Source organism: Pseudomonas sp. V88_4, assembly GCF_029967985.1.
Classification (GTDB): Bacteria; Pseudomonadota; Gammaproteobacteria; order Pseudomonadales; family Pseudomonadaceae; genus Aquipseudomonas; species Aquipseudomonas glycinae.
The window spans coordinates 1-52094 of sequence record NZ_JASCAF010000033.1 but is presented as its reverse complement, the minus strand read 5'-3'; the positions used below and the strand labels follow the sequence as shown (position 1 = coordinate 52094).

The following is a 52094-nucleotide window of genomic DNA, read 5'->3' as shown; positions in this document are numbered from 1 at the left end:
CTGGCCGGAACCCGCTCTGTGGCGAAGGCGAGAATGCGCTATCCTTCGCGCCCTCAAAATTCCCTTCGCCACAGGATCCTCCCCCATGAAAGCCGCACTCGCCGAACTCATCAGCAAAATCAGCTCCGGCTGCATGGGCGAAGACGAGATCCTGAAAGTCGCGGATGAAGCGGCGCAGGCTTACGCCGATGCCGACGCATTTCTGACCGCCAACCCGGACATCAACTACGACGATACTTTCCCGATTCCGCTGGGCGAATGGGTGGTGGTCGGCAGCCTGCCGGAGACCGTACTGTTTCAGGCGGACACCTACACTGAGCTGTTCGCACAGATCGTCGCTTCGTTCGGCCCGGGCGTGGAGTTCAACCTCAAGCCCAAGCAACTGGCCAAGACCGAGGCGCTGACCGCGCTCAACCGCATCCAGGTGCAGATGAGCAGCCTGAACAAGGAAAACGGTGGTTACACGCTGATGAACTTCAGCCAGTTGCTCGACGACGAGCTGCAAGTGGTGCTGGTCTACGGCAACGACGTGCCGCGCGTACTGGAACTGTGCGCCGACGTCGGCATCGCTGCCGCGCCGTCGCTGGAAGCCCTGAAGGTCGCCGTTCACGTCTGAACGCAATAAAAGGGAACCCTGAGCGCGACCGTCTATCCTAAAAGTGCATGCCACTATTCTGGAGTGACACCATGGGTTCCACGTTCAACGGCCTGGTCGGCCTGATCATTCTTGCGCTCGACATCTGGGCGATCATCAATGTGCTGAAAAGCGGCGCCGAGACCGGGATGAAAATTCTCTGGGTGCTGCTGATCATCCTGCTGCCGGTGCTGGGCCTGATCATCTGGGCGATTGCCGGGCCGCGGGGCAATGTGCGGATCTGACCGTTCGCACGCTGATAGGGTCGGGCCGATGAACTGAGGTTCGACCTGTCATCTTCGGCAACGTAGAATGCGCGCCTTTCCCGGGCAATCGAACCTGACGATTGGCGCCCGCGCATTCATCGGAGCACTTCACCATGACCGTCACCAAGACCAGCGAATACCTGGAAACCCTCTACGAAGGCTACGGCCAGCGTTTTCGCATGGAAAAACTGCTGCACGAAGTGCGCACCGAACACCAGCATCTGGTGATTTTCCAGAACCCGCGCATGGGCCGGGTGATGGCGCTGGACGGCGTGATCCAGACCACCGAAGCCGATGAATTCATCTACCACGAAATGCTCACTCACGTGCCGATCCTCGCCCACGGCACCGCCAAGCGCGTGCTGATCATTGGCGGCGGCGACGGCGGCATGCTGCGCGAAGTGACCAAACACGCCAGCGTCGAGCACATCACCATGGTCGAGATCGACGGCACCGTGGTCGACATGTGCAAAGAGTTTCTGCCGAACCACTCCAGCGGTGCGTACGACGATCCACGCCTGAACCTGGTGATCGACGACGGCATGCGTTTCGTCGCCACCACCACTGAAAAATTCGACGTGATCATTTCCGACTCCACCGACCCGATCGGCCCGGGCGAAGTGCTGTTCTCGGAAAACTTCTACCAGGCCTGCCACCGCTGCCTGAACGAGGGCGGCATCCTCGTGACCCAGAACGGCACGCCGTTCATGCAGATCGAAGAAGTGAAAACCACTGCCGGTCGCCTGCGCAGCCTGTTCCCGGACTGGCACTTCTATCAGGCGGCCGTGCCGACCTACATCGGCGGTTCGATGACCTTTGCCTGGGGCTCGACCAACCCGGCCTATCGCAAGCTGAGCCGCGAAGTGCTGCAACAGCGCTTTATCGGCAGCGGCATCGTCACCCGCTACTACAACCCGGAAATCCATATCGGCGCCTTCGCCTTGCCGCAATACGTGCTGCAAGCAGTGAACAAGCCAAGCAACGACTAAAAGCACCGTAAAAACCCTGTGTGAGCGGGCTTGCTCGCGAAGGCGTCTTATCATTCAACGTAGAGTTGACTGGTCGTTCGCTTTCGCGAGCAAGCCCGCTTCCACATGGATAGCTTTTTTTTCATGTTCGGCGGATGTAAACCTTTTGAACGATCAATCCTGACAAAAGTCGAGATAGAGGTAAGCCCATTTGCGGGTTTGATCGAGGAGGCTCCGATGCAAAAGTGGAAAGTCACTTTCGTGGATGATCACGGTGAAATTGTCGATGAAATCTTCGAGCGTGCGGAATGCCCCAGCGACGATGAGGCCGCTCGATTGATCAAGGAAAGACTGCTTCCTGTCGCCGCCGCACTGGATCTCAATGATCTGGAAGGGCGAACCTCCGATGCAGGCGCCAAAAGCCTGAAAACCCAGAACAGCATCGAAATCCGCAGCATCACCCCAATCTGAATCTTCATTTTCTTCATGTACCAGGCCTTGGCAGCGGCTCTATCTTGGGGCTACTCTGCAAGCGAGATCAGCGAACGGATCGCTAAGGTCTGGTCTTGTCAGCTACATGCTTGTTTCCCGCCGGCAACGCGGTTGCCGTAAGCACCCGGGCCCTGTGGGCCAGTGCAGGGAATACGGAAAGTCTATCCATCTATGTGAGGGGGACGATTCATGAGCACAGCCTATCAAGAAGACATCAGCAGCAGCGTGCTGCGCCGCATGAAAGAAGGCGGTTTCGATTTTTCCCGATTCCATCCCATCGAGTTCTACGCCATTTTCCCGGACGAGGAGCGGGCACGCAGGGCGGCAGGCAAATTTCGCGGTGAATCCATCAATGCCCAGGTCAGTGCGCGCGACGACGGCGCCTGGTCTCTGGAATTGAGCAAGGTGATGTACGCAACTTACGACGACATTGGCGATTTCGAGCAGGGTTTTTCGGCGGTGGTCGAGCCCTTGGGCGGCATCATCGAAGGCTGGGGCGTGAAACAGGAGATCCGCAACCGGCACCGTTTGAACTGATAACTGACGCAAGACGTCGAGCAACGGCTGACCTTCGGGGCGGCCGTTGTCGTTTCTGCCCCTGAACGCCTCATGGCAAAACCCTGAAACAAGAATCCGGCGCAAAAAAAAGCCACCTGAGGGGGTGGCTGAAAGGGAAGACCGGAAGGAGAGGAAACCGGTCAGGGTTACGGCCGGGAGGGCTGCCGAGGCAAGCCGGATCAGTGAGGCTGCGTATTTCGTCAGCGACGTTTTTGCAGCGGATGCGCGGATTATCCGCAGCCGCCGGCGGGCAGTGAAATCAACTCTGACTATGCTGGTGATAGGCGACGGGACTGCGTCGCAATGAAGCGGGGGCGATCAGGTTGGGGCATTTGCCGCACAGGAATGGTGCGGTGCGTCTGCTGTGATTATCCAACCGATTGAAATCAAAGCGTTTATGCCGATGGCACGGGCCTTGCGAAGGCCTGTATGTCCGGAGTGACAAGGAGTACGGCATGATCCGCACCTATTTTGATGAAATGTACGATGCCGGCGGCCAGATCCGCCCGCATTACCGGGAGTTTGCCCGCTGGCTGGCCGAGACGCCTGACGAACTGCTGGCCCAGCGGCGACGCGAGGCCGATCTGCTGTTCCATCGTGCCGGGATCACCTTCACGCTCTACGGGGACGAGCAAGGGACAGAGCGTCTGATTCCCTTCGACACCATTCCGCGCAGCATTCCCGCCAGTGAATGGCGGATCGTCGAGCGCGGCTGCATCCAGCGGGTCAAGGCGCTGAACATGTTCCTCGCCGACCTTTACCACGAGCAACGCATCATCAAGGCCGGGATCATTCCCGCCGAGCAGGTGCTGGCCAACGAGCAATACCAGTTGGCGATGCAGGGGCTGGACCTGCACCGCGATATCTATTCGCACATCTCCGGCGTCGATCTGGTGCGCGACGGCGACGGCACTTATTACGTGCTCGAGGACAACCTGCGCACGCCAAGCGGCGTGAGCTACATGCTCGAAGACCGCAAGATGATGATGCGCCTGTTCCCCGAACTGTTCGCGGCCCAGCGCATCGCTCCCATCGACCATTACCCGAACCTGCTGCTCGACACCCTGAAAAGCTCAAGCCCGATCGACGACCCGAGTGTGGTGGTGCTGACGCCGGGTCGGTTCAACAGCGCGTTTTTCGAGCATGCGTTCCTGGCCCGGGAAATGGGCGTGGAGCTGGTGGAGGGCGCGGATCTGTTCGTGCGCGACGACAAGGTCTTCATGCGCACCACCGACGGACCGAAAGCGGTGGACGTGATCTACCGCCGGCTCGACGACGCGTTCCTCGATCCGCTGGCGTTCCGCCCGGATTCGATGCTCGGCGTGCCGGGGCTGCTGTCGTCGTATCGCTCCGGCAACGTGGTGCTGGCCAATGCCATCGGCACTGGCGTGGCGGACGACAAATCGGTGTATCCGTTCGTTACCGAAATGATCCGTTTCTACCTCGACGAAGAACCGATCCTGAAGAACGTGCCGACCTGGCAATGCCGCAACCCGTCTGAACTTTCCCACGTGCTGGCCAATCTTCCGGATCTGGTGGTCAAGGAAACCCAGGGCTCCGGCGGTTACGGAATGCTCGTGGGGCCGGCGGCGACGACTGCGGAAATCGATGCGTTCCGCGAGCGGATCAAGGCCAAGCCCCACGCGTACATCGCGCAACCGACGCTGTCGCTGTCGACCTGTCCGACCTTTGTCGAAAACGGCATTGCGCCGCGCCACATCGACCTGCGCCCGTTCGTATTGTCCGGCCGCGAAACCCGGGTCGTGCCCGGCGGTTTGACCCGTGTTGCCCTGCGAGAAGGCTCTCTGGTGGTGAATTCATCCCAGGGCGGCGGAACCAAGGACACCTGGGTGGTCGAGGATTGAAGGAAGCCTGCCATGTTAAGTAGAACTGCCTCGGATCTGTACTGGATGTCGCGCTACCTGGAGCGGGCGGAAAACCTCGCGCGGATGCTCGACGTCAGTTATTCGCTGTCGCTGATGCCGCAGGACGGCCGTGGCGACGGTCTGCACGAACTGGCGATGCCGCTGCTGATCACCGGCACGCTGGACGATTACCTTGAACGCCACGGCGAGCTGCATGCCGAGCGCTTGCTGCACTTCTTCGCCCTCGACGCGGCCAATCCGGCGAGCATCTACAGCTGCCTCGGCGCGGCGCGCGCCAGCGCCCATGCGGTGCGTGGCCGGATCACTGCCGACATGTGGGAGAACATCAACGCCACCTGGCTGGAGATTCGCGGGATCGCCAATCAGGGCCTCAGCCGCTATGGCATGAGCCGCTTCTGCGAGTGGATCAAGGAGCGTTCGCACCTGTTCCGTGGGGCATCCTACGGCACCATCATGCGCAACGACGCGTTTCGTTTCATTCGCCTGGGCACCTTCATCGAGCGGGCGGACAACACGTTGCGCCTGCTCGACGCCCGTTACGAAATGGCCGGCGATCAGGCCGAAGCAGTCAGCGACGGCACCGCTCACGCTTATTACCAGTGGAGCGCCTTGTTGCGGGCGCTGTCATCGTTCGAGGCCTACACCGAGATCTATCGCGATGCGCCCGGCGCCCGGCATGTGGCCGAGCTGTTGCTGTTGCGCGCCGACGTGCCGCGTTCGCTGCGGGCCTGCACCGAAGAGATCGACCAGATCCTCGCGCAATTGCCGGGGGCCAACGGTCGCCCTGCGCAAAGGCTGGCGGCGGAAATGGACGCGCGTCTGCGCTACACCGGCATTCAAGAAATTCTCGAGGAAGGGCTACACGCCTGGCTCACCGAATTCATCCCGCTGGTGCGCCAGCTGGGCAACGCCATTCACAGTTCCTACCTGGAGGCCGCATGAGACTTTCCATCAGCCACGAGACCACCTATCACTACGAAGATCAGGTGCGCGCGAGCATCCAGTACCTGCGCCTGACACCCCACGACAGCGAGCGTCAGCACGTGCTGAGCTGGCAGCTCGACCTGCCACGCCCGGTACGAGCCCAGCTCGATCCGTTCGGCAACATCCTGCACGTCCTGACCATGGACGAGCCTCACGAAGCGATCATCATCGGCGCCCGGGGGCAGGTCGATATCGACGAGTTGCGCGAAGCCGAGCACGAGAGTCAGTCGGCGCTGCCGTTCCTGCGTTTCACCCGGCTGACCGAAGCTGACGAGGCGTTGCGGGCGTTTGCCGAGAAATCCTGCAAGCAGCGACGGGACCGCAATGCACTGATCGACCTGATGCATGGTCTGAACCAGCACATGACCTACAAGCCGGGCGCCACCGAAGTCGATACCAGCGCCACCGAGGCATTTGCCGGGCGGGCGGGTGTTTGCCAGGACCACGCCCACGCTTTCCTGGCTTGCGCACGCAGCCTCGGGGTGCCATCACGTTATGTGTCGGGTTATCTGTACAGCGAGGATTGCGAGCATCTGGCCAGTCACGCCTGGGCCGAAGCCTGGATCGATGACGCCTGGTACAGCTTTGACGTGACCAATGAACTGGCGCGGCCGGAGCGGCACCTGAAACTGGCGGTGGGGCTGGATTACCTCGACGCCTGCCCGGTGCGCGGCATGCGCCGGGGCGGCGGGTCAGAGCAGATGCACGCGAAAGTGCTGGTGTCGCCGACACCAGCGCCAATCATCTCGGTGCAGCAGCAGTAAGCGATGTGGTCGGTTTACTTGGCGGGCGCAACCTTGCGCCCGGCCATGTGCTGCAAATACCCGATAAGGTTCTGCAGATCCGCATCCGGCAACACCTCGGCGGTAAACCCCGGCATCTTCGCCTGCGGCCACTGACGCAGACTCTGCGGATCGCGGATGTAGCGCTTGAGGAAGTCCGCGCCGAAGTACTCGGTCGGGTTGTAGGGAATATTCAGGTCCGGCCCGAACTGCGCATCGCCCGCGCCATTCAGGCGATGGCAGGCCAGACAGTTCTTCTGGAACAGCGCAAATCCCTGATTCACCGGGTCGTCGGCTTTCAATGCCGGATCCGGCAGCAGGGCAGGGAAGCGCTCGGCCACCGGTGCCATGCGCTTGATGCTCGCCACTTCGAACGGCCATTGTTCCGGGCTGATGTTGCCGGCCTGCGGATCGGTCCACACCAGATAGAACGGCCCGGCGCTGTGCTTGCCTTCCGACAGCGGCGGCCAGGGCTGTGCCGGATCTTCGATGGCCAGCCAGGCGCGGGAACCTTTGCTCTCAAGTAGCGGCGCGGCGGACAGTTCGGCGGCGAAACCGTCCAGCGCTACGGCTTGCAGGTGATCCTCCGGTTTGATGCCGGTCAGCAGCGCGGCCATCGGCACGGCGCGATAAGTCATGTCCTTCTTGTAGGACACATCATTCTTGATCGTGAGGGTTTGTACCTGAGGATGCTTGAGCAACTCCTCGGTCTGCCAGGTGCGAGTGTTCGCGCCCAGCTCCAGGTTCAACTGCGCGGCAGACAGGGGCATGCTCAGCAGCATGGCCCCGAACAGAATGAGCGTTTTCAAGTGATCGCCGTCCATGTCGTGGAAGTGCGCAAAGATTGGCACAGCCACGCTGGCCCGGGTAGCGGGCCAGTCACATTTTCAGTGGCGATAAACAATACCTGACACTTGAATCAGCCGATGACCTTGGTCAGGTTCGGCAGAATCAACAACAGCGTCGTGGCGAAAAGAATGAGCCCTGCTTGCCGTACTTTCGGTTGTTTGAACATGGCTTGACCGCCTTTATTGTTATTTCCTGATGCCTGCCTGCATATCCATGACGGCAAGCGCTGCACTTCCTGTAGCGAACGCCTGTCTCGGCAAAACCCGACGACAACGACGTACATCTTCACCTTAGGGCCCGCGTCACGCTTCGCTTAGATCCATTTCGTATGTATTTGCTACCTGCCGCGATTAAAAAGGCATGAGGCCCATTGCCAGCTTCTTTGCCGCCCTTTTGCTAGACAGCTCGCGCACCTGAACCGGTTAATCAAGCCACGGATGACCGTCCGTCTGAGCGTGCGCGTCAACGTCATTGAGCGCTGTGGTCATTGAATCCATGACGGGTGAAGACAACAGTGGCAGCACGAATTTCACTCACCGCACAGGTTCGAGGACGTCATGACCCAAGCTTTGATTTTCGACGCGTTACGCACGCCCCGTGGCAAGGGCAAGGCCGACGGTTCGCTGCACAGCGTCAAACCGGTGAATCTGGTGGCCGGACTGTTGACCGCTTTGCAGGCGCGCACGGCGCTGGACACCAGCCAGGTCGATGACGTAGTGCTGGGTTGTGTCACGCCGATCGGCGATCAGGGCTCGGACATCGCCAAGACCGCGGTTCAGGTGGCCGATTGGGACGTCAGCGTTGCGGGCGTGCAGATCAACCGCTTCTGCGCCTCGGGACTGGAAGCGGTGAACCTGGGGGCGATGAAAGTGCGCTCCGGGTTTGAAGACCTGGTGGTGGTCGGCGGCGTCGAATCCATGTCTCGCGTACCGATGGGCAGCGACGGCGGCGCCTGGGCGCTGGATCCGCAAACCAACCTGCACAGCCACTTCACGCCACAAGGCGTCGGCGCCGACCTGATCGCCACCCTTGAAGGCTTCAGTCGTCAGGACGTCGATGCCTACGCGCTGCACTCGCAACAGAAAGCGGCGCGCGCCCGGGCCGACGGATCGTTCAACAAGTCGTTGGTGCCGGTGCAGGACCAGAACGGCATCATCCTGCTTGATCACGATGAGTTCATTCGCGCCGAGTCGACCCTCGAAGGTCTGGGCAAACTCAAGCCGAGCTTCGAGATGATCGGCCAGATGGGCTTCGACGCTACAGCGTTGCGGGTCTACAGCCATGTCGAGCGGATCAATCATGTGCACACGCCGGGCAACAGCTCGGGGATCGTCGATGGTGCGGCGCTGATGTTGATCGGCTCCGAAGCCAAGGGGCGTGCGTTGGGCCTGCAACCCCGCGCGCGGATTGTTGCCACGGCAGTCACCAGCACCGACCCGACCATCATGCTCACCGGTCCGGCGCCGGCCACTCGCAAGGCGCTGGCCAAGGCCGGGCTGCGGGTGGAGGACATCGACCTGTTCGAGGTCAACGAGGCTTTCGCCTCGGTGGTGCTGAAGTTCATCAAGGACATGGCCGTCGACCCGGACAAGGTCAACGTCAATGGCGGCTCGATCGCCATGGGCCACCCGCTGGGCGCCACCGGCTGCGCGATCCTCGGCACCTTGCTCGATGAACTGGAAGCCCGGCGCCTGCGCTACGGCCTCGCGACGCTGTGCGTCGGCGGCGGCATGGGCATCGCCACCATCATCGAACGCCTCTGACCCCAAGGAAATCTGTCATGACCCAAGCCATTCGTTATGAAAAAGGCCAGGACGGCATCGTGCTCCTGACCATCGACATGCCGGGCCAGAGCGCCAACACCATGAACGCGGTGTACCGCGAGGCCATTGCCGAAAGCGTCGCCCGATTGCAAGCGGAAAAAAATGACATCGCCGGAGTGATCATCACCTCGGCCAAGAAAACCTTCTTCGCCGGCGGCGACCTGAATGAACTGATCAAGGTCGGCAAGCCCGAGGCCAAGGCCTTCTATGGCATGGTGTTGACCCTCAAGGGCCAGTTGCGCACCCTGGAAACCCTCGGCAGACCAGTGGTCGCGGCGATCAACGGTGCGGCGCTCGGCGGTGGCTGGGAAATCTGTCTGGCCTGCCACCACCGCGTGGCGCTGGACGATGCGTCGGTACAACTCGGTTTACCGGAAGTGACCCTCGGCCTGTTGCCGGGCGGCGGTGGCGTGGTGCGCATGGTGCGCATGCTCGGCATCGAAAAGGCTTTGCCGTATCTGCTTGAAGGCAAGAAAGTCCGTCCGCAGCAAGCGTTGCAGGCCGGATTGATCGATGAACTGGCGGCGGATCGCGATGAGCTGCTGGCCAAGGCCCGGGCGTGGATTCTGGCCAATCCTGCGGCCGTGCAGCGTTGGGACGTGAAGGGTTATCAGATTCCCGGCGGCACGCCGTCGAACCCGAAAGTCGCGCAGATGCTGGCGATTGCGCCGTCGATCCTGCGCAGCAAAACCCAGGGTACGTTGCCGGCGCCGGAGAAGATTCTGTGCGCGGCGGTGGAAGGCGCGCAGGTGGATTTCGATACCGCGCACCTGATCGAAACCCGTTATTTCACCGAACTGAACACCGGGCAGATCTCGAAAAACCTGATCGGCACATTCTGGTTCCAGCTCAATGAAATCAATGCCGGCGGGTCGCGGCCGCAGGGTTTTGCGCCTTATGTCACGAAGCGTGTGGGCGTGCTTGGCGCCGGAATGATGGGCGCCGGGATCGCTTATGTCAGCGCATCGGCCGGGATCGACGTGGTGCTCAAGGACATCAACCTGGCGGCTGCCGAAAAGGGCAAGGCGCATTCGGCAGCGTTGCTGGACAAGAAAGTTGCTCGCGGGCAGATGACTGCGCAGCAGCGTGAAGCGGTGCTGGCGCGTATCCACCCGACCGAAAGTGATGCCGATCTGGCAGGTTGCGATCTGATCATTGAGGCAGTGTTCGAGGATCGCGATCTCAAGGCCAGGGTCTCGGCGGCGGCGCAACAGGTGGTCGGTGCCGACGCAGTGATTGCCTCCAACACTTCCACATTGCCCATCACCGGGTTGGCGACTGCGGTGCCGGATCAAAGCAAGTTCATCGGCCTGCACTTCTTCAGTCCGGTGGAGAAAATGCCGTTGGTGGAAATCATTAAAGGCGCGCAAACCAGCGACGAAACCCTCGCACGCGGGTTCGATTTCGTACTGCAAATCAAGAAAACCCCGATTGTGGTCAACGACAGTCGTGGCTTCTTCACTTCGCGGGTATTCGGCACTTTCACCAACGAAGGCATTGCCATGCTGGGTGAGGGCGTCAGTGCGCCGATGATCGAGACCGAAGCGCGCAAGGCCGGCATGCCTGTCGGGCCGCTGGCGATATCCGACGAAGTTTCCCTCAGCCTGATGAGCCATATCCGTCAGCAAACGGCCAAAGACCTTCAAGCAGAAGGGAAACCGCTGATTGAGCACCCGGCGTTCGCCGTGATTGACTTGCTGCTCAACGAATACAAGCGGCCGGGCAAGGCAGCAGGAGGCGGTTTTTATGAGTACCCGGCGGGTGGGCAGAAACATCTGTGGCCCGAGCTGAAAACCCGTTTCGAGAAAGCCGACGGGCAGATTTCACCGAAGGATGTACGTGATCGACTGTTGTTCGTGCAGGCCATCGAAACCGTGCGTTGCGTGGAGGAGGGCGTGCTGACATCGACGGCGGATGCCAACGTTGGCTCGATTTTCGGCATCGGTTTTGCGGCATGGACGGGCGGCGCGTTGCAGTTCATCAATCAATATGGCGTGAAGGATTTCGTCGCGCGGGCGCAGTATCTGGCGGAGCAGTACGGTGAGCGTTTCGCACCGCCAGCGTTGCTGCTTGAGAAGGCCGCGAGGGGCGAATTGTTCTAACGGGCTGGGGACGCATTTCGGGGCTTGCCTTGCCGGGTGGTTTCAAGGCAGGCTCTGGGCTGTGCATTATTCCCATCACGTGTCAGGTATTTTTTATGTCGCTACGCATCTGCATTCTGGAAACCGACATCCTGCGTCCGGAACTGGTCGATCAATATCAGGGTTACGGGCAGATGTTCCAGCGCCTGTTCTCGCAACAGCCGATCGCCGCCGAGTTTACGGTGTACAACGTGATGCAGGGCGACTATCCGAGTGATGACCTGACTTTCGATGCGTACCTGGTCACTGGCAGCAAGGCCGATTCGTTCGGCACCGACCCGTGGATCCAGACCCTCAAGCAATACCTGCTGACCCGCTACGAGCGCGGCGACAAACTGCTCGGCGTGTGCTTCGGCCATCAACTGCTGGCGCTGCTGCTGGGCGGCAAAAGCGAGCGCGCTACGCAGGGTTGGGGAGTTGGCATTCACAATTACAAACTGGCCGCCAAGGCGCCGTGGATGAGCCCGGTGCGTGAAGAGTTGACGCTGTTGATCAGCCACCAGGATCAGGTCACGGCGCTGCCGGAGAATGCCACGGTGATTGCTTCCAGCGATTTCTGCCCGTTCGCCGCGTATCACATCAACGATCAGGTGCTGTGTTTCCAGGGACATCCGGAATTCATCCACGACTATTCGCGGGCGCTGCTGGATTTGCGTCAGGAAGCGTTGGGCGAGCAGGTGTACAGCAAGGGCGTGGCCAGCCTCGAGCATCAGCACCACGGCACCACCGTGGCGGAGTGGATGATGCGCTTCGTGGCGCACAAGCCGACCGCCGCTTGAGTCCGAACGCCCTCGTGCCTTGCACGGGGGCGTTTTTTTAACTTACAGCCAACCGGATTTCTTGAAGCTCGCCCACAGGCTCACGCAGCCGACCGTGATAAAGCCCAGTACGCCGAAATAGCCGTAGTGCCAGCTCAGCTCCGGCATGTTCTGGAAGTTCATCCCGTAGATCCCCGCCACCGCCGTCGGGAATGCCAGAATCGCCGCCCACGCTGCAAACTTGCGCTGCACCACACTCTGGCGTGACGCCTCCAGCAACACGCCGATCTCGATGGTCTGGCTGGCGATGTCGGCCAGGGTGGTCAGGTCTTCCATCTGCCGGTTCACATGGATCTGCACGTCGCGAAAGTACGGACGCATGTTCTTGTCGATGAAGGGGAAGCTCAGCTTCTGCAGTTCTTCACTGATTTCCACCATGGGGGCGGCGTAACGACGCAAACGCAGGACGTCGCGGCGCAGGCCGTGGAGTTTCTGGATGTCGTGCTCATTCAGCGCGCTGCACAATACGTTGCGCTCCAGCTCATCAATCTCGGCATGGATCGCTTCGCCCACCGGCTGATAGTTTTCGATCACGAAATCCAGCAGCGCATACAGTACGAAATCTTCCCCGTGTTCCAGCAACAGCGGCCGCGCCTCACAGCGCTGGCGGACATGGGCGTAGGACGCCGAATGGCCATTGCGGGCAGTGATGATGTAGCCCTTGCCGGCGAAGATATGGGTTTCGATGAACTGCAGAATTCCGTGTTCGCGCACCGGCGAGTAGGTGACGATGAACAGCGCGTCGCCAAAGGTTTCGAGCTTCGGCCGGCTGTGTTTTTCCAGGGCGTCTTCGATGGCCAGTTCGTGCAGATTGAACTGACGTTGCAGGTTGGCCAGTTCCTGGGCATTCGGCTCTTCGAGGCCGATCCAGACGAAGTGGCCGGTCTTGGCGGCCCAGGCCGCGCCTTCGTCGAGGGTAATATTGGTGACTTTCTTACCGGCGCTGTAAACCGCAGCAGCAACAACTCGACCCATGGTGGTGATTCACTTCTACTTGGCAGATGGCAGGGGAGGCATGGCTTCAGCTTAGCCGTGTCGCTGCTTGAGAGTCAGTGAAATCTGCACAGTTCAACGGACAAAAGAAAACCCGCACTGGGCGGGTTTCTTTATTCACGCGGCTTGCAGCTGCCGGTCCATCGCATCGATGCATTCGCGCATCTGTTCGCGGCACTGGTTGATGAGCGTGGGCATGTCGTCCATGGTCAGGCCGGCGGTAGGAATCGCCGGCAGTGAGCGAATGAGAATTTTCCCGCTGTGCCAGCGATTCAGACGCATGTGCTTGATGTAGCTACTGACACACACCGGAACGATTGGCACTCCGGCGGCGATGGCCATCTGGAACGCGCCTTTCTTGAACGGCAGCAGTTCTTCACCCAGGTTGCGGGTGCCTTCCGGAAAGACCCAGATCGAGGTGTCTTTGTGCTGCAAGGTGTCGGTGGTGGTCAGCATCGACTGGCGCGCCTTGTGCGCGTTCCCACGATCAATCAACACATTGCCCGCCAGCCAGAACAGTTGCCCGAACAGCGGTACCCACTTCAGGCTTTTCTTGCCGATGCACACGGTACGATGCGGCACCACGTTACCGAACACGAACAGGTCGTAGTTGGACTGATGGTTGGCGATGATCACGCAGCTGTCGGGTTTGTTCATTAGCGCGCCAACATCGGCCTTCACCCGCAGACGCAAAATGCACATGGCCGGCAGTGCATAGAGACGGGCACACAGGCGACTGTTGTCCGGATTGAACGGGCGGCACAGCCCGAGGATCACTCCGAGGATTCCCGCCAGAATAAAGTGCAGGCCCATCAATAACATACGAAACACAAACAGCATTTGCAGGCCCATCGGGACAAAAGGTGGCGCAGTGTACGGATGTGCACTGTTTTCGGCAATTGCCGCTATAGAGTCCGGAGATGGGCGATGTTTAAGCGCATGTTTCCGACTTGTTGGTCAGAGGCGTCCTAGAGCTGCTGCGGAGTTTTCAACGGGGCGTGCAAGAAAAAGCCCGACGCGACGGTCGGGCTTTTCTGAATCGGGGCGAGCCGGGTGTCAGCCCAGATGCTCCTGATCCTGGATGATCGCGTTGTCCAGCGCCTCCAGCAGTGCCTTGCGCACTTTCAGCTTGGTGTTCTTGTGCGCGGACATGTTGATCTTCTTCAACTGACGCGCGGCGGCGAGGGCAGCGCCTTGCAGTTCTTCGGCCGCGACCACCTTGTCGAGGAAACCGGCATCCACTGCGCTTTGCGGATCAAACATCTCGCCGTTGATCACCGAGCGATGGAAGGCCGAGCGACGCAGACGATCACGGGCCAGCTCGATGCCGGCGTGGTGCATGGTCATGCCGATCTGCACTTCATTCAGACCAATGCTGAACGGACCGTCGACGCCGATCCGGTAATCGGCGGACAGCAGAATGAATGCGCCTTTGGCCACGGCATGCCCCGGGCAAGCAACGATCACCGGGAACGGGTGCGACAACAGGCGACGGGCCAGGGTCGAGCCGGCGGTCACCAGCGACACGGCCTCTTTAGGGCCAGCAGTCATCACTTTCAGGTCATAGCCGCCAGAGAGAATGCCCGGCTGACCGGTGATGATCACGATTGCGCGATCCGCCACCGCCTGATCCAGCGCCGCGTTGAAGGCCGCGATCACGTCCGGGGAAATGGCGTTGACCTTACCGTTGCTCAGGGTCAGGGTCGCGATACCGTCTTCGAGGTGGTAGGCAATCAGGTCGCTCATGGCGCAATTCCTTATAAGAAAGATGGGCAGACGTTACCCACCGTCGCCGGTCAGGTAAAGCGCTGTGACTGACCCGCCAGTCACCGTTTACCGGCCGATGCGCTGCAACGCGCCCCGCGTCTGACGCCTGCGCACCTATATAGAAGGGCCGCGCCCACCCGAGATTGGCCGAATCGCCATGGACTCTCGATGGCGGTCGCGGCTTTTTCGCTTAACCGCATGAAAATTCTGAAAAAAAGTTTGCCATCAGAAAAGCTTTCGACTACATTAGCGCGCCTCGACAGACAGAACATGTTTGAAGAGATACGGTGAAGTGTCCGAGTGGCTTAAGGAGCACGCCTGGAAAGTGTGTATACAGGAAACTGTATCGAGAGTTCGAATCTCTCCTTCACCGCCAAATTCTGAAACTGCAAACCCCTGATTTTCCTAGAGAAAGTCGGGGGTTTGTGGTTTTTGGCGCCTGAAAAATAGCTCCATGGGACTGACGTGGGACTGGCGCACTGTTCTGGTGCGAAAAAACAGCTGCAAAATGAGCCTTCGGCCTTCTGATCTGTAGGCATGGACTAAGCTTTCCATACCCCTCATTCCAGGATGGATCCCATGCCAAATAACTCTGATTCCAACATTGCCACGGCAGATGCTTTGACCTTGCTGCTGCACAACCAGCACGCGATCGGAGCGGCGATCGATGAACTCACGAAATGGCTTTCAGAAAATGGCGTCGAGGATGTCGCCCTCAACGCTGTCATGGCTATGGAAACCCTGGACGCAAACGCACAGGCGCTAACGGATGCGATCATGCGACTACGGCATTCCTAGGAAATCGCCTTGATCTCCAAAAGTCGGGCAGATTGTTTACGCTGTCATTGCTAGTAGGTTCTAACGATCCTCAAGAGACTCACGTTTTAAACCTAACGTGCTATGCTCGACTTGCTGCGTCGTAGCCCTAACCAATCGTCACGACCGCCGTATCTATATTAATTGGAAAAGACATGTCGAAAGTAAAAAAGGAAAATTTGCAACGCCACACTTCTCCGTCCTTGGTTTCAGGCTTCAAAGCAGCTCAAACCTCAAGCGTGATTATTATTGATTTTATCACTGCTCTTCCCGGAGAGGTTGAAGCAATATTTGATTCTGTCGCTATGACAAGGGATGTTGCTGAAAACCTTTCCAAAGCGCTGAAGAATTTCTTGGAAGATAATGATGACGAAAAAAACTGAGGAGAAGTTGCTTGATTCAAGTGCTGGTCATTATTATATAAAGGATCATTTTGTAACTTTTACACAGCCGGTTTATTTGCAGAAGCGACAAACTCAAAAGGATATAAGGCCAAAGTTTACAAGTCAGGTTTTTTATACCGAAAATTTTGCTGAGCTGTATGAGCCAAATGAGCATCACTTCGCCGATGAGAGGCTGTCTTGGTATGAGGCTATAGAGAATGGGGAGTTAAAGCCTAATATAGATCAGGATGGGAATGTAAGACTCCTGACTGATGGGCTGTTTAATTCTAAGCATTCAGAATGGTGCAAGCAAATTGAAATGATCGCTAGTCAATGGATTGAAAGAGAGTACTGTGGTAGCTCCAGAGTGACTGAGAATAGCAAAGTTGATACGATATTGGGGGCGTTGGCGCAACTTGTTCGTTATCTTCCTGAGTTGCAGGAAAAACAACCAAATTATTTTCTGGATGTCGAAACCTACAAGATTGGAGTTACGTTGCAAGGTGAGGGTACTCTTACATTGTTAATTGGTGGTAACTCTGAAATTGAGTATTCCTATGCCCAGCGACAAGAAAAAGGTTCGGTAAGAATTTCTGGAATTGCCAAACTTACAACAAATATTAGAAACTCAAAAAACATATGGAAGCTATTGAATCTCCAAGGAGTTGTCAAATGACGGATTGCTCCACAGAAACGCTGGTATATCGTTATTTGAAACCAAGTGATATTCGCGGTCAGCTTTGCTGGTCACAGGTTGACTGTAATGTGATTATGACAGAAACATCCGGCGGAGAATTTGTGGAGTTTGCGACATTCGATTTGCGCAAGGATCGTCAAGAAGAAGCGGTTTCTTTTTTTAGATCGTTTAAAGTAGATGATACAAATCGAATCCTTGATGTTCTAAATGAGCTGCGCTTTCGGAGAACAAGCGGTGGAAAGTTTGAAGATTCAGGCTTTGCTGTCAATGCAGGGATAATGCGAATTGATTACGAGGTCGCGCATGAGGATCTGAATGATGAACATGAGGTAATAATGTTCAAAGATGACGATAAAACAGGTCGGGAGTGTCGTCATTACGGTTTGACAATTACACCTAATGCTACGACTCCACGACTTGAAATAATTAACGCGCTTCTTGAGCTATCCAAGTTTTTCGCATTGAAGCAGAGGTCCAAAAAGCCTGATACACGGGAAATAATGGAGTTTAGTGACGCAGAGTCTGCATTTTTTTCAATCGCGAGTAATGCCGTAATAGGTATACCACCTACGACAACCTGAAATGTTATTGGAAATTACCCCTCACGTCGGGATTTTTTTGTGCTCTGGATTTTGAGTGTTCGAAGTACAGAGTCATTCACTATTTTATCAAAATTCCAGATCGTGAGAGGCTGTGGCGACTCTCCCGCAGGAGAGCCGCAGTAACCTAATACTTAGGGAAATGCAATTGCGTCCCTAGTCGACCATTACAACTTACGCTATCACTTGCAACTGATTGAGACGTACTGCGGTCGGTCGTTTTGAAGATGGTCTGTGTATTAACGGCTTCAGCGTTGTACTGTGACCGGCGAAAGCCTCAGCGCCAGTTGCAGCATACCGACCACATCCGGTCCGTCCTCGTTGATCCACGTCCCGTAGTGCTGGCGAATCATGTTGCCGTTGGTATGGCCCATCTGTTCGGCGATCCAGTCGATAGACGCCACACCGGTGGTCAGCAGTTGACTGGCGTAGGTGTGCCTGCATTGCCCGGGTCCGCGATAGCGCACCCCGGCCGCGAGCAAGTGCGCCTTGAAGAAGCGGTCGCGGACCACGAAGTCGTTGGCGTGCGGCAGGCCGCTTTTGCTGTTCAGAAACACGAAATGCAGTTTGTGCTGGCGCACTGTCTTGTTATCCCGCTCGACGACTTCCACGGTTTCCGCCTGGCGTCGGCGGGTCAGCGCATCGATCTTCTGCAGCGCTTCCCATGCCGGTGCCAGCAGGCGCACGCGGCGTGTTGATCGGCGGGTTTTGGTCACCCGGTAGGCGCCGCGCACTTTGGACCGGCGAAAGGTCACCGTGCCTTGCGCCAGGTCGACATCCTCCCAGGCCAGGGCGATCGTCTCCGACACCCTTGGGCCGGCCCATAACATGAACTGCACCATCAACAGCTCGTGGGTGCGGTTGGTCGGGGTTTCGAGGATCTGCTTGATTTCGGCCCGGGTGAACGGGTCCGGCGCCTCCGGATCCGGCAGGCGCACCATCAAGCCCTCCGTGGGGTCGTGGGCGACTTTCATGCGCGTGCGGTACAGGCGGAACACCTGGCGCACGTTGCTGATGATGTCGCGGATGGTCTTGTTTTTCAGGGTCTTCGACAGAGTGCCCTGAATCCACTCCTGCAGGTCCAGGTGATCGATCTGGTTGATCTGCACCTTGCCCCAGCGTGGCCGCACATGCACTTCGGCCTTGTTGGCATAACCCCGGTAGCTGGAGGCGGCGACGCTGTTGGCCTTGATCTTCAGCCACAGGTCCAGGTAGTGGCCGAAGGTGTTTTCGACCAGCCTCGAGGAGTTGGGAAAATGCCGGGCATAGTCAAAGGTGCCGGTCTGGATTTCATAATCGATGATGCCGAGCAGGCGTTTGGCCTGGGCTACGGTGGCCGGCGTGTTGCCTCCAGGTATCGATTCCCGGCATTTCTCCCCGTTGTGTTGAAAATAGATTCTCACGGAATTGCCGCGAGCTTCGACGCCACTCATGTAAACCCCTAACGCTGTACTCGTGTATCGACAGTCTGACGATCGGAAACAAAAAGGCCCGTTTCCGGGCCAAGTATCTGCAAGCGCATCTTCTAGTGGACGCGGTTATCGCTTGGGCGGGTGATGGCGCCGGTGGGCATTGAGCAACTGGCGCTGCCGGCTGCACTTGGCGTGGTTGCCTTGCACCCGCCACTTGCCGCACAGGTCGCACACGCTGGTGTGGTCCAGGTTCCAGGGAAAGCGCCGCGCGGAGATTGCTGGGTCGTTAGACATGGCGTGAGTCACCCTGTGTTGCGGGATTGGCGAGCAGCCGAGTGACCACCGCCGCATCCGTTGCGCTCAACTCGCCCAAGGTGCGGGCCATTTGGCTGAGGCTTTCCAGGCGCGTCCGTGATTCCGGAGATTTGTGCACCAGGTAGCCGATGACGGCCGCGCCGATCAGCGCGGTGGCCACCAGGTGGCGCGCCGGTGTGGTAGCCTGCGTGCCGCTGCTGCTTAGGTTCTGTACTTGCATGTTTGAGTCCTCTGTAGTGGTCGGGTGTCGAGGAGCTGCAACTCCTCGACACTGTTTTTCAAAGGTCAGTCCTTGCGGGCCAGGTGAACCACCAGACCGTTAAAATCCGGCAGGTGTTCGACACAGGACTGCCATTCCAGCACCTTCAAAATCTGTTGCCGGCTGCAGGCGTCGACCAGAATTTCGCGCTGGCCACCGGCAGCGCGAACTTCCAGTATCTGCAGCAGACCTTCTTCGCCATAGGCACCTGCCTGGATGATCGGTGCGCTTTCGCCGACAAACTCCAATCGATCCTGAACAGCCTGCAACTTGTTGGTTTTGCCGTCGCCGGCATTGCCCATAAACACTTGAACTTGCATCGATGTAGCCTCCTTTTTACGCTTTGAAGATCCAGCACTTGACCGTCGTCGGACGGCCTGGCGCCAGTGGGGTTTTGGCGTTCAATGCCGCACGTACCGCGCTGTGCACGGCCTTATTGGCATCGAGAAATTTGTGCGAACGGGACTCTTTGAGTAGGTCGCGCAACGTGGCCACGTCGGCCAGCTTCTGTTTGTGTTCGGCGGCGCGTTCGCTGAATTCGTTGAGGTTGATCGCGATGACGTTCGGGTCGCTGCTGTGGTCGACCACCGGGTCCTCGCTGAGCGACTGGAGGTAGTCGTACACCTCCCAAAACTCGGCCACCGCCGGATGGTCGGAGCTGATCGAGGCCTGGCGCTCGATGGCCATGCGCACGATCTGGCGCTGGGTGGCGGCAACCTGGGGTTCGTCCAGTTTCAGGACCAGGCGCAGGGCATCGAGCAGCGACAGCAGCTGCGCATGGTTCTTGCTGATCCGCTCGACGCGGATATACCCACGCAGGTCGTATCCACAGCTGCTGCAGTTGCCTTGTTCGTTCGGATACTCCGTACCGCAGGCAAAGCAGTGGGTGTGCAGGCGGCGCAGCCTGGCTTCGTGTTCGGGCATGCGTTGGGCGAACAGCTCGAGCACAGCTGATTCCTTACCGACGGCCCGAATCAGGAAGTGGCTCAGCGTGCCGCCGTCCAGGGCGTTCAGCTTGTCCGCGGCTGCGCGGCTTTGCGGCGTTACTGTCGGCCGGATGAAATGCAGCTTGACGATCCGGGTCATGATTGCCTCATGGGCGACCACGGCCGCGTTCTGGCTGATGGCGATCGTCCCGCGAAACGGCGGTTCGTAGGTTTCGTTGCCGGCGGTCTTCACACCCTTGGTGGCCAGCGTGCCGCCGCCGTAGAAGTCCTTGAGTTCGTCCCACTCGAAGGTCTTGGCGTGCGATCGATCATCGCCATGGCGATCAGCTTCCAGAAACACCACCGGCATCCCCGACACCTGGCCCATCAACCGCGAGCGACCGGCTTTCGTCGACTTCATTGGGTCGAAGCCCTCGTAGCCTTCACGGCCGAGCAGTTTCCACAGCAGGTTGAGCAGCGTGGTCTTGCCGGCGCCGGCCTCGCCGGTGGCTTCCAGAAACGGAAACGACTGGTAGCGTGCGCGGATCTGCTCGCAGAACAACGAGCCGAAAAAGAACACCAAGGCGACCAGACCTTGGGCACCGAAGCAGGTCCACAGCAATGGCAGCCAGGCTTCGTTGAAGTCCTTGCCATCGCGCTGCAGCTTGATGGGCACGCCTTTTTGCAGGGTCTTCAGTCGCAGCTTGCCGAACTCGAAATAGTCCTCGCTGTTGACCTTGTAGGTCGTGCCGTCCTTGATCGCCAAGTCGCCATAGACGTAGCAGCCGTATTCTTTGCTGTAGCCCACGTAGTCGATCGTCGACACGGTTTTGATGCCGAACAGTTGGTCCTTCATCAGCTTGTCCAGCTGCTGACCGCTGCCGGTGTACATGGCACCGGCGGCCATGCCGAGCAGGCGCTTTTTGAATTCACTGGCCGCTGACAACTGCCCGCTGGTGAAGGTGTTTTTCACGCTCTCGGAGTCGTGCGGGAAATCGACGCGCAGGTAATACCAGGACTCGTCCGTAACTTCGTTACGCTGGAAATACAGGGCTTGCGGGTAGCAGTTGGCAATCTCGACCACGCTGCCCGATTGCTGCAGCGCTTTCTCGCGTTGCTGTGCTTGGTTGAGCAGTTGGTCGTCGTGGTTCTCGCTGTCCTCGATGTCCTGCATCGCCCGGTTGAATTTCTCCATGTCCAACTTGAACCAATACAGACGACTGCCGAAGCCCAGGTGGAATTCACCGCGCTTGTTCCAGTCGTACATCAGCAACGCTTTTTCGGCCGCGCTTTCGGCCAGCAGCAGGGCGCCCAGGTGCCGCGCCTGTTTCAGATCAGCCGCGATCTGGTCGGCGCGTTGGCTCTCGTCTTCGATGAAACTCCAGCGCTGATGCAGGTCGTTCCAGTCGGTCTTGCGGCCGTCACGCAGAGGGATCTGCGCCGCCTCACAGACGAACCCCAGCGCTCGCGCCTGCTTCGCCCAGCGTTTGGTGTAGGCGTGGGCGCCCGACTCGTTGTCGAGCGCCCAGACCAGCTTGGGCAACTTGCCGTCGCGGTCACGGGCGAGGGCTCGCAGTGATTCTTCAGGGAAGGCATTCGAGGACATGGCCGACACCGCGACGATGTCGTTGTGCACCAAGGCGATCGCGTCAAAGATGCCCTCGACAATCCAGACTTCTTTCGCTTCCAACAGGTCCACGCACGGCGGGCACCACCAGACGCCGCGATAGCTGTCCTTGGATTTGAACCGAGCTTTCATCTTTCCGAAGCGGTGCGGCCGATCGATCAGGCGTTCCCACCAGCCGCCTTTCGCCAGTGCAAAGCGCACGGTGGCGCTGCCGGCATTGTGGTCGGGGGAGTAAAAGCTTTCTTGGGTGAACCAACCCTGAATCAGCTCGATGCGAAAACCCCGGGCGAATTCCAGGTAGGCACGAGCTGTTGCGTTTGGGTGTTGGTCAGTGGCCGGTGCGCGCTTGCTCCAGTCTTCGAACAGGTCTTCGTACAGCTCTTTCACGTGCAGGGTGTGCGCGCATTTTTCCGGTCTACCGCAGATCACCAACCACGGAGCATCGAAACGGGTGTACAGAGTTTTCTGACGGCACTTGGGGCAGGTGCCGCCGCGCATGTAATCGGCATTTGCCCGTTGCTTGAGCCCGTAATCGGTTTTCAGGCGTTCGATCACGTCGCTGCGCAGTTGCTCTTTCATGGTTACTTCGCTTTCTTGAGGCAGTAGGAGAGGGCGCCGATCAGGTGTTTCTGAGCAGCCATCACGGGGCAGTGGGCGAGAATTGACCCGTGGCGCAGACCATCGGGAATCAGGCGGAACTGGTCTGCGTACCAGAGTTCGTTGAAGCTGAGACGGTACTGCTCGCGCAGGTTGGCCAAGAGCGCTTGAGCCTCTACAGGCGTCAGTTTTGCGTTGATGTTCAGGGCGTTTTCCATCGTCAAACCTCAATTTCGGGCGCAGCTCACCCAAACCCACGGGAATGGGGGATCGGGGATTTGTTGGTTAGGTGTTAAGACGCGGTGATGCGAAAGCGCCCGTTATCGGGAGCAATGAGGATGCGTTCGTAGATCAGGCTGACCGGGATTGCCCAGGCGTTGCCGGTAGCGGTATCGAAAATCACGGTGTGCGTGGATGTGCTGTTGATGACATCCAGTCGCTGCCGATCGCTGACCGCTGACATTTCACTGTGGGCCAAATGCACCAAGCGCTCGGCGTGCTGCGTTGTAGCGTTGTAATCCGTCACAAGGTGCTGAACAGCTCGCTTGAACAGTTGCTGATCGTCGCCCAGGTGCTCGCACTGGTGCCGTTCGAGGAACGCGAAAGCCACGGTTTTGAGCATGTCCTGATATTCCTGTACAGCCGGCTGATTGTTCATTGGCTTTTCCCCGGTTTGGCACGGTACAGGTCGATAGCGGCCAGCACTTCGGCGTGCCGTGCGGCCATGTGGAGGTTGTGAGCAGCGAGGATGTGTTCGGCTTCCTCGGTGCTGATGGAGCCGTCTTCCAGTGCCTGGGCTATCGCCTGGTCAACGCAACCGCGCTTGGCCGATACCTGCACCGATCGAGCGTACAGTTCGACGTTGTCCAGCTTCTCCGGGTCGGCGATGGCTACAAACAAGCCGCCATACATCTGCGCCACGTAGTTCGGAAAGTGGTGGGTGCCGCTTGCTTGCTCCAGCATGTAAACCTGCACATCCGTAAGTGGACTGCAGCCGGCGTTCTCGTAGGCGTGGTTGTCGAATTTTTTGACCTTCATTCCCAAGCGAGCGGCAGCGCCTTCGCGTCCCTCGGGAAAACTGCGAATGATCTCGCGCATTGCTTCCTTGCGCGTCTCTAGAACGGGGCTTTTCATCTTCTACTGTTCCCTGTTGGTCCGGACCGTTACTGTTCGATCACGCCGTCTTTGATGCCGAGTAGCACGGCGGCGCGATGTGCCTCCCCACGGCGACCTTTGATCCTTCCGTTCAAAAGGTCGCTGACTAAATTTTTGTTCAAGTCGTGCTTGCGGCTGAATTCCGCGATGCTCATTCCTTTGCGATCCAACGCCTCTCGGGCTTGCTCGGGTGTAACTGTGGCGGGCATAGTGCGCACTCTGTTCAGTTGTGTTTACTTGTGTTTGTCTGTGGTGATTCTTGGTCAAAAAAATGATCAAGTCAATGGTGGTGAATAAAAAAATGATCATTGCTGATCGAGTAGGCGACCGCTTGAGGGAAGAGCGCGAGCGCTTAGGGCTGAATCAAACAGAGTTTGGAGTACGTTTAGGCGTCAGTCGTGGGACGCAAAAGAACTATGAATTGGGGGCGAGTTCGCTCGATCTTCGATACGTAAGCGCGCTTGAAGAGCACGGAGCTGATGCGGCTTACATCTTGACTGGGCAGCGTTCGACGCCAATCGGTCAAATGTTGTCAGCCGCAGAAGAAGAGCTGATAAACCAATACAGAAGCATCACGCCGTTTGACCAGGAAGCGATACGTCGTTTTCTCCAGGCGATGGCCGATGACGCTGCCCGTCAGAAGAATTAACTCGCAACAAAAGCTTGTACGACATTAGTCGCCCCCGCGTTCTAAAGCCGATCCTCACCCCGTCAATGCCGATTCAGCCATGCACTTTATGGAGTAGTCAGCATGTTGGATCGCATCAAAAAAGAACCTCTTTGCTTGGGATTCGCAGAGTTCGAATGGCACACCCTGAGCAAAGCGGAACGCCGCCTCATAGGCCTATACCGGTCATTGAGTGAAAAGGAGCAAGGTCAGCTTCGTCGGCTATCTGAAATTCTTGCCATCAATCCTGAAGAGTCAGCCAACAGCTGATGTCTTGATCGCCGACGTTTCGGTGTCGGCGATTGACCTGTCACGCAACTGCCTGCGCCCCGAGCTGCTCGAACAACTCCCGCTGTTTAGCCCTGGGCATTTCCCGAAGACGATCGAACAGCAATCGGTCGAAGGTCTGCGCTGATGGACTCAGCGTGTGGGAAAACGTCAAATGGGCCACCCATGTATGCCCGCACTGGACGTCCAGGCACTGGCAATAGAGCGTCACGAAATCTGGCGATTGCGGCTTGCTATCCCGGATTAATCCCTTGTTTCCACACTTACATGTCACTCGCATATGTCCCTCCCCAGGGGCAGCTGATCGCCAACATATTGCCACATTTTGTAGTGGCATCCGCTACGCTTACTGTTTCATGCAGTGACATCCACTGCTTCTGGAATAGGTCTCCAGCCAAACCGCCTGTCTTCGCGTAGCCGGTCGTTCAACTGATTAAACAACTGACAGATCGGTCGAATCTCGTTGCTGGTGTACACGCGATCGATCTTCTCGATGTCGCCGAAACCCCCGGTGTTTTCCGGGATGATGCCGGCCAGAGCGGGGTTCATCCGCCAGGCCGCGATGACGTCGTTTCGGGTGATGTTTTTCACTTTCTCCAGCTCGTCTTTCGCCTGGAAGTCACCCACGGGGATGATCTGGATTGCGTTCTCTTTGCCGTTGGGGATGTTGACGAACATTGATCGGAAATTGCCCACGCCCTTGCTCGCGCTGATCTGGGCGCGCAGTTCTTCTTCGTCCTCTTCGGTCAGATCCGGGTCGTTGGTATAGAAGATGTAACCGGCATGCGCGCCGTTGCTGTAGTAGCGCCGGCGGAAGAGGGTGGCGGCCTCATTCAGCAGCAACGCTTGCAGGCCGCCCAGGTAGTCCGGGATCCCGTAAATGTTCTGTTCGACGTCGTAGTCCAGGACGTGGGAGATTTCGTGCGCCTCGAACTCCATTTCCTTGTTGTCGGGCAGCAGCATCACGAAGCCTCCGTCGACCTTTACGCGCATGTTGATCGCCGGCAGATGCTGCAGCTCCAGCACCTGGCCGAACGCGTTGGTGTCGTTGTAGAAATAGGCTTCACCAAACACCATGTAGTCCAGTCCGGCACGGCCCATCGTCTCCGTGCTGCAGCCGGCCGAGGCGATGAACTCACGCAGCAACAGGTTGCGCTTGAACTTCGGAATGGCGCCGTGGTGCGCGTTGGCGCGCAACAGCTTGGCCAGCCCAGCCCGTGACACCGGCGGCTTATAGATCTTGCCGTCGTCGCTGGGAAACACACCCACGTACTCGCCGATGTTGCCGGACAGCACCTGCTCTGGCTCCCCGAACGTAAACGAGCGCAACGGCTGTTGCTGTGGTTGGGCTACGTGGTGTTTTTTGCGTTTGCGGTTGGCCATGGCTGCTCTGGTTACTCGTGACGTAGCGGCTACGGCGCCGCTTGTTGGTGTTCAAAGGTTCGTTGGACAGGGCGTGCATCACCGCCCAGGCAATGTCGGCGTGACCGGTGGCTTCGGTACGGGATGCGCTGTAGGTGATCTGGCCGCTGTTGGTGGCGCCGCGCTTGATGGTCAGGAACGCCTGGGCGATGTCGGTCCAGCCGGCGTCCCACTCGATGCGGCTACCTTGGATCGTGTCCTGAGCCTTGAGGACGAGCGCGTTTTTCGCCTCGAGGCTGTAGTGAATCGGCGTCGCCTTGGCGTAGAAGTCGCGCACCAGGTCGAACACGCCGTAACCCACGCCGGTGACATCGATGCCGATGTGCTGCACGTTGAAGCGCTCGGTCAGCTTTTTGACCTGCGCGGCTTGGTAGGTGAACGAGTGGCCCCGCCAGCTGTGCTTTTCCAGGATCCGGAACTTCGCCCCGGGTTCGAGTGGCGGCGCAATGACCACGCAAGTGGCGTCGTCGCGGGTGCGGCTTGGGTCGTAGCCCAGCCAGACCGGACTGTTTCCGAACGGGCGATCCAGATCCGGGTTGTAGTCCTCCCACAACGACAGATCCGAATAGCAGCGCTCCAGATCCTTGAGGCTGAATGCGCTTTGGGTGCTGTCGATGAACTTGCAGTAGAACAGCTGCTGGAACTTGTCTTCGTCGTACTCCAGCTGCAGTTGTTCCAGGTCGAACAGATCGCAGCCGCCGGCGATCGCATCGTCCAGGGTGATCGTCTTGCGCCATTGGCCATCCGGACACAGCGCGCCCTGTGCATAGGCCGCTTCGCTCGGCCACACGCCGCCGGCTTTCATGCCGCGTTTGCTGTTGCGGAACTCTTCACCCGTCCAGAACGGGTACGCCTGGTGCGACACGGCGCTGGGCGTCGAGAAATAGGTTTTGCGCCATTTCTTGTGGGTGCCCATGGCGCTGGCGACGGTGCTGAGCTTTTCAAAGTCGCGAATCCAGAAGTATTCGTCGACGTAGACGTGCCCGTGGTAGCCCTGGGCGGTGCTGCTGTTAGTGCTGAGAAAGCGCAGTTCGGCGCCGTTGCTCAGGGTAATCGGGTTACCGGTCAGTTCGATGCCGAACCACTGCTGGGCGAACTGGATGATGTAGCTGCGGAAGATCTCCGACTGCGATCGGCTGGCGGACAGGAACACCTGGTTATCACCGCTCAACACGGCGTCCATGAACGCTTCGCCGGCAAAGTAGTAGGTCAGACCGACCTGACGGCTTTTGAGAATGTTCCGGATGCGGCGGGTTAGCGGGTTTTGTTTCGCCTCGAACAGCTCTTTCTGGTAGCCATACATTTTCGAGATGAACTTATCGAGGAAGTCCACTTCAGTCAGGCCGCTGATGTCGTTCTTGGCTTTCTTCTCGCGCTTTTTGCCGCCGCCCTCGCCACGTTCACGACGTTGACCTGCCTGGCGTTCGCGAGGCTCGTCCGGACGATCTGTTGGCGCTGCCGGCGCTGGTTTGGCCGAAAGCTTTTTCAGACGCTCCAGCAGGCTTGTCAGCCGCTCCAGCTCTTTCAGCTCGGCATCGGTCAGCGGATCGATCTTTTCCAGAATAAGCGTGATTCGTCGGTTGACGGCGCTCAACGGTTCTTCGTCCGTCAGCATCTCGTCCCAGCCGCCTTGGCGGATCCAGTAGTAGACGATGCGGATGTTAGGCAGCTTCAAATGCGCCTGGATTTCCTTCACCGAACAGCGGCGCAGGTAGAGGCGTTTTGCGGCTTCTTTGACTTCGGTCGGGTAGTTCATGGGCCGCAGTCTATGCGGCGAAAACGCCGGAAACGCGGGCTGAAATGCGGCGTTGTTCGTAGAGTTTTCTTCTACGAATCGGGCCGAAGCAAAGCGTTTGTTTGGGGGATTTCGGCTCCCTATCGTGGCGGCTCATTCAACGATTGAGCGCAGTCACCAACCATGCCCCGTTCCCTTGTCTCCTACTGGAAACGTGTTGCCACCAGCGGCCCGACCGTCGATGGCCGCGAGATCCTGCCCCAGGAACTGCGCGACATCGCCGAGACCTACACGCCTGCCAAATACACGGCGGTGATCTGGTGCGACCACGAACGCTGGCCGGGTTCCCACGGAACCGTTTTTGCCGTGCGCTTGGTTGAAGAGGGCGAGGATCTGGAGCCTGGCCAGATCGCGCTGGAAGCTCAGTTGAAACCGAACGATCGCCTTCTGTACCTCAACGACCAGGGCCAGAAGCTGTTCAGCAGCATTGAAATCACCCCGAATTTCGCCGGTAGCGGAAAGGCCTATCTGACTGGCCTGGCGGTGACTGATTCGCCGGCGAGCCTCGGCACGCAAGAGCTGTATTTCTCCAATCGCACCAGTCGCGCCGCGTACTACGCCGCCTCACAAGAACTCGGCCCCCTGCGCGAAACCGAGCCGCAGGGCGAGATCGGGCGCCTGGCCGCCATGTTCACCCGCCTGTTCAAGCGTTTCGGCATTGAAGACACGCCCACCGAAACCAATCCGCAAACCCCAACCGAGAGCAAACCCCCAATGGATGAAGCTACCGCAACGGCCTTGAAAGCCCTGCTGGCCCAGCTGCTGGTCGTCGCCGCCGGCATTCAGGCCGTGATCGAGCCTGCAGCCGAAGACGCACCGGAACCCGATCAAGCCCCGATCGATGACGTCAGCACGGCTGTCGACGAGATCGTCACCACTGCCGAGGAACAGCGCGAATTCAAGCGCAACGGCGGCGGCAACAAGGCAGTGCTTGCAGCGCTGACCAGCCTGCAGAAGCAGTTCACTGCGCTGCAGAACACCTCCACCGGACGTCAGTTGCCGCGCAATTCCGGCCCGACTGACAAGTCCAAAGCGCGGGTGCTCTGACCATGGCTGCTCATTCCCTGAGCGCCTATGGCGCGAAAATGTATGCCGAGCTGCAGCTTGCTCTCGCCGAAACCTACGGCGTCGACCTGGCCAGCAAACAGTTCAGCGTGGAACCGTCGGTAGCCCAAGAGCTTAACGACGCCATCACGGCAAAATCGGACTTCCTTTCGCGTATCAACGTCATCGGCGTAAGCGAGATCAAGGGTCAAAAGGTTTTCTTGGGCGTGTCCGGCCCGGTGACTGGTCGCACCAACACCAAGACCACCGATCGCGAAGCAAAAGATGCGTCCGCGCTCGATGACAGCACTTACGAACTGTCGTCGACCGAATCGGACGTGGGCCTGCCCTACGCGAAGATCGATGCCTGGGCCAAGTTTCCGGACTTCCATCAACGCTACTCCGCCGCGGTGCAGAAACAGATCGCCCTAGATCGCATCATGGTCGGTTTCCACGGCACCCACGCGGCAGCGCAGACCGACATCGGCGCCTATCCGATGTTGCAGGACGTGAACAAAGGCTGGCTGCAGCAACTGCGCGAACAGGCGCCGCAGCAGGTACTCAAGGAAGGCAAGACGCCTGGCAAGGTCACCATGGGGCCGAACGGCGATTACGCAAATCTCGACGCCCTGGTGCACGACACCAAGCAAATGGTGGACGAACGCCTGCGCGACGGCGGCGACCTGGTGGCGATCATCGGTTCCGACCTGTTGGCCGCTGACAAAGCCAAGCTGTACGCCAAGCAGGGCGACACCCCGACCGAGAAAGAGCGCATCGAGGACGCCCAGGTGATTGCCACCTACGGCGGTCTGCCGAGCTTTAGCGTGCCGTTCTTCCCGGTCAACGGCGTGCTGGTCACCAGCTGGGACAACCTGTCGATTTACTTCCAGGACTCCAGCTGGCGCAAGCAAACCGTGGACAACCCGAAACGTTCCCGCGTCGAGGATTACAACAGCCGCAACGAGGGCTACGTGATCGAGCAGCTGGAGAAAATCGCGCTGACCGAAAACGTGGAGCTGGTCGCATGAGCCTGGCCCTTGCCCACAAGCGCCGCATTTTGGCTCAGGGAACCGCTGCAGTAATCGCTGCTGCAGCGGCACCGCTGGCGTATTCGCCGGCGGAAGCCCTGAGCAGTCCAGCAAACGCGAAAAAGCACCTGCTGCTGATGGAAGCCTCGCTGACTGAAGACCTGAAGCGCTTGAGCGATTTAAAGAACTTGGCGAGCAAGCAAACGCTTAAGCGAACTGAGTTGCTGCCCAAATACCAGGACTTCATCCAGCGCTACATGGATTCGGGCCTGGTGATGCAGAACCCCGTCCTGGTGCAGGTGATGGTCTGGCTGTTCGACACCGAGCAGTTCGAAGACGGTCTGGAACTGGCGGACTTCGCGATCGAGCAGGGCCAGGAAATGCCGGAGCGCTTCAAGCGCAACGTGCAGACCTTCGTAGCTGACGCAGTGATCGAATGGGCTTTCCGTGAATACAACGCCCAGCGCAGCCCGGAGCCGTACCTGTCCGACCTGCTGCCGCGTGTCGACGGTGAATGGGATTTGCCCGAACAGATCCCGAGCAAGTACCACAAGTTGATCGGCATGCGCGCCATGGAGGCCGAGCAGTGGGAAACGGCGCTCAAGCACCTGGAACGATCTACCGAGTTGCACGCCAAGGCCGGCAACGAGACACGCATTGCGAAGTGCCGTAAGGCGATCGCCAAACAAACACCCGCCGTCACCGGCGCCCAATAACCGACTACCCCCCCAGCGGGGAACTGTGGACGTGTGCCTGCCATTTATGGACAGCCCCACGAAAAACAGTCTCCCCGCCCTAATTCGAGCGGTCAGCAATGAGCTTTTCCGGGAAACCCACCACCATCGTGGAACTGGCGATCGAGAACGACGGCTTCTGGCCGAACCTCTCCGTGGCCGAGTTTCAGAAGGGCTATCGCCTGCCGGCGGAGTTCCTGGGCGACCTGCTGACCGATGCTTTATTTATTGCGATGGCCGAGGTCAACGGCGACCTGGCCAAGCTCAAGGCCAGTTGGCTGGCAGCAGGCATCACCGCCGTGGAAACAGCCGATCCGATGCTGCTGCCTGAGCGTGCATTCAAAGCCAAGCTGTACAAGCGTGCCGTGTATTGCCGCGCCAAGGCCAGCGCCCTGCAGCAGTTCGCCACTGTGACCCGCCGCGAGAGCGCCGAGAACACCGGCAAGGAAGCGCCGGAGCGTGAAGACACGTTTCTGGCATTCAGTCAGCAGGCTGTGCGCGCCCTGCAGGGCCGTGGCCGCATTACGGCGGCACTGCTATGACCAAGCTGCAGGCGTTGACCGCCTACCTACAGGAACGCCGCCTGGTCGAGCCTGAACAGCTCGACAGCTGGACGGAGCAGGTCAAGCTGTCGCTGATCTGGAAACCCGACGTCGACGGCATGCACTTTGCCGACATGCACTATCGCGCCGTGATTGTCCTGGAGCGTTTCGCCGCCAATCCGGCCCGCATGATGGCCCTGGTGGGCAGTTGGCTGGAGACTCACGACGCCGATCGCGACCGCCACGAACTGCCGGCGCCGGAATTCGCCGTGGAGCCCCTGGACAGCGATCTGTTCGACGTGGAAGTCACGCTGGAATTCGTCGAGCCGCAGTATCTCTCCGAAGAACCGGACGGCGAGATCCAAGCCTTCGGCAAGACCTGGGCGTTCATCCCGTTTGACCTGTGGGTCGCTGAGCGCGGCGAGGTGGCCACCAATGGCGGGGCGTAGCACGTTTGAACTCGACGTGCGCGGACGCCTGGGCGTCCGTGAGCAATTGGCGTTACTGAGCCTGCCGCCGCAGCTTCGCCGCCGGTTGTTGAACCAGGTGACCAAGCGCGTGCGGACGATGAGCCGCAAGCGTGTGCGCGACCAGCAGAACCTGGACGGCACACCGTTCGCCCCACGTCGGGGTGAGGGCAAAGGCAAAAAGAAGATGGAAGCCGGCCTGGCCAAGTTGATGGTGGTCACCCGCGTGACCGCTGACGAAGCGGAACTGGGCTGGAAAAACGCCCTGACCCGATGGGTCGCCGCTCAGCAACACAACGGTGTCAGCGAACGCCGCACCGCCGCACAGATGCGCCGCTGGAACAAAACCCCGCCAGGCCTCGCGGCCACCGAGAAACAGGCAAAGCGCCTGCGCCGGTTGGGCTTTCGCGTGCGTCAGGCCGGCAAAAAGACCCTGACCAGGCCCTCAGTGGCGTGGATTCAAGAGCATGTGAATTACGCCAAGGCCGGTTTGCTGATTCGCATCCTGGACGACCAGCGCAGCGAGTCGTCGGGCGCGCAGAGCTGGGAAATCACGCTCCCGAAACGCCAGTTCATCGGCGCCGAAACCGAACGCGACACCGACCTGCTGATTAGCCAGGTGTTGCAACAAATCCTAACTTCACCCCGCTAACGAGGCACTGCATGGCACTCGGTCAAGTCACCGTCGACAATCTCAATCTGGGCCAGGGGCCAGTGAGCGAGATTGAGCGTTACTTTCTATTCATCGGCCCCGCCGGCAAGAACGTCGGCCAGATCCTGCCGCTGAACATGGACAGCGATCTGGACGCCGAACTGGGCGTTCCAGCCAGCGACCTGAAAGCTCAAATCACCGCCGCTCAGCTCAATGGTGGCCAGCGCTGGGCGTGCGTGGCGGCTCCGATCGCCGCCGAGGGCGATTGGGCTAGCGCATTGGAAAAGGCCCAACAACAGGGCTACTCCGTCGAAGCCGTGGTGATTACCAAGCCGGTAACCGCTGCCGCTGAACTGTCGGCCATGCATGACGCGGCGATCGCACTGAACAACACCTACGGGCGCCGCGTGTTTGTCATGGCCTCCGTGCCTGGCATCACCGCCGAACAGACCTGGGCGCAATACGTCAGCGAACGCAAAGGGCTGCTGGCCAATCTGGCGGCGCCGCGTGTGCTGGTCGTGCCGCAATTGCATGGCAATGACCTGGGCGTGCTGGCCGGTCGCTTGGCAAACGCTTCTGTGAGCATCGCTGACAGCCCGATGCGCGTGGCCACCGGTGCCGTGCTGGGCCTCGGCCCTGTTCCGATCGATGGCGACAAAGTCCCGCTGACCTCGGCTGTGCGCAGCGAGCTGGATCGGGCGCGCTACTCGGTTTCGCAGACCTATCCGGATTACCCAGGCGTGTACTGGGGCGACGGCAACATGCTGGACACCCCCGGCAGTGACTTTCAGGTCGTGGAATACCTGCGAATCACCGACAAGGCCGCTCGCCAGATCCGCCCGCTGCTGATTCGCCGCGTTGCCGATCGCCGCTTGAACAACACCCCCAACAGCATGGCCGTCAACACCAACCAGTTGATGGCGCCACTGCGCGCCATGGCCAAGTCCACCACGTTCGCGGGTCAAGTGTTCCCGGGTGACATTGAGCCGCCGAAGGACGGCGATCTGGTGCTGACCTGGGAGACGAAAACCAAGGTCGCGGCCTACATCAAGCTCAAGCCCCACAACTGCCCGAAAGACCTGACCGCGAATATCGCGTTGGATCTTTCCACCGATAAACAGGAGTAACGCCCCATGGCGAAGATTGGCGGCAAGAATTTTGACGTGAGCCTGGGCGATATCGCGCTGCACGTCGAAAGCTGCACTTTGGATATCACCGATAACTCGGCAGTGGCCCAAACCCGGGGCGTGCCGGACGGTACCGTGGACGGTGACGTGGCCGCCGCCGGCGAATTCGAGCTGGATACCACCAACTTCAATCTGCTGATCGACGCGGCGCGATCGGCGGGCAGCTTCCGAGGCCTCAAACCCTTCGACGCGGTGTTCTTCGCCAAGGCCGGCGAAGACGAGGAACTGCGGGTGGAAGCGTTCGGCTGCAAGGTGAAGCTGTCCAGCCTGCTGGCGATTGACCCGAAGGGCGGCGAGAAGTCCAAACACAAGGTTCCGTTCGACGTGACCAGCCCGGATTTCATCCACATCAACGGCGTGCCGTACCTGGCCGCGACCGAGATTGAGGGGCTGCGCTGATGGTGGACTGGTTCGACCGTGCCCAGGAGCTGGAGCAGCGCCAACGTGACCAGGCGATCAAGGCTCAGCTGAGCAAGCCTACGCCGGTCGGGCCAAGCCTGACCCATTGCCAGGACTGCGACAAACCAATCCCGCCGGCGCGCCAGGCGCACGGCGGCATAACCCGGTGCGTCCCGTGCCAGACGGACGTCGAGAAGAGTACACGCCGATGACCACTGACGCCTTGCGCCTCGGAGCGCTGGAACAGAAATTCGCTGTCTTCGAACACCGGCTGGGCGAGCTGGAAGACCGCCACGAAACCGTCCCGACCCGTGTCACCAAGCTGGAGCAGGGTTTCGAACACATGGCGGGCCAGCTGTCGGAACTCAACGCCGGCCAGCAGACGCTGACCGTTGCGGTGAATGACATCGGCGCCAAAGTTGGCCGCTTGCTGACCATCCTGACGCTGGTTGGCGCCGTGCTGCAGATGGTCGTGCCGGCACTGTTGCGCGTGTGGTTCCCATGAGCCTGCGCGGCAGGATCATGGCCGGTGTGATCGCGCTGGCCAGCACGCCGCTGGTGATCTTCCTCGGCACTTGGGAAGGCAACGGCCAGAACACCGTTTACGCGGACAAGCTCGCCGGCGGACTGCCCACGGTTTGCAAAGGCATCACCCGGTTTACCAGCCCGTACCCGGTCGTCGTCGGCGACTACTGGTCGCCCGCCAAGTGCGCCGAGGTGGAGCAGCTGGTGATCCGCAAAACGCAGCTGCAGCTGGCCGAGTGCATCACCAATCCGAACGTGGGCCAGAACACGTTCGACGCGCTGACCAGTCACGGCCACAACTTCGGCGTGACCAGCACCTGCGCCAGTCGAGCGGTCGCGCTTATCAACGCCGGTCGCATCGCCGAGGGCTGCAAAGCGCTGGCTTGGGCGCCGGACGGCAAGACGCCGGTGTGGGCCTATGTGACTGACGCCAACGGCCAGAAACGCTTTGTACCAGGGCTGCACAACCGCCGGTTGGCCGAATCCCGGCTGTGCGCGGAGGCCTGGTGATGCTGCGCGAAGCCTTGTTCCTGGTCGTGCTGTGTCTGGTTGCCTGGATCGGTTTCGACGCGCTCGAAGGCCAGCGCGACGAAGCCAGGCGCGAGCGCGACAGCGCGAAGTGGGAGGCCAGCGGCCTGCGGGAAGCGGCACGCATCAGCGGCGAAATGCTCGCTGAACGGGACGCGATCGACCAACGAAACACCAAGGAATTGACCGATGCACGCACTGAAAACGAACGCCTGCGCCGCGCTGTTGACGATGGCACTGGCCGGCTGTACGTCAGCGCCACCTGTCCCGCCTCCGGATCTGTGTCCGCCACCGCCGGCACCGCCCGCGTGGCTGATGCAGGCCGCGCCGAACTCTCAGCAGACGCTCGACCGGATTATTTCACCCTCCGAGATCAACTCGCCCAAAGCCGGCAAATGATCGTCGGATTGCAGCAATACGTCCGTGGCGTGTGCCAGCGATCGCCCGCGCACCAGGACACCACTTTTCCCAACCTCAAAAAGAGCGATACCCCATGAGCCAGCAAAACACCGAAATCACCCTGGAAGTCGGCGAAAACGAATTCACCTTCAACCTGACCCCGGCGGACGTGACCAAGTACTTCAACGCCCTGACCCAAACCAACAAGGTCGCGCCGGGCAACAACCTGCTGATGACCACCGTGCTGCAGGATCAAAAAACCGTGCTGAAACCGCTGCTGGGCAACCCGGTGATGGTGATGCAGCTCGCTGGTGCGCTGCTGGAGGAATACGCGCCCAACGTTGAGGTGATCGTAAAAAAGCGCTCGAGCACGCTGAGCGCCTGAGCGAAAACGGCCTGGGCCAGCTGATGGCCCTGACGAACCGCTGGCTACCTGGTGCCGAACCCACGCCCGAGGCGATGGGGACGGCCAAGTGGCTGGAGGACGAACACTGGAGACGCATGGAATTTGCCGTGGCTAACGGCATCGCCCTTGCGCTGAACGGGTAACGACATTGGCAGACCGTAGCGCCAGCCTGGCTTTCATTCTCAGCTTGCAGGACAAGGTCACCGCGCCCCTGGGCAAGGTGAAAATGGGTTTTGCCGAGCTTTCCGATCAAAGCGAAAAGCACATCAAGACGATCGGCCTGGGCTTGGGCGGTCTGACGGCGGGCGTGGTCGCCATTCGCGAATCCATGGAACCGGCGCTGGAGGTCAATCGCGCCCTGGGCGACGTCCGATCGCTGGGCGTGGCCGAGGACGCGCTGTCGGCACTCAACGCCAAGTCACTGGAGTTCGCGGTGAACTACGGGGAGAACGCGAAGGATTTTGTGGCGTCCGCCTACCTGATCGAGGGCGCCATCAAAGGCCTGGCCGGCAACCAGCTGGCAACTTTCACCAACACCAGCAACCTGCTGGCCAAGGCCACCAAGACCGACGCCGAAACCATGGGCGAATACGTCGGTACGCTCTACAACCTGCAGAAGTCCCAAGCCGATGCGATGGGGAAGGGCGCGTGGGTCGAAAAACTTGGCGGCCAGACGGCGCTGGCGGTGCAGCTGTTCCGCACCAGCGGCGCAGCCATGAAAGACGCCTTCAAGGAAGCCGGGGCGATCGCCACGACTTCCGGCGTCGACCTGGCTGAACAGATGGCGGTGATCGGCACGCTGAGCAGCACCATGGAGGGCGGCGACGCCGGCGGACGCTATAAGGCGTTTTTCGAGAACATCGGCGCGGCCTCTGAAAAGCTCGGTATGAAGTTCACCGACCAGCAGGGCAAGGTGCTGCCGATGATGACCATCCTAGACAAGCTCCAGGGCAAGTTCGGCGACCTCACCAGCGCGTCGGCGGGTGCCAAGCTGATGGAGGCCTTCGGCGGTGAAGGCGCCCAGGTGATCGGCGCGCTGGCCAAGGATACCGATCGGCTGCGCAACGGCATCGAGCAGCTGGGCAAGGTGCGCGGGTTGGAGAACGCCGAGCAGATGGCCCGGGCGATGGTTGACCCGTGGCAACAGTGGGCGTCCCTGGTCGAAGTCATGCGAGTGGTGTTCGGTCAGGTGTTGATCCCGGTGCTGTCGCCGTTCATGGCCAAGATGGTGGACATCGGTAAAACCCTGGTGCGCTGGTCGCAGCTGTTCCCGAACATCACCCGGGTGATCGGCATCACCGCGCTGACGATCATGGGCATCGTCGCCGCGATGTCGGCGCTGACCATGGTGGTGGGCATTGCCCGCATGACCTGGTTGGGAATGCTGACCGTCTGGAAAGTCTTCCAGCTGATGGGGCTGCGCACCGTCGCGGTGTTCATCCTGCAGAAGCTGGCCATCCTGGCTTACGTGGCCGTGATCTACACGCTGAGCGCCGGCCTGGCGCTGATTCGCGGCGCCATGATGCTTTGGCAGGGCGCGATCTGGCTGGTCAACGCGGCGCTGCTGGCCAACCCGGTAGTGTGGATCGTGGTCGGGATCGTCGCACTGGTGGCGGTCATTGTGGCGGCGGTCTACTTCTGGAAGGAGTGGACGAGCGCCCTGATGAACACGGCCGCGTTCCAGTTCGTCGCCGACAAGCTCCAGAAACTGTCCGACTGGTTTAACTCCATGGGCGGCTGGTCGGGCATGGCCAAGGCCGCGTGGGACGGCATCGTCGACATTTTCACCAAGGCCGTTAACGGTGTGATCGAGCTGCTGAACAGCATCCCGGGCGTGAACATCGAAGCGCGTTTCGGCGGCATGCCCGAGGTGCCGGGTGTCGATGCCGCGACCAACGCCGCCGACACCGCCAACGCTGCGCAGAAAGCCCAGCAGACCATCAACGCGGCAATCCCCAGCCTGTCACCGGCTCGCCCTTCGGCGGTGCCGCCGGGTGGCCTGCTGACCAGCATCCAGAACAACAACAGCAGCCAGAACAAGGGCACGCATGTGGAGAACGTGAACATTCACACCGGCAAGCAGATGACGCCGCTGGAGATGGAAAACATGGTTGCGATGGCGGTAGGCGGATGAGCGAGTACGTGGATCTGCTCATCGTCGACAACGACCTGGCGCTGGATCTGTCGCACCAGCCGCTGCTGGTCGACGACCGTGCCTGTATCGCCCAGGACATCGCCCACATGATCCGCGACAGCGGGCTGTTGGTGACGCTGGTGGCCGAACGCGATCGCCTGCGTCAACGCGATTGCATCCAGCAGATGGAACTGCTGGTTGAAGAAGACGTGCGCCTGGTGCCGGGAACGGCGCGTATCACCGAGCAGGCGCCAGGTGTGTACCTGGTGACCGCCAAAACCATCAAATTCGGATCGATCGAGGTAAGTCTGTGAGCGTCGATTTCAAAAAGGTGATCGCCGATACCGGCATTCCGACCACCGAGGCGGGGCTAAAGGCGGCATGGGAAAAAGAGGTTGAAGCCCAGGGCGCGAAAGTCGCCAACACCAGCAGCTATTCCCCATTCTGGCGAGTGATGACCGCACTGGTGACCAAGCCGGTTTTGTGGCTGCTGGATTTCCTGTGCCTGACCGTGCTGCCCAACTTCTTTGTGAAAACGGCGGTCGACGCCTGGCTGGACACGCTGGCATGGGCGGTAAACGTTGAGCGCAAGGGCGCCACCAAGGCAAAAGGCAAATTGCTGTTCACCCGGGCCATTCCGGACGGCGTGCTGGAGTTGGAAAAGGGCATCGTGGTGCAGTCTGCCGCGATCAATGGCAACGTTTACCAGCTGGTCACCACGGCGCCGGCGACGTTCCAGCAGGGCCAGCTGCAGCTGGACGTTCCCGTGGAGGCAGTCGAGGCCGGTAGTGGCTTCAACCTGGCGCCGGGGTATTACGCGATCCTACCGGTGCCGATCCCTGGCATCGTGCAGGTGGTAAACAAAGACGGCTGGCTGGAATCACCAGGGGCCGATCCGGAACCAAACGATCAACTACGCCTGCGCGTGCGCAACCAGTTCTCTGCGGTCAACCAGTGGCACACCGACGCGGTGTATCGCGCCATGATTTCCGCCTTCCCGGGCGTGCGTCCGGATGGCGTGTATTTCGAACACGGCGCGCCCCGTGGCCCGGGCAGTGCGAATGCCTACATCCTGTTCGATGCGGGTGTGCCGGCGGACGCCTACCTGCAGCAAATCAACGCGCACATTCGCGACCAGGGCAACCACGGCCACGGCGACGATCTGCTGGCCATGGTCATGCCCGAAGTCCCGGTGACCGTGACGCTGTGGCTGTGGCCCAAGCCCAACTTGAGCGCCGAGCAGATCGCCGCCCTGGTGAAAGAGGTGGAACTGTTCGTGCGGGCTGCTTTTCGCGAAAGCACCGCGACCGACTACCAGCCGACGCTGACCTATCCGCAATCGCGTTTCAGCTACAGCCGGCTCAGTGAAGAGATTCACCAGCAGTTCGAGGACATCGCGTCCCTGCGGTTCCTTCCCGGTCAGGACATCATCAGCGGGCTGAACATTCCGCGCCTGGGCCAGTTGAAGGTGACGGCGCAATGACCAAGCTCAAGTTGCCTTTCTGGCTCGGCGGCACCGAGCTGTCGAAGTTACTGGCCGCTGCACAGTCCTGGTGGGAAACCGTCACCAGCTGGTTGCGCTGGCCTTACCTGCAGATCGATCCCGACACCTGCCACCTGGCCATTCTGGAACTGTGGGCCTGGCAGCGTGACGTGACGCGCTTCACCGGTGAACCGGAAGCCCTGTTCCGCCTGCGCGTGAAATTCGCCTTCATCAACTCAGTGGACGCCGGCAGCACTGCCGGCATGAAGCGCATTTTCGAGCGCTTGGGCGTCGGCTACGTCGAGATCGAGGAACGCCAGCCCGGGCGTGATTGGGACGTGGTGCTGCTCAAGTTCAGCAACGCGCAGTTGTCCCTCAATCCGGAGTTGCTGCGTGTGCTGATTCAGCAGTACGGCCGCACCTGCCGGCGCTATGACTTCGTGACCATTACCCCCGTGGGCCTGCAAATCGGCCTGATCGACTTCAACGACGACCAGCAGACGCTGGTCGCCAGCCTGTAGGAGCGCACCGTGAGCGCCAGTATCACTTTGGCCGGCGAAAGCCAGATCGCCCTGAAACAAAGCGAGAAAAAGCCCCTGGTCGTGACGAAATTCATTTTCGCCAACGTGCCCGGGCTGAACCCTGAAACGCCTGTGGATCGTGCTGCCGGCAAGCCGCCGGCGGGACAGATTGTTCACGTCTACGACATCCCCAAGGAAAACGCCGGGTTCGTGAACCCCAACCAGGTCGTGTATAGCGCCCAAATCGGCTCCGACATCGGCGACTGGGACTTTAACTGGATCGGCCTTGAGGATGCGGACGGCCTGCTGTTTGCCGTGTCCTACGTCCCGCTGCAGCAAAAACGCAAGAACATCCCGCCGCTGCAGATCGGCAACAACGTCACTCGCAACTTTTTGGTGGCCTACGACGGTGCCCAGGCGCTGACCGGCATAACCATTGATGCCAGCACCTGGCAGCATGACTTTACCGTGCGCCTTGCCGGAATCGATGAGCGCGAGCGCGTGAGCAATCGTGAAATGTATGGTCGTGCCTGTTTTTTTGGCGATTCGCTGCTGTTCGAAAAAACGGCCAACGGCTTTCAGCTGCGCCAGGGCGTGGCCTATATCGAAGGCATTCGCGTTGCGCTCTCGGCGCCGCTGCCGGTGACCGGCGTTATCCCGGTAGGGAAAATCACCCTGGATGTGTGCCTGGAACGCCAATTGAACGATCGTGTGGCGACGTGGAAAGTGGTGTTCGGCGAGCCGGCGGACTACACCGATTCTGCCGGCGCTCGTCACTACTGCGTGCCCGTCGCGCACTACCTGTCTTCGGTGGGCTTTTCGGACATGCGCCTGCCTGAGCCGATCAACGGGCCGTTGATTCAGTACCTGGCGGCGCGGGACGGTGACTACGCCCTGCTGCGCGCCCGGGGTACGACCAAGGAAGACGTTGAACTGGGCAACCTGCCGAACGCCAAGAGCGATGACCCGACCACCAACAGCAGCGAAATCCTTGCGACCACGGCCGCGTTGAACAAGCTGCAAAAGCAGGTCGGCGACTCAATGACCGGCATGGTGGCCACGTTCGCCATGAATAGCCCGCCGGCGGGTTGGTTGGCGTGTAACGGTGCCGCGATTTCTCGCACGGCGTTCGCCGGTTTGTTTGCTCGGATCGCCACACACTACGGCGCCGGCGACGGGACGACCACCTTCAACTTGCCCGACATGCGCGGTCTGTTCCCAAGAGGTTGGGACGACGGGCGCGGTGTGGATGCTAACCGAGCGTTCGGCAGCTTTCAGGACATGATGATCCATTCCCACGCGCACACCGCCTCGGCCGCAGCGGTCGGCGACCACGCGCACACCGCTTGGACGGATGCCCAGGGCAACCACGCACACGGTGCTTGGACTGACGCCCAGGGCGCGCACAACCACTCCGCACCGAGTGCGCCGGGTGTCGGCCAGGGCGCCGGTGGCATCAATTCGGTTCAGCAGTCGGGCGGGGCTCACGAAACGTCCTGGGCAGGCGTGCACACGCACAACGTTCTGATGAACGCCGCCGGTAACCACGCGCACAACGTCGGAATCGGCGCCGGCGGCGCGCACACCCACGGCGTGACCGTGGCCGCTGCCGGCGGCACTGAGACTCGGCCCAAGAACTTGGCCCTTTTCTACTGCATCAAGTATTGAGATCGAACATGACTGAAAAACTCGTCTATCAGACCAACCACCTGGGCATCCTGGTCGGCGCTGTGAGGGCCGACGAATCGCCGCTGGAGCCTGGCGTTTACATGATCCCGGGCGGCTGCGTAGAAACAGCGCCGCCGGCTATCCCTGAACATAAAGCCGCCTGGTGGAATGGCAAAACATGGCAGCTGGTGGACTACTTCGGCGGCGTGGTGGTGTACAGCACCGACACCGGCGAGCCGCGAACTCTGGAAGGCTTCGAACCGGTGCCGGCAGGCTTCACCATGAAAAAGCCGGGGCCGAACCAGGTCTGGAAGAACGGCGAATGGGTTGATGACATCGATGCCGTGCTGACAGCACTTCGAGACAAAAAACTGCAGGCGATCGCCACCGACTGCGCGGCGTACATCGCCGGCGGATTCAACTCCAGCGCCTTGGGCGAGGTGTATCGCTATAGCAGTGCGATCGATGACCAGGTGAACCTGAACGGTCAGGTGTTGCTGGGGATGGACGACACCTATCCATGCTACGCCGCCGACCAGGTGCTGGCCTTCAGACCGCACACGATCGCCCAACTGCAGAAGGTCAGTCATGACCTGGTACGGTTTCGGCAGGCGGCGCAGCAACAGGCCGAGACGCTGCGTCAGGCGGTGGCCAGCGCGCTGAAAGACAAAGACCTCAAGGCGATGAAAGCCATCACCTGGACGCCGCCGGCATGACCTGGGCACCGGTGACGATGCGCTGGCCGGAGCAGGCCACGCAGTGGATGGGTGGGCTGTCCGCCGCCAAGGATCTGGCCACGGGTGAGTTGGTCAGCACCGCCCAGCGGGTGGCAGGTCTGGAAGGTTTGGCCAGCACCAACCCGGGGCCGGTCGGCGATGCCGCGAAAGGCGCCATTGAAGCCGGTCGGGCGGCGCTGGCTGAACAGTTGGGCCAGGTGCCGGCGTGCCTGGTGGTGACGCCATTCCAGAGTGGTATCGGCCAGGGCACCGGCTACCAGCGTTTCCTGTCTGCGCCGAACGTGTTGGAACACCTCGCCAGAAAGTTGGAAGACGCGACCGACTCCGGGCGTCCGGCGGGGCCGCAATACGCGCTGTCGATTCTGTTCCTGGGCACACGGCTGGAACAGTTGGCCAGTGGCCTGTCCCGGTTCAATGCATTGCTTCCGATTCCCGACCTGGTGCGCACGGAACGGCGCGCCCAGCACCTGATGAAACTTGAGAGCGAAAAGTGGGAGATCCCCGGCGCCGGCCCACTCCCGCGCTGGCAGACCCTGCCGCTGGAGCGCTGCACGGTGGTCAAGGCCGCGAAACAGTCCATGGCCGGCCAGTTGGCCGTGCTGGAGGGATACGCCGCCGACGGTTCGCCGCTGGGTGATCTTGCTGCGCTGGCCGCTCGCAAGTCAGCACAGCAACAGGGGCGGGATCAACAATTGACTGATCTGAAAAACCTGCTGGCTGGGGGTAACCCCGACGTCAGCATACGGGCGCGCCTGATTGGCCCGGGTAATTCCAGCGAGCTGCGCCAGGAGCTGCTGAGCGGCGACGCACCGGGTCATGAGTGGGTGCAATGCGCCGGCCTGCTGCTGGTGGGCACGCAAGAGGGGTTGAGTTTTGTACGGGAGCTTGTGGGCCTATGACGCTGTTGCTCGATGGGCAAAAAGTCCAGGGGAAGAACCTCAAGGTCACCGGCAATCTACGCATCGAAAGCGGCGACATGTCGGGGCAGACCAGCAACACCGACAAGGCCCACAAGGGCTTCAAGCCCAAGACGCTGGCCGTTTCGCTGATGATCCCCTTTGTTGATCGGGTGCAGTTGACTGACCTGATGCGCATGGCCGAAGCCACGGCGAGCGGCGGGGGGGTGCATCTGTACCGCGTCGTGAACGATACCGCCGAGGCGTTCGGTGTTCGCCAGGTGGAGTTTTCCGAAGGCGTCAGCGCCCGCGAAGCCGACAACCTGAAAGCCTGGCTGGTGCAGTTCACGCTGAGCGAGCGCGAATCGAACCCGGAAAAGGTCGAGGGTCGGCGGGCCGGCAACAAGGTCGACGCCCACGGCGCTCCGGGCAGCGCGGTAGGTGAGGGTGGTAGTAACTCAGGTTCGAGCGACAACCCGGAACTGAGCGGCTTTGAAAATGTGCTGGGCCGCGTCGACAAATGGTTGGGGAGTGAGCAGACGTGAAACTGCACAAGGTTCTGTCGATCAATGGCGCTCCTGTTCGCCTGGTCAAAGAAGACGTTCGGCTGGACGCCACCAGTCCAGGGCGGGCGAACTTCACCGTTCAGTCCGCTGAGCCGCTGAAAGGGTTGGTGACGCTGGATATCGGTTACAACGACCGCACGCTGCAGCGCCACTTCATCGGCTACGTCGAGCGTTGCACCGTCGCCAATGCCAAAGCGCAGGTGCTGTTCTGCCGTGAGCTGGCTGCTGTGCTGGCCAACCCGCTGGCGCTGAACCTGCGTCACGTCGATCTGCGCGCCGTGCTGGCTGTCATCAGCGAGCAGACGGGCCTGCGCTTTCGCGTTCCCGATCGGCCTTACGCCGGCGTGAAGGCACCGTACTTCTACAGCCTTGCCGCCGGCTACCAGGCGATGGACAGCCTGGCCCGCGTGTTCAGCATTCCGGACTTCACCTGGCACCAACTGGGCAACGGCGAAGTGTTCGCCGGCAGTTGGGCCGACAGTTTTTTTGGCGCCCGTGCGGCGCTGCAGATCCCCACGGAGCTGTTCGACGGCTACCAGGGCAACCAGAGCGCGATGATCGCGGCCCTTCCCGGGTTGCGACCAGGTGCAACGATCAACAACGGCGAGCGCATCACCAGCGTGGCACTCGCCAATGACCAGATGGCCATCCGATGGAAGACGCAATCCGCCGCGCTGTAGAGCGCCAATTCCCCGAACTCACCGGCGGTTACCACTTGCCGCGCTTCGCCAAGGTTACGGCCGTGGCCGATGCGCCGGCGGACGCGGGGATCTGTGACGACTTCCGTCCGCGCTACGCGGTGGATATCGTTGTTCTCGGCCCGGACGACGAGCCAGATCCGGCCATCCCGCCGCTGTCCGGCGTTCCCCTACCACTGCCCACCGGTGGCGAGGAAATGGGCATTTACGCCTTTCCGGAGGAAGGCACGCGGGTGGTGGTGTGTTTCGCTTACGGTCTGCCGAACAAGCCCTACATTCAATCGATCTTGCCGCACGGCCTGAGCATGCCCAAGGTGCCGAAAGGCGACCAGGTTTGGCAGCACAGCGGCGCCGCGCAACAGCGCGTCGATGCCGACGGCAACTGGTTGCGCCAAACAGACGGAAAGATCCGGGATCAGGCGATCGAGCGCGAGGTCGAAGCCCTGGACAACCGCGAGCAATTCCAGAGCCACACGCGGGCGGTTGATGACCACTCAACCGAGTCGGTGGGTGGTGTGAAGACGATAGAGGCACTCGGCGCGCTGAAGCTGCTGTCGGGCGGATCCGCGAGCCTGGCGGCGGTAGATGATCTGCACCAGGCTACCGGGCGGGATTTGAACCTGGTTGTGGGGCAAAAGCACAACGCTACAGTGGGTGGCGATATGCAGGAGCGAATCGAGGGCGTACGAAAAAGTATTGCCGCCAAAGGGCAGCACTTTCACGCACCGAAAAGTTGGATTGGCTCCAATGACGTAAATCTATTTCAGGTGGTATGTGATGTTTTAGATATATTGCAACAGATGAACACTAAATTGGCCGCACATACACACACACCTGGCCCTGCTCCAAATCCGACCGACGCTGCATTTTTTTTGAGTAAAAGCAGCGAGGCAGAAAGATTAGGTATAAGCCTAAAGTTTATTTCGGGGAAGTAGTGATGTGAAAATTAAGAGCAGCATTTTTTATATTTTTTGCCAGATCCACAAGGGCACTTATCATTTCTGCCAATACTAAAACTAGCATCAGAATTATTTATTCTTCTCTGAGTGACGTCGTTTAATATATCTTGAGACTTCATGATTTTTTGCGCGCTTTCACGCTCTTCAGCTGTCAAGGGGATGGAAGCATCAAATGCTAGAATTGTTTCCGACTCCCCAATGCTACCTTTGGTAGTCGCCCCAAAAACTATCAGCTGCTTTGTTTTTGGGTACTTGTATTGAGCGACAAGTCCATAAAGCTCCATGCATGCACGCCTTTCTGAACGATATTCATCATAGTCAGCGTAGTCGTCGTCCCAAGGGAAAAATAGAAAAATGTATGTCCTGTTAGGATGGCATAAAGATTGAACAAGTCTAGCGGAACGTGCAGACTCAGGAACTTCACCATACTTGGAGAAAAGTGAGCTGCCCAAATGTGCGCGGGATAACATGTTTTCCGACGCTAAAATTTCTACTATTTTCGCATGTTCTAGCAGAGGGCGGTCGTGTGCTTCACCCACTGTCGCAGAAACAATACAGTTCGAAAACGTTTTAAGAATCTCAGCCCAACCTAATCCCGCTTTTGTCTGACCGTAATGCAATGCATATGCGGGGGAGCTTCGGAAAGACTTCCAGTAGAATTCATGAATAGCAAAAGGTACAGAAAAGTCTTTTCTCGGATTTGCTATTGTGCCGTATCCATTGAGGTCGAGATTGTCTAAATAAAATCCCAAGATATCCGCTTCACTTCCTGCTGATTGGAGCTTCAGCTTTCGAACGGCGTTTTCCTTTGCTTGTAAGTAATTAATGAAGTCGGAAGGTGTGGCGAGTTCATTAAGTAATAAGTCGATGCTTGTTTCATCTAGTACGTGAACAAAGGTCTTTCGAGGGTTTATGTCGTTGATGAAGAATGGAGTTTCCATTATTTGCTGTTCGTCTAACACAAAATAGCAAGCGAGGGAGCCGCTGCTGCCTGGCCCTTTCGAGTCAAAGTAAGCTTTCGCCGCTGCACCTATTCCTCTGGTGACACAAACTAAATGAATTTTTAAATCAGCGTTTGAGAGGTCAAAGGGGAACTGATCTATGCACTTTTGGTTTAGGAATATTCTGTGTGGGTGATTTCGAACAAAGGACTCGGCCGCGTGCAGCTGTTTTGCAGATTCTTTTACAGCTCCTCGATACCATCTTTTCCAAGCTAAATCCGTCGGGCGATCTTCTTGAAAAGTCACATGGCCTTTATCTGAGAATAAAATAAGAGTGTTGTCGAAATATACGGTTAGATCTATGAGTTCCTTTCCTCGGTCTACGTCTCTAAATAAACTCGGGTAACTCCAAAGACTGAAAAAGGTTTTTTCAGTGATTTTGGCTAATATTCTTTCACTATGGTTGACGCTTGGTTCTTTGATTATTGGTTTAAGCATTAGTTGTGCTCCCTGCTTAATTTATAAATTTTGTATATTTTGGTGGCGGATGCCATAAGTGCGAATTGATTTTTATATTATTTTCAAATTTTATGTAAGGCAAATCATATCTACGAGCTTGTGCGCGGGCGCCTTCTATGGATTCGATGCTGCTCCACTCATAGCCGGTTACCGCCGTTCCTGGCTAACGCTGCATTGAGCATTTGGGGTAACGGATCAAAAACTTCGGCGTAATGGAGTAAAGCCTTGCGGGAAGCTTGCGAAGTGGCAAGCAGATCATGCCACTGATCCTGTCGTCCTCAGCAACCGTGTCGATTTCCGACACGGTGGAAACAATCCGCTCCGCTATTACTATTCGATGCGCTGACCAACCGAGTCCCATGTTCTCAACGATCGGTCGCATCGCCACATATGGTTCGTTGATGGTAATCATCAGAAGAAGAAAAAACTTTCTGAAAAAACACTTATCCCCCTCCCGCCGACGGGCTTTGCGTCCCTTTTTCGTGCAAAGGCTAGAGCGGTGCAAACACCGGCTTCGCCTAGGCCTGCTGCGGGGGCTGAGGGCGTTGTAGCCATTGCACGCAATGCAAAGTTTTGCAAAAAAGTGTAGATGCGTTGCACAGCGTTACGGAGCGTCGACGAGATGGGCAGGGGAGTGAGGCGCCCAGCCTGCAGGCGCTATAGCCTGGAAAACTCACCGGACAGGGCGTTTTCGTTTTCGGAGTTGTTCGAATCAGCTGCGAGTCCGGCACCGCCCAGTCCACTGGCAAAAATGGCTGTAAGGCCCGCGCTGCTTGGCTCTCTGATATTTTGCGGTACTGCACAGCGTCTCCAAGAATTTCCTTCCTATACAGTGCCATTTTGCATGACGCGAAAAACGTAGAAACGGAGCGTCGCCTTGGCTATTTTTCCGACGTGGGCTGGGGAAAAGGTAATTTTGGTAAGCAAGGGTTAGAAACGAGCTGCAGCCCTCGCAGCGCTTGGCTTTGCGTTATTACCTCAAAGGGTAATTTTAGGTAAGGGACAAGGTAATATTTTCTGAATGGCCTTATTTCATTGGGTTTCGTGGCCTTGGGGTATTACTCACATAGAAGGTAATTTTCTAACCATTTGCTTACCTGATTATTACCTTTATGCAAATCGCTGAACGTGTCGAATTTAGAGGCCTGCATCGAATCTAGCTCAGCTCATTACCAAAATTACCTTTTTCCCATGGGTCAACATGAAACGTTGAAATGCCCTTCGCGACCCCGTTCTGTATCCAGGCGCGCAAAACCCATGGGACTGGCATGGGACTGAGATTGAAAATCTCGCTCCTCTGCAGCCCTTATAAACCGGGGGGGTGTCCTCCGAAAACCGTAAACGGGTAGTTTCGAATCTCTCCTTCACCGCCAAATTCGATGTAAACAAAACCCCTGGTTTCGAAAGAAACCCGGGGTTTTGTGCATTCTGGCGCCAGTATTTTTGGCCACGGAGACGGATTCGTTCCCTGGTCAGGGCATTACACTCGCGTTTTTATCCGGCATGTAAAAAAGGACGACCTTCATGATCATTTCCACTACCCACTCCATCGAAGGCCGGCAGATTACGGCGTATCTGGACATCGTCAGTGCCGAGTCGGTGCAGGGCGTGAATGTAATTCGCGATATGTTCGCGGGCATGCGGGACTTTTTCGGTGGGCGTTCGCAGACGCTGGAGCGGGCGTTGAAGGAGGCGCGTATTCAGGCGACTGACGAAATCAAGGAGCGCGCGCGGGCCTTGCAGGCGGATGCGGTGGTCGGGGTGGATTTCGAGATCAGCATGCCGGCAGGGAAGGGCGGCATGGTGGTGGTGTTTGCGACCGGCACGGCAGTCAGATTGCGCTGAGGATTGTGAGCCCATTCAACGGAATGGGCTCTTTGCTGACAATCAGCCCTGTGGTTTGAGCAGGACAGTGCCTTTCGAATCGTAGGTCAGCGGCGTATCGATCGCGACGAGAGGCGGGGTATCGCCCGGCTGAGCTGGTTGAGCTGGATCCGGGTGGTAGATGACGCCAGGCTGCAAGGGGCTCGGCCCGGTCGGCTGCTTGATCACGATTTCGCCCGAAGCGACTTTTTCCTTGAATTTCTCTGCCCCGGCTTTGCCGGCGGCGATCTGTTCATCCGTGAGCTTTACAACAGGCAGTGTCGGGAATCCTTTGATTTCCATGTTCTCTCCTTGAGATTCATTGCGTAGGAAAAAGGGCAGCGGCCGGGTGCCGGGAATCTTTAGCCGCGTGAGACCAACGGTTCGTCATTGTGTTTAATTTCCGTGGGCCATTCGTCGGGCTCCGGGCGATCTGAACCACAAGTCCAGGAATGACCGGCTAGTCTCAAAAGCCTTGGAGGTCGATATTTTTTCAGGCAAAAGGGTTTGCCGGTGTCGGCCCGCATTTGAAAAGGGGTGAAGAGATGACTGATCCGTACATCGAAGACGACGGGGCTGAGTTTTCATTCAACAATTGCGTGCGCTGCGGCCAGACGGAGTATCAGGCCGGATTCGGTGAGGATCCGGTGCAGACCGGCAAGATCAAGTCGACAACACCCAAGGGGCCTAAAGCAAAATTTCTGCCCAAGGTGACGGCACGTTCCAGGAAGTAATCCGGATGCCACACAGCCCCGCCATTGGGCGGGGTTTTTTGTTTCTTTTATTTGAGAAATGCCCTACAGAAATTGCAGATTCGTTTGGTTTCTTTCACAAACTTTTCACACCCGCCTGAGTAGGGTGAAGCCATCCGTTAGAAAGCAAGTCTCCAGCCCGTCTCCCCAGCGGGCTTTTTTTTGCCTGCCATAAAACCTTTTCCATAATCGCTGTCCAATCGGCGCCAAGTGCGCTGCAACGCTGGACATTGCCGCGGCAACAGCATTCAATCTGCGCCCTTTTTTATTCCTTCTGTTGAGGTTCTCGTCATGCGTTTAACTCTGCCTGCTCTGGTTCTGGGGCTTCTGGTTGCTCAAGGTGCAATGGCTGGCGACGGTACCGCCGCACTGGGTGGCGGTCTTGGCGGCGCGCTGGGTAACGTGGTTGGCCAGAAAATGGGCGGCAGCAACGGCGCGGCCATTGGCGCTGGCCTGGCCGGCGCGGCTGGCGGTGCGTTGGCAGCGAAGAAGGGGGCCCGCACAAAGGCGGCCATTGGCGGTGGTGTCGGTGCGGCGGGTGGTTCGATCATCGGCAACAGCCTGGGTGGCAAGAACGGCGCGACTATCGGTGCCGGCCTGGGCGGTGCTGCTGGCGGCGCAGTGGGCAGCAACTTGTCCAAGGGGCACAAGCGTCACTGATTGCGAATGCATATCTGAAAAGGCCCGGCTTTATGCCGGGCCTTTTCGTTGCTGAACGTTTTTCCCGAATTCGCCTCCAATGCCACATAGCCCCCTCTGCGGGCGAACCGTCCCGATCCGGGACCTGTGAGGTCTGTATGCGCTCGACTTTAACTGCAACTGCGTTGGTTATAGGACTACTCGTGGCTCAAGGCGCCATGGCTGCCGGCGATGGTTCCGCGGCTGTCGGTGGTGGGCTGGGAGGTGTGCTGGGCAATGTGGTCGGCGGCCAGCTCGGCGGCAGCACCGGTGCTGCGGTGGGTGCCGGCGTTGGCGGTGCGGCCGGTAGTGCCGTCGGCGCGAACAAACGCAATCGCACGGAAGCCGCCATTGGCGGTGGCCTCGGAGCCGCAGGCGGTTCAGTGGTCGGCAACAGCCTCGGCGGCTCCACCGGTTCGACCATTGGCGCAGGGTTGGGCGGCGCGGCGGGTGGTGCGGTCGGCAACAACCTGGGTGACGATGGCGGCAAGTCGCACTCCGGCGGTGGTCATAAGTACAAGTACAAACACAAGAATCGTCATCGTTGAGTGATCGGTTCTACGGAAACCCGGCTTTATGCCGGGTTTTTTGCGCCTGCGCGTCATGCGCTGGAACGAATGGCGACCATACTTTTCGAACGTCGTATATCAATGCGATTGACGAGGTGCGCCATGACTCCGGAAACCGAAGGCAAGGAAGAAAAAGGCCCGAGCGGATTGCCGTTTATCAATGATCCGGGGAATGAAGATCCGGGGTCGTTGATGGATGATGCGACGGTTCCGCTTATGGAGGGTGAGGAGGAGCTTGAGTATGAGGATTTTGATGATGATGAGTGAATACTTGCTTTGCGAGCCCAAGGTTTGAATAACGACACTTCACACCTCAACCTAATTATCCTGAGTTTTTGAGGATGTACAGGTTATCCGAAGCAGACATTTTTTCTATCTTCTTCAACGCAAAATATTCGTTGAATTCTTTTTTTAGTTCGTCTTTGTCGCAGTATTTTTTATATTTCAAAGGTCTGTCACTGGCGTAAATGTAGAGACGCCAAACATCAAAGCCATCGATTCTATTGTTTGATCCGTAGTCAAAGTCCACAGATTCTGTAGGGAAGTGGATAGCGCACCCGACACCATGCAGTTCGTATTCCACTGTATCTGTTATTTTTCCGCATCGTTGTATCTGGTTGGAGCGCCACAGCCTCAAAATATTTCGAGTGCCAAATTTTTCCTCCAGCAGCTTTGTGCCGATATCTACTTTGTTTAAAAAGTCGATTATCAAATCTTCAAGGGTATTTTCTTGTTCGCTCATCTTCTTCTGTGATGCTCCAGTCTGTCATGGCCAACGTTGGCTGCGGATTCTAAGACTTCTTCGATGCTATTTAGAATTCCTTTATGTTCTTTGATGTTAGTTACCAGTGTTATTGTTACGTCAGTTGAAGTTTGCCGCGCAGCCGCTGCACGATGGTGGCCATCCAAAATATAGAGGTTGCCGTTGTGTTCTGCCACGTCGATGGGGAATTCATTGTCATACCCAGCCTTTCGCATGTCTTGTCCCAATTTTTCTACTCGTTTGGTTGAGCCCTTTCCTGATATTGCATGCGTTCGTTTCAAACTTTTCGGGTCTACTCCTAAAAAAATAGTAGGAGGAAGTGGTTCACCTTCATTTACTTTTGTACCGCTGACATCTCCAGGCACCGAACAACCCGGCTTGTTCGGCGGCGGACAGTTGGACGTCAACCCCAACGGATCCACCCACCCCGTCGGATTCGGCACGTACCGGTACTGATTCAACCCACCCGCCAGCTTCACCGGATCCGGCGTCAGGTACCGCCCAATGTCCGGGTCGT

The 52094-nt window shown here is 58.8% G+C and carries 67 protein-coding genes and 1 tRNA gene; 47 read left to right on the top strand and 21 right to left on the bottom strand.

What is annotated here, in order from left to right:
* Positions 1-85: 85 nt before the first annotated feature.
* The 8 genes from QLG12_RS11135 (at position 86) to QLG12_RS11100 (ending at position 6552) form a co-directional block, all read left to right on the top strand.
* Positions 86-616, top strand: a complete 531-nt coding sequence (locus QLG12_RS11135; RefSeq protein ID WP_197869538.1) for a hypothetical protein — start codon at positions 86-88, stop codon at positions 614-616.
* A 71-nt stretch (positions 617-687) separates the two neighbouring features.
* Complete coding sequence (locus QLG12_RS11130) at positions 688-879, top strand: PLDc N-terminal domain-containing protein (protein ID WP_007959984.1); 192 nt, start codon at positions 688-690, stop codon at positions 877-879.
* Positions 880-1013: 134 nt separating this feature from the next.
* Positions 1014-1889 carry a polyamine aminopropyltransferase gene (gene speE, locus QLG12_RS11125; protein ID WP_011333216.1) on the top strand — a complete coding sequence of 292 codons (876 nt, stop codon included), beginning with the start codon at positions 1014-1016 and terminating at the stop codon, positions 1887-1889.
* Between the two features lie 216 nt (positions 1890-2105).
* Positions 2106-2339, top strand: a complete 234-nt coding sequence (locus QLG12_RS11120; protein WP_096822956.1) for a hypothetical protein — start codon at positions 2106-2108, stop codon at positions 2337-2339.
* A 210-nt stretch (positions 2340-2549) separates the two neighbouring features.
* Positions 2550-2897: a ribonuclease E inhibitor RraB gene (locus QLG12_RS11115; protein ID WP_007959978.1), complete on the top strand. Its 348-nt coding sequence runs from the start codon at positions 2550-2552 to the stop codon at positions 2895-2897.
* A gap of 476 nt (positions 2898-3373) precedes the next feature.
* Positions 3374-4783, top strand: a complete 1410-nt coding sequence (locus tag QLG12_RS11110; RefSeq protein ID WP_039769936.1) for a circularly permuted type 2 ATP-grasp protein — start codon at positions 3374-3376, stop codon at positions 4781-4783.
* Between the two features lie 12 nt (positions 4784-4795).
* Positions 4796-5746, top strand: a complete 951-nt coding sequence (locus QLG12_RS11105; protein WP_007959974.1) for an alpha-E domain-containing protein — start codon at positions 4796-4798, stop codon at positions 5744-5746.
* Positions 5743-6552 (top strand): transglutaminase family protein, encoded by an 810-nt coding sequence (locus QLG12_RS11100; protein WP_282474508.1) that lies wholly within the window; start codon positions 5743-5745, stop codon positions 6550-6552. The genes QLG12_RS11105 and QLG12_RS11100 overlap by 4 nt, the downstream gene beginning before the upstream one ends.
* A 14-nt stretch (positions 6553-6566) precedes the next feature.
* Here the strand turns inward: QLG12_RS11100 and QLG12_RS11095 are convergent, their stop codons facing one another.
* On the bottom strand, positions 6567-7394 hold the full coding sequence (locus QLG12_RS11095; protein ID WP_197869548.1) for a cytochrome c: 828 nt from the start codon (positions 7392-7394) through the stop codon (positions 6567-6569).
* Between the two features lie 582 nt (positions 7395-7976).
* Between QLG12_RS11095 and QLG12_RS11090 the strand changes: the two genes are divergently transcribed.
* From QLG12_RS11090 to QLG12_RS11080, 3 genes are all read left to right on the top strand, one after another.
* Positions 7977-9182 (top strand): acetyl-CoA C-acetyltransferase, encoded by a 1206-nt coding sequence (locus tag QLG12_RS11090; protein WP_039769940.1) that lies wholly within the window; start codon positions 7977-7979, stop codon positions 9180-9182.
* Positions 9183-9199: 17 nt separating this feature from the next.
* Entirely contained in the window at positions 9200-11344 is a 2145-nt protein-coding gene (locus QLG12_RS11085; protein WP_197869536.1) for a 3-hydroxyacyl-CoA dehydrogenase NAD-binding domain-containing protein, read from the top strand.
* Positions 11345-11439: 95 nt separating this feature from the next.
* Positions 11440-12162: an amidotransferase gene (locus QLG12_RS11080; protein WP_011333222.1), complete on the top strand. Its 723-nt coding sequence runs from the start codon at positions 11440-11442 to the stop codon at positions 12160-12162.
* A 42-nt stretch (positions 12163-12204) separates the two neighbouring features.
* Here the strand turns inward: QLG12_RS11080 and QLG12_RS11075 are convergent, their stop codons facing one another.
* From QLG12_RS11075 to QLG12_RS11065, 3 genes are all read right to left on the bottom strand, one after another.
* Positions 12205-13176 carry a magnesium and cobalt transport protein CorA gene (locus QLG12_RS11075; RefSeq protein WP_085655738.1) on the bottom strand — a complete coding sequence of 324 codons (972 nt, stop codon included), beginning with the start codon at positions 13174-13176 and terminating at the stop codon, positions 12205-12207.
* Between the two features lie 135 nt (positions 13177-13311).
* Positions 13312-14034, bottom strand: a complete 723-nt coding sequence (locus tag QLG12_RS11070; protein ID WP_197869535.1) for a 1-acylglycerol-3-phosphate O-acyltransferase — start codon at positions 14032-14034, stop codon at positions 13312-13314.
* Positions 14035-14250: 216 nt separating this feature from the next.
* Positions 14251-14940: a crotonase/enoyl-CoA hydratase family protein gene (locus tag QLG12_RS11065; protein ID WP_197869534.1), complete on the bottom strand. Its 690-nt coding sequence runs from the start codon at positions 14938-14940 to the stop codon at positions 14251-14253.
* A 307-nt stretch (positions 14941-15247) separates the two neighbouring features.
* Between QLG12_RS11065 and QLG12_RS11060 the strand changes: the two genes are divergently transcribed.
* The 5 genes from QLG12_RS11060 (at position 15248) to QLG12_RS11040 (ending at position 17438) form a co-directional block, all read left to right on the top strand.
* A tRNA-Ser gene (locus QLG12_RS11060) sits at positions 15248-15337 on the top strand.
* 203 nt (positions 15338-15540) lie between these two features.
* On the top strand, positions 15541-15759 hold the full coding sequence (locus QLG12_RS11055; RefSeq protein WP_282474507.1) for a hypothetical protein: 219 nt from the start codon (positions 15541-15543) through the stop codon (positions 15757-15759).
* Between the two features lie 173 nt (positions 15760-15932).
* Positions 15933-16160, top strand: a complete 228-nt coding sequence (locus QLG12_RS11050) for a hypothetical protein (RefSeq protein WP_282474506.1) — start codon at positions 15933-15935, stop codon at positions 16158-16160.
* Entirely contained in the window at positions 16144-16836 is a 693-nt protein-coding gene (locus QLG12_RS11045) for a hypothetical protein (protein ID WP_282474505.1), read from the top strand. Before QLG12_RS11050 ends, QLG12_RS11045 begins: the two co-directional genes overlap by 17 nt.
* On the top strand, positions 16833-17438 hold the full coding sequence (locus QLG12_RS11040) for a hypothetical protein (protein WP_282474504.1): 606 nt from the start codon (positions 16833-16835) through the stop codon (positions 17436-17438). The genes QLG12_RS11045 and QLG12_RS11040 overlap by 4 nt, the downstream gene beginning before the upstream one ends.
* Before the next feature lie 266 nt (positions 17439-17704).
* On the opposite strand, the gene QLG12_RS11035 is transcribed toward QLG12_RS11040, so the two are convergent.
* The 9 genes from QLG12_RS11035 to QLG12_RS10995 all read right to left on the bottom strand — a co-directional run bounded on the left by QLG12_RS11035 (position 17705) and on the right by QLG12_RS10995 (position 23956).
* A complete protein-coding gene (locus QLG12_RS11035; RefSeq protein WP_282474503.1) occupies positions 17705-18889 on the bottom strand; it encodes a DUF3596 domain-containing protein in 1185 nt (394 codons plus the stop codon).
* Positions 18890-18994: 105 nt separating this feature from the next.
* Positions 18995-19162 (bottom strand): hypothetical protein, encoded by a 168-nt coding sequence (locus QLG12_RS11030; protein WP_226500357.1) that lies wholly within the window; start codon positions 19160-19162, stop codon positions 18995-18997.
* A complete protein-coding gene (locus QLG12_RS11025; RefSeq protein WP_282474502.1) occupies positions 19155-19403 on the bottom strand; it encodes a hypothetical protein in 249 nt (82 codons plus the stop codon). Before QLG12_RS11025 ends, QLG12_RS11030 begins: the two co-directional genes overlap by 8 nt.
* A 65-nt stretch (positions 19404-19468) precedes the next feature.
* Positions 19469-19762 carry a hypothetical protein gene (locus QLG12_RS11020; RefSeq protein ID WP_282474501.1) on the bottom strand — a complete coding sequence of 98 codons (294 nt, stop codon included), beginning with the start codon at positions 19760-19762 and terminating at the stop codon, positions 19469-19471.
* Between the two features lie 16 nt (positions 19763-19778).
* Complete coding sequence (locus QLG12_RS11015) at positions 19779-22574, bottom strand: toprim domain-containing protein (protein ID WP_282474500.1); 2796 nt, start codon at positions 22572-22574, stop codon at positions 19779-19781.
* A 2-nt stretch (positions 22575-22576) separates the two neighbouring features.
* Entirely contained in the window at positions 22577-22810 is a 234-nt protein-coding gene (locus QLG12_RS11010) for a hypothetical protein (RefSeq protein ID WP_064381040.1), read from the bottom strand.
* 74 nt (positions 22811-22884) lie between these two features.
* Positions 22885-23250 carry a hypothetical protein gene (locus tag QLG12_RS11005; protein WP_282474499.1) on the bottom strand — a complete coding sequence of 122 codons (366 nt, stop codon included), beginning with the start codon at positions 23248-23250 and terminating at the stop codon, positions 22885-22887.
* Entirely contained in the window at positions 23247-23726 is a 480-nt protein-coding gene (locus QLG12_RS11000) for a YmfL family putative regulatory protein (RefSeq protein WP_282474498.1), read from the bottom strand. The genes QLG12_RS11005 and QLG12_RS11000 overlap by 4 nt, the downstream gene beginning before the upstream one ends.
* A 29-nt stretch (positions 23727-23755) precedes the next feature.
* Complete coding sequence (locus QLG12_RS10995) at positions 23756-23956, bottom strand: DNA-binding protein (protein WP_273537091.1); 201 nt, start codon at positions 23954-23956, stop codon at positions 23756-23758.
* Positions 23957-24048: 92 nt separating this feature from the next.
* Between QLG12_RS10995 and QLG12_RS10990 the strand changes: the two genes are divergently transcribed.
* Complete coding sequence (locus QLG12_RS10990) at positions 24049-24396, top strand: helix-turn-helix domain-containing protein (protein ID WP_170928945.1); 348 nt, start codon at positions 24049-24051, stop codon at positions 24394-24396.
* Positions 24397-24498: 102 nt separating this feature from the next.
* The gene (locus QLG12_RS10985) at positions 24499-24684 is read left to right on the top strand and encodes a hypothetical protein (RefSeq protein WP_064381029.1); all 186 of its coding nucleotides are present in this window, start codon (positions 24499-24501) and stop codon (positions 24682-24684) included.
* 40 nt (positions 24685-24724) lie between these two features.
* Here QLG12_RS10985 and QLG12_RS10980 read toward each other — a convergent pair whose 3' ends face one another.
* The 3 genes from QLG12_RS10980 to QLG12_RS10970 all read right to left on the bottom strand — a co-directional run bounded on the left by QLG12_RS10980 (position 24725) and on the right by QLG12_RS10970 (position 27880).
* The gene (locus QLG12_RS10980) at positions 24725-24982 is read right to left on the bottom strand and encodes an ogr/Delta-like zinc finger family protein (RefSeq protein WP_081794887.1); all 258 of its coding nucleotides are present in this window, start codon (positions 24980-24982) and stop codon (positions 24725-24727) included.
* Between the two features lie 74 nt (positions 24983-25056).
* Entirely contained in the window at positions 25057-25998 is a 942-nt protein-coding gene (locus QLG12_RS10975; protein ID WP_282474497.1) for a phage portal protein, read from the bottom strand.
* Complete coding sequence (locus QLG12_RS10970) at positions 25934-27880, bottom strand: terminase family protein (RefSeq protein WP_282474496.1); 1947 nt, start codon at positions 27878-27880, stop codon at positions 25934-25936. The genes QLG12_RS10975 and QLG12_RS10970 overlap by 65 nt, the downstream gene beginning before the upstream one ends.
* Positions 27881-28042: 162 nt before the next feature.
* On the opposite strand from QLG12_RS10970, the gene QLG12_RS10965 reads away from it, so the two are divergent.
* The 24 genes from QLG12_RS10965 (at position 28043) to QLG12_RS10850 (ending at position 45468) form a co-directional block, all read left to right on the top strand.
* Positions 28043-28966, top strand: a complete 924-nt coding sequence (locus tag QLG12_RS10965) for a GPO family capsid scaffolding protein (RefSeq protein WP_282474495.1) — start codon at positions 28043-28045, stop codon at positions 28964-28966.
* A gap of 2 nt (positions 28967-28968) precedes the next feature.
* Positions 28969-29991, top strand: a complete 1023-nt coding sequence (locus tag QLG12_RS10960; protein ID WP_282474494.1) for a phage major capsid protein, P2 family — start codon at positions 28969-28971, stop codon at positions 29989-29991.
* Complete coding sequence (gene gpM / locus QLG12_RS10955) at positions 29988-30707, top strand: phage terminase small subunit (RefSeq protein WP_282474493.1); 720 nt, start codon at positions 29988-29990, stop codon at positions 30705-30707. Before QLG12_RS10960 ends, gpM begins: the two co-directional genes overlap by 4 nt.
* Before the next feature lie 98 nt (positions 30708-30805).
* Entirely contained in the window at positions 30806-31267 is a 462-nt protein-coding gene (locus tag QLG12_RS10950; RefSeq protein WP_282474492.1) for a head completion/stabilization protein, read from the top strand.
* Positions 31264-31716 carry a phage tail protein gene (locus tag QLG12_RS10945; protein ID WP_282474491.1) on the top strand — a complete coding sequence of 151 codons (453 nt, stop codon included), beginning with the start codon at positions 31264-31266 and terminating at the stop codon, positions 31714-31716. Before QLG12_RS10950 ends, QLG12_RS10945 begins: the two co-directional genes overlap by 4 nt.
* A complete protein-coding gene (locus QLG12_RS10940) occupies positions 31703-32386 on the top strand; it encodes a phage virion morphogenesis protein (protein ID WP_282474490.1) in 684 nt (227 codons plus the stop codon). Before QLG12_RS10945 ends, QLG12_RS10940 begins: the two co-directional genes overlap by 14 nt.
* Before the next feature lie 11 nt (positions 32387-32397).
* Positions 32398-33513 (top strand): DUF2586 domain-containing protein, encoded by a 1116-nt coding sequence (locus QLG12_RS10935; RefSeq protein ID WP_282474489.1) that lies wholly within the window; start codon positions 32398-32400, stop codon positions 33511-33513.
* Positions 33514-33519: 6 nt separating this feature from the next.
* Positions 33520-33972, top strand: coding sequence for a phage protein (locus QLG12_RS10930; protein WP_025111123.1), 453 nt, complete (start codon positions 33520-33522; stop codon positions 33970-33972).
* Positions 33972-34184 carry a TraR/DksA C4-type zinc finger protein gene (locus QLG12_RS10925; protein WP_282474488.1) on the top strand — a complete coding sequence of 71 codons (213 nt, stop codon included), beginning with the start codon at positions 33972-33974 and terminating at the stop codon, positions 34182-34184. The genes QLG12_RS10930 and QLG12_RS10925 overlap by 1 nt, the downstream gene beginning before the upstream one ends.
* On the top strand, positions 34181-34477 hold the full coding sequence (locus QLG12_RS10920; protein ID WP_197869377.1) for a hypothetical protein: 297 nt from the start codon (positions 34181-34183) through the stop codon (positions 34475-34477). The genes QLG12_RS10925 and QLG12_RS10920 overlap by 4 nt, the downstream gene beginning before the upstream one ends.
* Positions 34474-35007, top strand: a complete 534-nt coding sequence (locus QLG12_RS10915) for a lysozyme (protein WP_282474487.1) — start codon at positions 34474-34476, stop codon at positions 35005-35007. Before QLG12_RS10920 ends, QLG12_RS10915 begins: the two co-directional genes overlap by 4 nt.
* Positions 35007-35522 (top strand): lysis protein, encoded by a 516-nt coding sequence (locus QLG12_RS10910; RefSeq protein ID WP_282474486.1) that lies wholly within the window; start codon positions 35007-35009, stop codon positions 35520-35522. The genes QLG12_RS10915 and QLG12_RS10910 overlap by 1 nt, the downstream gene beginning before the upstream one ends.
* Positions 35519-35809 (top strand): putative phage tail assembly chaperone, encoded by a 291-nt coding sequence (locus QLG12_RS10905; protein ID WP_282474485.1) that lies wholly within the window; start codon positions 35519-35521, stop codon positions 35807-35809. The genes QLG12_RS10910 and QLG12_RS10905 overlap by 4 nt, the downstream gene beginning before the upstream one ends.
* Before the next feature lie 23 nt (positions 35810-35832).
* Positions 35833-35973 (top strand): hypothetical protein, encoded by a 141-nt coding sequence (locus tag QLG12_RS10900; protein ID WP_039013052.1) that lies wholly within the window; start codon positions 35833-35835, stop codon positions 35971-35973.
* 5 nt (positions 35974-35978) lie between these two features.
* The gene (locus QLG12_RS10895) at positions 35979-37964 is read left to right on the top strand and encodes a phage tail tape measure protein (RefSeq protein ID WP_282474484.1); all 1986 of its coding nucleotides are present in this window, start codon (positions 35979-35981) and stop codon (positions 37962-37964) included.
* Positions 37961-38278 (top strand): DUF2590 family protein, encoded by a 318-nt coding sequence (locus QLG12_RS10890; RefSeq protein ID WP_282474483.1) that lies wholly within the window; start codon positions 37961-37963, stop codon positions 38276-38278. Before QLG12_RS10895 ends, QLG12_RS10890 begins: the two co-directional genes overlap by 4 nt.
* On the top strand, positions 38275-39447 hold the full coding sequence (locus tag QLG12_RS10885) for a baseplate J/gp47 family protein (RefSeq protein WP_282474482.1): 1173 nt from the start codon (positions 38275-38277) through the stop codon (positions 39445-39447). Before QLG12_RS10890 ends, QLG12_RS10885 begins: the two co-directional genes overlap by 4 nt.
* Positions 39444-39968: a phage tail protein gene (locus QLG12_RS10880; RefSeq protein WP_085649253.1), complete on the top strand. Its 525-nt coding sequence runs from the start codon at positions 39444-39446 to the stop codon at positions 39966-39968. Before QLG12_RS10885 ends, QLG12_RS10880 begins: the two co-directional genes overlap by 4 nt.
* Before the next feature lie 9 nt (positions 39969-39977).
* A complete protein-coding gene (locus QLG12_RS10875) occupies positions 39978-41636 on the top strand; it encodes a phage tail protein (protein ID WP_282474481.1) in 1659 nt (552 codons plus the stop codon).
* Between the two features lie 8 nt (positions 41637-41644).
* Positions 41645-42352 carry a hypothetical protein gene (locus tag QLG12_RS10870; protein ID WP_282474480.1) on the top strand — a complete coding sequence of 236 codons (708 nt, stop codon included), beginning with the start codon at positions 41645-41647 and terminating at the stop codon, positions 42350-42352.
* Entirely contained in the window at positions 42349-43272 is a 924-nt protein-coding gene (locus QLG12_RS10865) for a hypothetical protein (protein WP_282474479.1), read from the top strand. The genes QLG12_RS10870 and QLG12_RS10865 overlap by 4 nt, the downstream gene beginning before the upstream one ends.
* Entirely contained in the window at positions 43269-43814 is a 546-nt protein-coding gene (locus tag QLG12_RS10860; protein WP_282474478.1) for a DNA-binding protein, read from the top strand. Before QLG12_RS10865 ends, QLG12_RS10860 begins: the two co-directional genes overlap by 4 nt.
* Entirely contained in the window at positions 43811-44515 is a 705-nt protein-coding gene (locus QLG12_RS10855; protein WP_282474477.1) for a hypothetical protein, read from the top strand. The genes QLG12_RS10860 and QLG12_RS10855 overlap by 4 nt, the downstream gene beginning before the upstream one ends.
* On the top strand, positions 44488-45468 hold the full coding sequence (locus QLG12_RS10850; RefSeq protein WP_282474476.1) for a hypothetical protein: 981 nt from the start codon (positions 44488-44490) through the stop codon (positions 45466-45468). The genes QLG12_RS10855 and QLG12_RS10850 overlap by 28 nt, the downstream gene beginning before the upstream one ends.
* Before the next feature lie 11 nt (positions 45469-45479).
* Here the strand turns inward: QLG12_RS10850 and QLG12_RS10845 are convergent, their stop codons facing one another.
* Complete coding sequence (locus QLG12_RS10845; protein ID WP_282474475.1) at positions 45480-46931, bottom strand: SEC-C metal-binding domain-containing protein; 1452 nt, start codon at positions 46929-46931, stop codon at positions 45480-45482.
* 184 nt (positions 46932-47115) lie between these two features.
* Positions 47116-47364, bottom strand: a complete 249-nt coding sequence (locus QLG12_RS10840; protein WP_282474474.1) for a phage antirepressor N-terminal domain-containing protein — start codon at positions 47362-47364, stop codon at positions 47116-47118.
* A gap of 1112 nt (positions 47365-48476) precedes the next feature.
* On the opposite strand from QLG12_RS10840, the gene QLG12_RS10835 reads away from it, so the two are divergent.
* Complete coding sequence (locus tag QLG12_RS10835; RefSeq protein ID WP_197869533.1) at positions 48477-48797, top strand: YbjQ family protein; 321 nt, start codon at positions 48477-48479, stop codon at positions 48795-48797.
* Between the two features lie 42 nt (positions 48798-48839).
* Here QLG12_RS10835 and QLG12_RS10830 read toward each other — a convergent pair whose 3' ends face one another.
* The gene (locus QLG12_RS10830; RefSeq protein ID WP_011333226.1) at positions 48840-49118 is read right to left on the bottom strand and encodes a hypothetical protein; all 279 of its coding nucleotides are present in this window, start codon (positions 49116-49118) and stop codon (positions 48840-48842) included.
* A gap of 242 nt (positions 49119-49360) precedes the next feature.
* On the opposite strand from QLG12_RS10830, the gene QLG12_RS10825 reads away from it, so the two are divergent.
* The 4 genes from QLG12_RS10825 to QLG12_RS10810 all read left to right on the top strand — a co-directional run bounded on the left by QLG12_RS10825 (position 49361) and on the right by QLG12_RS10810 (position 51081).
* On the top strand, positions 49361-49549 hold the full coding sequence (locus QLG12_RS10825; protein WP_041475182.1) for a hypothetical protein: 189 nt from the start codon (positions 49361-49363) through the stop codon (positions 49547-49549).
* 309 nt (positions 49550-49858) lie between these two features.
* Positions 49859-50227: a hypothetical protein gene (locus QLG12_RS10820; protein ID WP_011333227.1), complete on the top strand. Its 369-nt coding sequence runs from the start codon at positions 49859-49861 to the stop codon at positions 50225-50227.
* 137 nt (positions 50228-50364) lie between these two features.
* Complete coding sequence (locus tag QLG12_RS10815; protein WP_197869532.1) at positions 50365-50793, top strand: YMGG-like glycine zipper-containing protein; 429 nt, start codon at positions 50365-50367, stop codon at positions 50791-50793.
* 123 nt (positions 50794-50916) lie between these two features.
* Positions 50917-51081: a hypothetical protein gene (locus tag QLG12_RS10810; RefSeq protein WP_169429543.1), complete on the top strand. Its 165-nt coding sequence runs from the start codon at positions 50917-50919 to the stop codon at positions 51079-51081.
* A gap of 55 nt (positions 51082-51136) precedes the next feature.
* On the opposite strand, the gene QLG12_RS10805 is transcribed toward QLG12_RS10810, so the two are convergent.
* Both QLG12_RS10805 and QLG12_RS10800 read right to left on the bottom strand, forming a co-directional pair.
* Positions 51137-51556, bottom strand: a complete 420-nt coding sequence (locus tag QLG12_RS10805) for a hypothetical protein (protein ID WP_197869531.1) — start codon at positions 51554-51556, stop codon at positions 51137-51139.
* Positions 51553-52094, bottom strand: a 542-nt coding sequence (locus QLG12_RS10800; protein WP_282474473.1) for an RHS repeat-associated core domain-containing protein, incomplete at its 5' end; no start/stop codon positions are given. The genes QLG12_RS10800 and QLG12_RS10805, both read right to left, overlap by 4 nt.

What these genes read in the sequence shown, in the direction of transcription:
- QLG12_RS11135 (WP_197869538.1), top strand. Translation starts at nt 86, where the DNA reads ATGAAAGCCGCACTCGCCGAACTCATCAGCAAAATCAGCTCCGGCTGC.
- QLG12_RS11130 (WP_007959984.1), top strand. Translation starts at nt 688, where the DNA reads ATGGGTTCCACGTTCAACGGCCTGGTCGGCCTGATCATTCTTGCGCTC.
- speE (WP_011333216.1), top strand. Translation starts at nt 1,014, where the DNA reads ATGACCGTCACCAAGACCAGCGAATACCTGGAAACCCTCTACGAAGGC.
- QLG12_RS11120 (WP_096822956.1), top strand. Translation starts at nt 2,106, where the DNA reads ATGCAAAAGTGGAAAGTCACTTTCGTGGATGATCACGGTGAAATTGTC.
- QLG12_RS11115 (WP_007959978.1), top strand. Translation starts at nt 2,550, where the DNA reads ATGAGCACAGCCTATCAAGAAGACATCAGCAGCAGCGTGCTGCGCCGC.
- QLG12_RS11110 (WP_039769936.1), top strand. Translation starts at nt 3,374, where the DNA reads ATGATCCGCACCTATTTTGATGAAATGTACGATGCCGGCGGCCAGATC.
- QLG12_RS11105 (WP_007959974.1), top strand. Translation starts at nt 4,796, where the DNA reads ATGTTAAGTAGAACTGCCTCGGATCTGTACTGGATGTCGCGCTACCTG.
- QLG12_RS11100 (WP_282474508.1), top strand. Translation starts at nt 5,743, where the DNA reads ATGAGACTTTCCATCAGCCACGAGACCACCTATCACTACGAAGATCAG.
- QLG12_RS11095 (WP_197869548.1), bottom strand. Translation starts at nt 7,394, where the DNA reads ATGGACGGCGATCACTTGAAAACGCTCATTCTGTTCGGGGCCATGCTG.
- QLG12_RS11090 (WP_039769940.1), top strand. Translation starts at nt 7,977, where the DNA reads ATGACCCAAGCTTTGATTTTCGACGCGTTACGCACGCCCCGTGGCAAG.
- QLG12_RS11085 (WP_197869536.1), top strand. Translation starts at nt 9,200, where the DNA reads ATGACCCAAGCCATTCGTTATGAAAAAGGCCAGGACGGCATCGTGCTC.
- QLG12_RS11080 (WP_011333222.1), top strand. Translation starts at nt 11,440, where the DNA reads ATGTCGCTACGCATCTGCATTCTGGAAACCGACATCCTGCGTCCGGAA.
- QLG12_RS11075 (WP_085655738.1), bottom strand. Translation starts at nt 13,176, where the DNA reads ATGGGTCGAGTTGTTGCTGCTGCGGTTTACAGCGCCGGTAAGAAAGTC.
- QLG12_RS11070 (WP_197869535.1), bottom strand. Translation starts at nt 14,034, where the DNA reads ATGCTGTTTGTGTTTCGTATGTTATTGATGGGCCTGCACTTTATTCTG.
- QLG12_RS11065 (WP_197869534.1), bottom strand. Translation starts at nt 14,940, where the DNA reads ATGAGCGACCTGATTGCCTACCACCTCGAAGACGGTATCGCGACCCTG.
- QLG12_RS11055 (WP_282474507.1), top strand. Translation starts at nt 15,541, where the DNA reads ATGCCAAATAACTCTGATTCCAACATTGCCACGGCAGATGCTTTGACC.
- QLG12_RS11050 (WP_282474506.1), top strand. Translation starts at nt 15,933, where the DNA reads ATGTCGAAAGTAAAAAAGGAAAATTTGCAACGCCACACTTCTCCGTCC.
- QLG12_RS11045 (WP_282474505.1), top strand. Translation starts at nt 16,144, where the DNA reads ATGACGAAAAAAACTGAGGAGAAGTTGCTTGATTCAAGTGCTGGTCAT.
- QLG12_RS11040 (WP_282474504.1), top strand. Translation starts at nt 16,833, where the DNA reads ATGACGGATTGCTCCACAGAAACGCTGGTATATCGTTATTTGAAACCA.
- QLG12_RS11035 (WP_282474503.1), bottom strand. Translation starts at nt 18,889, where the DNA reads ATGAGTGGCGTCGAAGCTCGCGGCAATTCCGTGAGAATCTATTTTCAA.
- QLG12_RS11030 (WP_226500357.1), bottom strand. Translation starts at nt 19,162, where the DNA reads ATGTCTAACGACCCAGCAATCTCCGCGCGGCGCTTTCCCTGGAACCTG.
- QLG12_RS11025 (WP_282474502.1), bottom strand. Translation starts at nt 19,403, where the DNA reads ATGCAAGTACAGAACCTAAGCAGCAGCGGCACGCAGGCTACCACACCG.
- QLG12_RS11020 (WP_282474501.1), bottom strand. Translation starts at nt 19,762, where the DNA reads ATGCAAGTTCAAGTGTTTATGGGCAATGCCGGCGACGGCAAAACCAAC.
- QLG12_RS11015 (WP_282474500.1), bottom strand. Translation starts at nt 22,574, where the DNA reads ATGAAAGAGCAACTGCGCAGCGACGTGATCGAACGCCTGAAAACCGAT.
- QLG12_RS11010 (WP_064381040.1), bottom strand. Translation starts at nt 22,810, where the DNA reads ATGGAAAACGCCCTGAACATCAACGCAAAACTGACGCCTGTAGAGGCT.
- QLG12_RS11005 (WP_282474499.1), bottom strand. Translation starts at nt 23,250, where the DNA reads ATGAACAATCAGCCGGCTGTACAGGAATATCAGGACATGCTCAAAACC.
- QLG12_RS11000 (WP_282474498.1), bottom strand. Translation starts at nt 23,726, where the DNA reads ATGAAAAGCCCCGTTCTAGAGACGCGCAAGGAAGCAATGCGCGAGATC.
- QLG12_RS10995 (WP_273537091.1), bottom strand. Translation starts at nt 23,956, where the DNA reads ATGCCCGCCACAGTTACACCCGAGCAAGCCCGAGAGGCGTTGGATCGC.
- QLG12_RS10990 (WP_170928945.1), top strand. Translation starts at nt 24,049, where the DNA reads ATGATCATTGCTGATCGAGTAGGCGACCGCTTGAGGGAAGAGCGCGAG.
- QLG12_RS10985 (WP_064381029.1), top strand. Translation starts at nt 24,499, where the DNA reads ATGTTGGATCGCATCAAAAAAGAACCTCTTTGCTTGGGATTCGCAGAG.
- QLG12_RS10980 (WP_081794887.1), bottom strand. Translation starts at nt 24,982, where the DNA reads ATGCGAGTGACATGTAAGTGTGGAAACAAGGGATTAATCCGGGATAGC.
- QLG12_RS10970 (WP_282474496.1), bottom strand. Translation starts at nt 27,880, where the DNA reads ATGAACTACCCGACCGAAGTCAAAGAAGCCGCAAAACGCCTCTACCTG.
- QLG12_RS10965 (WP_282474495.1), top strand. Translation starts at nt 28,043, where the DNA reads ATGCCCCGTTCCCTTGTCTCCTACTGGAAACGTGTTGCCACCAGCGGC.
- QLG12_RS10960 (WP_282474494.1), top strand. Translation starts at nt 28,969, where the DNA reads ATGGCTGCTCATTCCCTGAGCGCCTATGGCGCGAAAATGTATGCCGAG.
- gpM (WP_282474493.1), top strand. Translation starts at nt 29,988, where the DNA reads ATGAGCCTGGCCCTTGCCCACAAGCGCCGCATTTTGGCTCAGGGAACC.
- QLG12_RS10950 (WP_282474492.1), top strand. Translation starts at nt 30,806, where the DNA reads ATGAGCTTTTCCGGGAAACCCACCACCATCGTGGAACTGGCGATCGAG.
- QLG12_RS10945 (WP_282474491.1), top strand. Translation starts at nt 31,264, where the DNA reads ATGACCAAGCTGCAGGCGTTGACCGCCTACCTACAGGAACGCCGCCTG.
- QLG12_RS10940 (WP_282474490.1), top strand. Translation starts at nt 31,703, where the DNA reads ATGGCGGGGCGTAGCACGTTTGAACTCGACGTGCGCGGACGCCTGGGC.
- QLG12_RS10935 (WP_282474489.1), top strand. Translation starts at nt 32,398, where the DNA reads ATGGCACTCGGTCAAGTCACCGTCGACAATCTCAATCTGGGCCAGGGG.
- QLG12_RS10930 (WP_025111123.1), top strand. Translation starts at nt 33,520, where the DNA reads ATGGCGAAGATTGGCGGCAAGAATTTTGACGTGAGCCTGGGCGATATC.
- QLG12_RS10925 (WP_282474488.1), top strand. Translation starts at nt 33,972, where the DNA reads ATGGTGGACTGGTTCGACCGTGCCCAGGAGCTGGAGCAGCGCCAACGT.
- QLG12_RS10920 (WP_197869377.1), top strand. Translation starts at nt 34,181, where the DNA reads ATGACCACTGACGCCTTGCGCCTCGGAGCGCTGGAACAGAAATTCGCT.
- QLG12_RS10915 (WP_282474487.1), top strand. Translation starts at nt 34,474, where the DNA reads ATGAGCCTGCGCGGCAGGATCATGGCCGGTGTGATCGCGCTGGCCAGC.
- QLG12_RS10910 (WP_282474486.1), top strand. Translation starts at nt 35,007, where the DNA reads ATGCTGCGCGAAGCCTTGTTCCTGGTCGTGCTGTGTCTGGTTGCCTGG.
- QLG12_RS10905 (WP_282474485.1), top strand. Translation starts at nt 35,519, where the DNA reads ATGAGCCAGCAAAACACCGAAATCACCCTGGAAGTCGGCGAAAACGAA.
- QLG12_RS10900 (WP_039013052.1), top strand. Translation starts at nt 35,833, where the DNA reads ATGGCCCTGACGAACCGCTGGCTACCTGGTGCCGAACCCACGCCCGAG.
- QLG12_RS10890 (WP_282474483.1), top strand. Translation starts at nt 37,961, where the DNA reads ATGAGCGAGTACGTGGATCTGCTCATCGTCGACAACGACCTGGCGCTG.
- QLG12_RS10880 (WP_085649253.1), top strand. Translation starts at nt 39,444, where the DNA reads ATGACCAAGCTCAAGTTGCCTTTCTGGCTCGGCGGCACCGAGCTGTCG.
- QLG12_RS10870 (WP_282474480.1), top strand. Translation starts at nt 41,645, where the DNA reads ATGACTGAAAAACTCGTCTATCAGACCAACCACCTGGGCATCCTGGTC.
- QLG12_RS10865 (WP_282474479.1), top strand. Translation starts at nt 42,349, where the DNA reads ATGACCTGGGCACCGGTGACGATGCGCTGGCCGGAGCAGGCCACGCAG.
- QLG12_RS10860 (WP_282474478.1), top strand. Translation starts at nt 43,269, where the DNA reads ATGACGCTGTTGCTCGATGGGCAAAAAGTCCAGGGGAAGAACCTCAAG.
- QLG12_RS10850 (WP_282474476.1), top strand. Translation starts at nt 44,488, where the DNA reads ATGGAAGACGCAATCCGCCGCGCTGTAGAGCGCCAATTCCCCGAACTC.
- QLG12_RS10845 (WP_282474475.1), bottom strand. Translation starts at nt 46,931, where the DNA reads ATGCTTAAACCAATAATCAAAGAACCAAGCGTCAACCATAGTGAAAGA.
- QLG12_RS10840 (WP_282474474.1), bottom strand. Translation starts at nt 47,364, where the DNA reads ATGATTACCATCAACGAACCATATGTGGCGATGCGACCGATCGTTGAG.
- QLG12_RS10835 (WP_197869533.1), top strand. Translation starts at nt 48,477, where the DNA reads ATGATCATTTCCACTACCCACTCCATCGAAGGCCGGCAGATTACGGCG.
- QLG12_RS10830 (WP_011333226.1), bottom strand. Translation starts at nt 49,118, where the DNA reads ATGGAAATCAAAGGATTCCCGACACTGCCTGTTGTAAAGCTCACGGAT.
- QLG12_RS10825 (WP_041475182.1), top strand. Translation starts at nt 49,361, where the DNA reads ATGACTGATCCGTACATCGAAGACGACGGGGCTGAGTTTTCATTCAAC.
- QLG12_RS10820 (WP_011333227.1), top strand. Translation starts at nt 49,859, where the DNA reads ATGCGTTTAACTCTGCCTGCTCTGGTTCTGGGGCTTCTGGTTGCTCAA.
- QLG12_RS10815 (WP_197869532.1), top strand. Translation starts at nt 50,365, where the DNA reads ATGCGCTCGACTTTAACTGCAACTGCGTTGGTTATAGGACTACTCGTG.
- QLG12_RS10810 (WP_169429543.1), top strand. Translation starts at nt 50,917, where the DNA reads ATGACTCCGGAAACCGAAGGCAAGGAAGAAAAAGGCCCGAGCGGATTG.
- QLG12_RS10805 (WP_197869531.1), bottom strand. Translation starts at nt 51,556, where the DNA reads ATGAGCGAACAAGAAAATACCCTTGAAGATTTGATAATCGACTTTTTA.